61 protein-coding genes (1 of these 61 cut by a window edge) are annotated in these 55,585 nt (G+C 70.3%); 13 read left to right on the forward strand and 48 right to left on the reverse strand.

The window, feature by feature from the left end; translation table 11 throughout:
* Positions 1–33 precede the first annotated feature (33 nt).
* The 19 genes from HFP15_RS26400 to HFP15_RS26490 all read right to left on the reverse strand — a co-directional run bounded on the left by HFP15_RS26400 (position 34) and on the right by HFP15_RS26490 (position 16,886).
* The gene (locus HFP15_RS26400) at positions 34–1,554 is read right to left on the reverse strand and encodes a YifB family Mg chelatase-like AAA ATPase (protein WP_168519449.1); all 1,521 of its coding nucleotides are present in this window, start codon (positions 1,552–1,554) and stop codon (positions 34–36) included.
* A complete protein-coding gene (locus tag HFP15_RS26405; RefSeq protein ID WP_312871749.1) occupies positions 1,554–1,925 on the reverse strand; it encodes a YraN family protein in 372 nt (123 codons plus the stop codon). Before HFP15_RS26405 ends, HFP15_RS26400 begins: the two co-directional genes overlap by 1 nt.
* 134 nt (positions 1,926–2,059) lie before the next feature.
* Entirely contained in the window at positions 2,060–2,383 is a 324-nt protein-coding gene (locus tag HFP15_RS26410) for a DUF2469 domain-containing protein (RefSeq protein ID WP_168519451.1), read from the reverse strand.
* 32 nt (positions 2,384–2,415) lie between these two features.
* Positions 2,416–3,159, reverse strand: coding sequence for a ribonuclease HII (locus tag HFP15_RS26415; RefSeq protein ID WP_312871750.1), 744 nt, complete (start codon positions 3,157–3,159; stop codon positions 2,416–2,418).
* Between the two features lie 51 nt (positions 3,160–3,210).
* Positions 3,211–4,140 (reverse strand): signal peptidase I, encoded by a 930-nt coding sequence (gene lepB, locus HFP15_RS26420; RefSeq protein ID WP_168519453.1) that lies wholly within the window; start codon positions 4,138–4,140, stop codon positions 3,211–3,213.
* A 24-nt stretch (positions 4,141–4,164) separates the two neighbouring features.
* Positions 4,165–4,524, reverse strand: coding sequence for a 50S ribosomal protein L19 (rplS, locus tag HFP15_RS26425; protein ID WP_168519454.1), 360 nt, complete (start codon positions 4,522–4,524; stop codon positions 4,165–4,167).
* A 149-nt stretch (positions 4,525–4,673) separates the two neighbouring features.
* Positions 4,674–5,426, reverse strand: coding sequence for a tRNA (guanosine(37)-N1)-methyltransferase TrmD (trmD, locus tag HFP15_RS26430; protein ID WP_168519455.1), 753 nt, complete (start codon positions 5,424–5,426; stop codon positions 4,674–4,676).
* Positions 5,426–5,938: a ribosome maturation factor RimM gene (gene rimM, locus HFP15_RS26435; RefSeq protein WP_168519456.1), complete on the reverse strand. Its 513-nt coding sequence runs from the start codon at positions 5,936–5,938 to the stop codon at positions 5,426–5,428. The genes trmD and rimM overlap by 1 nt, the downstream gene beginning before the upstream one ends.
* 11 nt (positions 5,939–5,949) lie before the next feature.
* Positions 5,950–6,189 carry an RNA-binding protein gene (locus tag HFP15_RS26440; RefSeq protein ID WP_017987579.1) on the reverse strand — a complete coding sequence of 80 codons (240 nt, stop codon included), beginning with the start codon at positions 6,187–6,189 and terminating at the stop codon, positions 5,950–5,952.
* Positions 6,186–6,620 carry a 30S ribosomal protein S16 gene (rpsP, locus tag HFP15_RS26445; protein ID WP_168519457.1) on the reverse strand — a complete coding sequence of 145 codons (435 nt, stop codon included), beginning with the start codon at positions 6,618–6,620 and terminating at the stop codon, positions 6,186–6,188. Before rpsP ends, HFP15_RS26440 begins: the two co-directional genes overlap by 4 nt.
* A 164-nt stretch (positions 6,621–6,784) precedes the next feature.
* Positions 6,785–7,564, reverse strand: coding sequence for a CPBP family intramembrane glutamic endopeptidase (locus HFP15_RS26450; RefSeq protein ID WP_376768895.1), 780 nt, complete (start codon positions 7,562–7,564; stop codon positions 6,785–6,787).
* A 61-nt stretch (positions 7,565–7,625) separates the two neighbouring features.
* Positions 7,626–8,378 carry a CPBP family intramembrane glutamic endopeptidase gene (locus HFP15_RS26455; RefSeq protein WP_312871751.1) on the reverse strand — a complete coding sequence of 251 codons (753 nt, stop codon included), beginning with the start codon at positions 8,376–8,378 and terminating at the stop codon, positions 7,626–7,628.
* 70 nt (positions 8,379–8,448) lie between these two features.
* Positions 8,449–9,513 (reverse strand): amidohydrolase family protein, encoded by a 1,065-nt coding sequence (locus tag HFP15_RS26460; RefSeq protein WP_168519458.1) that lies wholly within the window; start codon positions 9,511–9,513, stop codon positions 8,449–8,451.
* Positions 9,513–11,051: a signal recognition particle protein gene (gene ffh, locus HFP15_RS26465; protein WP_168519459.1), complete on the reverse strand. Its 1,539-nt coding sequence runs from the start codon at positions 11,049–11,051 to the stop codon at positions 9,513–9,515. Before ffh ends, HFP15_RS26460 begins: the two co-directional genes overlap by 1 nt.
* Before the next feature lie 398 nt (positions 11,052–11,449).
* Positions 11,450–12,343 carry a non-homologous end joining protein Ku gene (gene ku, locus HFP15_RS26470; protein ID WP_168519460.1) on the reverse strand — a complete coding sequence of 298 codons (894 nt, stop codon included), beginning with the start codon at positions 12,341–12,343 and terminating at the stop codon, positions 11,450–11,452.
* A gap of 36 nt (positions 12,344–12,379) precedes the next feature.
* The gene (locus HFP15_RS26475; RefSeq protein WP_168519461.1) at positions 12,380–12,736 is read right to left on the reverse strand and encodes a hypothetical protein; all 357 of its coding nucleotides are present in this window, start codon (positions 12,734–12,736) and stop codon (positions 12,380–12,382) included.
* 102 nt (positions 12,737–12,838) lie between these two features.
* Positions 12,839–15,154 carry a [protein-PII] uridylyltransferase gene (locus tag HFP15_RS26480; RefSeq protein WP_168519462.1) on the reverse strand — a complete coding sequence of 772 codons (2,316 nt, stop codon included), beginning with the start codon at positions 15,152–15,154 and terminating at the stop codon, positions 12,839–12,841.
* A gap of 8 nt (positions 15,155–15,162) precedes the next feature.
* Entirely contained in the window at positions 15,163–15,501 is a 339-nt protein-coding gene (locus tag HFP15_RS26485) for a P-II family nitrogen regulator (RefSeq protein WP_091513500.1), read from the reverse strand.
* Complete coding sequence (locus HFP15_RS26490) at positions 15,498–16,886, reverse strand: ammonium transporter (RefSeq protein WP_168519463.1); 1,389 nt, start codon at positions 16,884–16,886, stop codon at positions 15,498–15,500. The genes HFP15_RS26485 and HFP15_RS26490 overlap by 4 nt, the downstream gene beginning before the upstream one ends.
* Before the next feature lie 231 nt (positions 16,887–17,117).
* Between HFP15_RS26490 and HFP15_RS26495 the strand changes: the two genes are divergently transcribed.
* Both HFP15_RS26495 and HFP15_RS26500 read left to right on the forward strand, forming a co-directional pair.
* Positions 17,118–17,963, forward strand: coding sequence for a putative RNA methyltransferase (locus HFP15_RS26495; RefSeq protein WP_168519464.1), 846 nt, complete (start codon positions 17,118–17,120; stop codon positions 17,961–17,963).
* The gene (locus HFP15_RS26500; RefSeq protein ID WP_168519465.1) at positions 17,960–18,556 is read left to right on the forward strand and encodes a (2Fe-2S)-binding protein; all 597 of its coding nucleotides are present in this window, start codon (positions 17,960–17,962) and stop codon (positions 18,554–18,556) included. Before HFP15_RS26495 ends, HFP15_RS26500 begins: the two co-directional genes overlap by 4 nt.
* Here HFP15_RS26500 and HFP15_RS26505 read toward each other — a convergent pair.
* Positions 18,553–19,416, reverse strand: coding sequence for an aldo/keto reductase (locus HFP15_RS26505; RefSeq protein WP_168519466.1), 864 nt, complete (start codon positions 19,414–19,416; stop codon positions 18,553–18,555). The two genes, HFP15_RS26500 and HFP15_RS26505, sit on opposite strands and share 4 nt — an antisense overlap.
* A gap of 108 nt (positions 19,417–19,524) precedes the next feature.
* On the opposite strand from HFP15_RS26505, the gene HFP15_RS26510 reads away from it, so the two are divergent.
* From HFP15_RS26510 to HFP15_RS26525, 4 genes are all read left to right on the forward strand, one after another.
* Positions 19,525–20,814: an O-acetylhomoserine aminocarboxypropyltransferase/cysteine synthase family protein gene (locus tag HFP15_RS26510; protein ID WP_168519467.1), complete on the forward strand. Its 1,290-nt coding sequence runs from the start codon at positions 19,525–19,527 to the stop codon at positions 20,812–20,814.
* Positions 20,811–21,344 (forward strand): CoA-binding protein, encoded by a 534-nt coding sequence (locus HFP15_RS26515; RefSeq protein ID WP_168519468.1) that lies wholly within the window; start codon positions 20,811–20,813, stop codon positions 21,342–21,344. Before HFP15_RS26510 ends, HFP15_RS26515 begins: the two co-directional genes overlap by 4 nt.
* Before the next feature lie 67 nt (positions 21,345–21,411).
* Entirely contained in the window at positions 21,412–22,752 is a 1,341-nt protein-coding gene (locus HFP15_RS26520) for a DUF2079 domain-containing protein (RefSeq protein ID WP_168519469.1), read from the forward strand.
* Positions 22,753–22,786: 34 nt separating this feature from the next.
* Positions 22,787–23,566, forward strand: coding sequence for an MBL fold metallo-hydrolase (locus tag HFP15_RS26525; protein WP_168519470.1), 780 nt, complete (start codon positions 22,787–22,789; stop codon positions 23,564–23,566).
* Here HFP15_RS26525 and alc read toward each other — a convergent pair.
* Genes alc through HFP15_RS26550 form a run of 5 tightly spaced genes read right to left on the reverse strand, consistent with a single transcriptional unit; the run spans position 23,538 to position 29,193 of the window.
* Positions 23,538–24,536 carry an allantoicase gene (gene alc / locus HFP15_RS26530; RefSeq protein ID WP_168519471.1) on the reverse strand — a complete coding sequence of 333 codons (999 nt, stop codon included), beginning with the start codon at positions 24,534–24,536 and terminating at the stop codon, positions 23,538–23,540. The two genes, HFP15_RS26525 and alc, sit on opposite strands and share 29 nt — an antisense overlap.
* A complete protein-coding gene (gene allB / locus HFP15_RS26535; RefSeq protein WP_168519472.1) occupies positions 24,536–25,849 on the reverse strand; it encodes an allantoinase AllB in 1,314 nt (437 codons plus the stop codon). The genes alc and allB overlap by 1 nt, the downstream gene beginning before the upstream one ends.
* A 1-nt stretch (position 25,850) precedes the next feature.
* Positions 25,851–27,545, reverse strand: coding sequence for a glyoxylate carboligase (gene gcl, locus HFP15_RS26540; protein WP_168519473.1), 1,695 nt, complete (start codon positions 27,543–27,545; stop codon positions 25,851–25,853).
* Positions 27,546–27,547: 2 nt separating this feature from the next.
* Entirely contained in the window at positions 27,548–28,411 is an 864-nt protein-coding gene (locus HFP15_RS26545; protein WP_168519474.1) for a 2-hydroxy-3-oxopropionate reductase, read from the reverse strand.
* On the reverse strand, positions 28,408–29,193 hold the full coding sequence (locus HFP15_RS26550) for a hydroxypyruvate isomerase family protein (RefSeq protein ID WP_376768896.1): 786 nt from the start codon (positions 29,191–29,193) through the stop codon (positions 28,408–28,410). The genes HFP15_RS26545 and HFP15_RS26550 overlap by 4 nt, the downstream gene beginning before the upstream one ends.
* 90 nt (positions 29,194–29,283) lie before the next feature.
* Between HFP15_RS26550 and HFP15_RS26555 the strand changes: the two genes are divergently transcribed.
* From HFP15_RS26555 to pucL, 4 genes are all read left to right on the forward strand, one after another.
* Entirely contained in the window at positions 29,284–29,763 is a 480-nt protein-coding gene (locus HFP15_RS26555; protein ID WP_168519476.1) for a helix-turn-helix domain-containing protein, read from the forward strand.
* A 62-nt stretch (positions 29,764–29,825) separates the two neighbouring features.
* Positions 29,826–30,287 carry a 2-oxo-4-hydroxy-4-carboxy-5-ureidoimidazoline decarboxylase gene (gene uraD / locus HFP15_RS26560; RefSeq protein ID WP_168519477.1) on the forward strand — a complete coding sequence of 154 codons (462 nt, stop codon included), beginning with the start codon at positions 29,826–29,828 and terminating at the stop codon, positions 30,285–30,287.
* Positions 30,284–30,598: a hydroxyisourate hydrolase gene (gene uraH, locus HFP15_RS26565; RefSeq protein ID WP_168519478.1), complete on the forward strand. Its 315-nt coding sequence runs from the start codon at positions 30,284–30,286 to the stop codon at positions 30,596–30,598. The genes uraD and uraH overlap by 4 nt, the downstream gene beginning before the upstream one ends.
* A 5-nt stretch (positions 30,599–30,603) precedes the next feature.
* Positions 30,604–31,494, forward strand: a complete 891-nt coding sequence (gene pucL / locus HFP15_RS26570) for a factor-independent urate hydroxylase (RefSeq protein ID WP_168519479.1) — start codon at positions 30,604–30,606, stop codon at positions 31,492–31,494.
* 243 nt (positions 31,495–31,737) lie between these two features.
* Here pucL and HFP15_RS26575 read toward each other — a convergent pair whose 3' ends face one another.
* From HFP15_RS26575 to HFP15_RS26600, 6 genes are all read right to left on the reverse strand, one after another.
* Complete coding sequence (locus tag HFP15_RS26575; RefSeq protein ID WP_168519480.1) at positions 31,738–33,165, reverse strand: NCS2 family permease; 1,428 nt, start codon at positions 33,163–33,165, stop codon at positions 31,738–31,740.
* 58 nt (positions 33,166–33,223) lie between these two features.
* Positions 33,224–35,491 carry a xanthine dehydrogenase subunit D gene (gene pucD, locus HFP15_RS26580; RefSeq protein WP_168519481.1) on the reverse strand — a complete coding sequence of 756 codons (2,268 nt, stop codon included), beginning with the start codon at positions 35,489–35,491 and terminating at the stop codon, positions 33,224–33,226.
* Positions 35,488–36,834 (reverse strand): 8-oxoguanine deaminase, encoded by a 1,347-nt coding sequence (locus HFP15_RS26585; protein WP_168519482.1) that lies wholly within the window; start codon positions 36,832–36,834, stop codon positions 35,488–35,490. Before HFP15_RS26585 ends, pucD begins: the two co-directional genes overlap by 4 nt.
* A complete protein-coding gene (locus HFP15_RS26590) occupies positions 36,831–37,289 on the reverse strand; it encodes a (2Fe-2S)-binding protein (RefSeq protein WP_168519483.1) in 459 nt (152 codons plus the stop codon). The genes HFP15_RS26585 and HFP15_RS26590 overlap by 4 nt, the downstream gene beginning before the upstream one ends.
* Positions 37,280–38,143 (reverse strand): FAD binding domain-containing protein, encoded by an 864-nt coding sequence (locus tag HFP15_RS26595; protein WP_168519484.1) that lies wholly within the window; start codon positions 38,141–38,143, stop codon positions 37,280–37,282. The genes HFP15_RS26590 and HFP15_RS26595 overlap by 10 nt, the downstream gene beginning before the upstream one ends.
* 131 nt (positions 38,144–38,274) lie before the next feature.
* Entirely contained in the window at positions 38,275–38,868 is a 594-nt protein-coding gene (locus HFP15_RS26600) for an SRPBCC family protein (protein ID WP_210717881.1), read from the reverse strand.
* Between the two features lie 30 nt (positions 38,869–38,898).
* On the opposite strand from HFP15_RS26600, the gene HFP15_RS26605 reads away from it, so the two are divergent.
* Positions 38,899–40,335: a PucR family transcriptional regulator gene (locus HFP15_RS26605; RefSeq protein ID WP_168519486.1), complete on the forward strand. Its 1,437-nt coding sequence runs from the start codon at positions 38,899–38,901 to the stop codon at positions 40,333–40,335.
* A 30-nt stretch (positions 40,336–40,365) separates the two neighbouring features.
* Here HFP15_RS26605 and HFP15_RS26610 read toward each other — a convergent pair whose 3' ends face one another.
* Positions 40,366–41,556 carry a DUF6986 family protein gene (locus HFP15_RS26610; protein ID WP_168519487.1) on the reverse strand — a complete coding sequence of 397 codons (1,191 nt, stop codon included), beginning with the start codon at positions 41,554–41,556 and terminating at the stop codon, positions 40,366–40,368.
* 1 nt (position 41,557) lies between these two features.
* Entirely contained in the window at positions 41,558–43,132 is a 1,575-nt protein-coding gene (gene aceB / locus HFP15_RS26615) for a malate synthase A (RefSeq protein ID WP_168519488.1), read from the reverse strand.
* A gap of 109 nt (positions 43,133–43,241) precedes the next feature.
* On the opposite strand from aceB, the gene HFP15_RS26620 reads away from it, so the two are divergent.
* Positions 43,242–44,018 (forward strand): IclR family transcriptional regulator, encoded by a 777-nt coding sequence (locus HFP15_RS26620; protein WP_168519489.1) that lies wholly within the window; start codon positions 43,242–43,244, stop codon positions 44,016–44,018.
* Here the strand turns inward: HFP15_RS26620 and HFP15_RS26625 are convergent.
* The 15 genes from HFP15_RS26625 to ftsY form a co-directional block, all read right to left on the reverse strand.
* Entirely contained in the window at positions 44,015–44,332 is a 318-nt protein-coding gene (locus HFP15_RS26625) for a DUF4333 domain-containing protein (RefSeq protein ID WP_168519490.1), read from the reverse strand. The two genes, HFP15_RS26620 and HFP15_RS26625, sit on opposite strands and share 4 nt — an antisense overlap.
* Positions 44,333–44,344: 12 nt before the next feature.
* Entirely contained in the window at positions 44,345–45,061 is a 717-nt protein-coding gene (locus HFP15_RS26630; RefSeq protein WP_168519491.1) for a DUF3137 domain-containing protein, read from the reverse strand.
* Positions 45,062–45,128: 67 nt separating this feature from the next.
* Positions 45,129–45,575: a YbaB/EbfC family nucleoid-associated protein gene (locus tag HFP15_RS26635; protein ID WP_168519492.1), complete on the reverse strand. Its 447-nt coding sequence runs from the start codon at positions 45,573–45,575 to the stop codon at positions 45,129–45,131.
* Positions 45,572–45,886: a hypothetical protein gene (locus tag HFP15_RS26640; RefSeq protein WP_168519493.1), complete on the reverse strand. Its 315-nt coding sequence runs from the start codon at positions 45,884–45,886 to the stop codon at positions 45,572–45,574. The genes HFP15_RS26635 and HFP15_RS26640 overlap by 4 nt, the downstream gene beginning before the upstream one ends.
* Positions 45,883–46,179, reverse strand: a complete 297-nt coding sequence (locus HFP15_RS26645; RefSeq protein WP_168519494.1) for a hypothetical protein — start codon at positions 46,177–46,179, stop codon at positions 45,883–45,885. The genes HFP15_RS26640 and HFP15_RS26645 overlap by 4 nt, the downstream gene beginning before the upstream one ends.
* A 20-nt stretch (positions 46,180–46,199) precedes the next feature.
* On the reverse strand, positions 46,200–47,576 hold the full coding sequence (locus HFP15_RS26650) for a putative T7SS-secreted protein (RefSeq protein WP_168519495.1): 1,377 nt from the start codon (positions 47,574–47,576) through the stop codon (positions 46,200–46,202).
* Positions 47,576–47,983 carry a WXG100 family type VII secretion target gene (locus HFP15_RS26655; protein WP_168519496.1) on the reverse strand — a complete coding sequence of 136 codons (408 nt, stop codon included), beginning with the start codon at positions 47,981–47,983 and terminating at the stop codon, positions 47,576–47,578. Before HFP15_RS26655 ends, HFP15_RS26650 begins: the two co-directional genes overlap by 1 nt.
* A gap of 107 nt (positions 47,984–48,090) precedes the next feature.
* Positions 48,091–48,396, reverse strand: a complete 306-nt coding sequence (locus HFP15_RS26660; protein ID WP_168519497.1) for a DUF4333 domain-containing protein — start codon at positions 48,394–48,396, stop codon at positions 48,091–48,093.
* Between the two features lie 8 nt (positions 48,397–48,404).
* Positions 48,405–49,124, reverse strand: a complete 720-nt coding sequence (locus tag HFP15_RS26665) for a hypothetical protein (protein WP_168519498.1) — start codon at positions 49,122–49,124, stop codon at positions 48,405–48,407.
* Positions 49,125–49,140: 16 nt separating this feature from the next.
* Entirely contained in the window at positions 49,141–49,860 is a 720-nt protein-coding gene (locus tag HFP15_RS26670; RefSeq protein WP_168519499.1) for a hypothetical protein, read from the reverse strand.
* Positions 49,857–50,438 carry a YbaB/EbfC family nucleoid-associated protein gene (locus HFP15_RS26675; protein WP_168519500.1) on the reverse strand — a complete coding sequence of 194 codons (582 nt, stop codon included), beginning with the start codon at positions 50,436–50,438 and terminating at the stop codon, positions 49,857–49,859. The genes HFP15_RS26670 and HFP15_RS26675 overlap by 4 nt, the downstream gene beginning before the upstream one ends.
* The gene (locus HFP15_RS26680) at positions 50,435–50,929 is read right to left on the reverse strand and encodes a DUF1795 domain-containing protein (protein WP_168519501.1); all 495 of its coding nucleotides are present in this window, start codon (positions 50,927–50,929) and stop codon (positions 50,435–50,437) included. Before HFP15_RS26680 ends, HFP15_RS26675 begins: the two co-directional genes overlap by 4 nt.
* A 22-nt stretch (positions 50,930–50,951) precedes the next feature.
* Positions 50,952–52,352 (reverse strand): putative T7SS-secreted protein, encoded by a 1,401-nt coding sequence (locus HFP15_RS26685; RefSeq protein ID WP_168519502.1) that lies wholly within the window; start codon positions 52,350–52,352, stop codon positions 50,952–50,954.
* Positions 52,352–52,990: a hypothetical protein gene (locus HFP15_RS42255; protein ID WP_210717882.1), complete on the reverse strand. Its 639-nt coding sequence runs from the start codon at positions 52,988–52,990 to the stop codon at positions 52,352–52,354. The genes HFP15_RS26685 and HFP15_RS42255 overlap by 1 nt, the downstream gene beginning before the upstream one ends.
* A gap of 121 nt (positions 52,991–53,111) precedes the next feature.
* A complete protein-coding gene (gene ftsY / locus HFP15_RS26695; protein ID WP_168519503.1) occupies positions 53,112–54,449 on the reverse strand; it encodes a signal recognition particle-docking protein FtsY in 1,338 nt (445 codons plus the stop codon).
* Between the two features lie 141 nt (positions 54,450–54,590).
* Here ftsY and HFP15_RS26700 point away from each other — a divergent pair, with 141 nt between their 5' ends.
* On the forward strand, positions 54,591–55,585 hold the 5' portion of the coding sequence (locus HFP15_RS26700) for an anhydro-N-acetylmuramic acid kinase (protein WP_168519504.1). The gene runs 178 nt beyond the window's last position; 995 of the gene's 1,173 nt are visible here — the first part of the coding sequence; the start codon lies at positions 54,591–54,593; its stop codon lies beyond the right edge, outside the window.

The following is a 55,585-nucleotide window of genomic DNA, read 5'->3' on the forward strand; positions in this document are numbered from 1 at the left end:
GGGGTTGGGTGTTGGCGGGTGTGGAAGTGGAGATCATGCGGCCGCGCTCCGGGCTCGGAACTGGAGGGCGGCTGCTACGTGGTCCGGCTCTGGGCGTGGGGTCTTAGCCAAGTCGGCCAGGGTCCAGGCGATTCGTAGGCAGCGGTCGGCGCCGCGGGCTGTCAGGGTGCCGCGGTCCAGGCCGCGGTCGAGGATGGCCGTCGTGTCTCGGGGGAGGGCGAACTCGCGCCGCAGGGCCGGGCCCGGGACCTCCGCGTTGGTGCGCCAGCCGTGCGCTGACCAGCGGGCCGTGGCGCGGTCCCGGGCTGCCAGGACGCGGTCGCGGACCGAGGCCGTCGGTTCCGGGGACTCGTAGGCGGCGCTGTGCGTGCTCATCGCCGTGATCGGGCGCATCTGCACCCGCAGGTCCACGCGGTCCATCAGCGGGCCCGACAACTTGCTCAGATACCGCCGCTTCGCCATCGGCGTGCACGTGCAGTCGATCTCACGCGCCGGGGCGCACGGGCACGTGTTCGTGGCCAGCACCAGCTGGAAGCGCGCCGGGTAGCACACCGCGGCCTTCGCGCGGGCGATGCGGATCTCGCCCTCCTCCAGCGCCGTGCGCAGCGAGTCCAGCCGTGGGGCGTCGAACTCACACGCTTCGTCCAGAAACAGGACGCCCCGGTGGGCCTGGCTGATCAAGCCCGGCATGGCAAGGCCGGAACCACCACCGACCAGTGCGGCGACGGACACGGTGTGGTGCGGGGCCACGAACGGCGGGAGCGTGATCAACGGTGCCGTCCGGGACAACGAGCCGTGCAGGGAATGGACGGCCGTGACCTCCAGCGCCTCTTCCAGCGACAGGCTGGGCAGCAGGCCGGGCAAGCGCTTGGCGAGCATCGTCTTGCCGACACCCGGCGGGCCGGTCAGCAGGACGTGGTGGCCGCCCGCCGCCGCGACCTCCAGGGCCCACCTCGCCTCCGGCTGGCCGATGACGTCGGCCAGGTCCGGTGTTTCGTTGTGGGTGGACACATCGGGTTTGTCCGGGCGGGTGAGCACATCCTCGCCGCGTAACCAGGCCACCACCTCGCTGAGCCGGCCGGCGCCGAAGATCTCGACGCCCTCGACCAGCGCGGCTTCGAACAGCGAATGCACCGGCACGACCGCCCGCTTCATACCCGCCTTGCGCGCGGCCAGCAGACCCGGCAGCACCCCGCGGATCTCCCGTACCCGCCCGTCCAGGGACAGCTCGCCGAGCATCACCGTGCCGGGCAGGCGGGTGGACGGAACGGTGGAAGCCGCGGCCAGTACCGCGACCGCGATGGCGAGGTCGTAGCCCGAGCCGAGCTTGGGCAGGTCCGCCGGAGACAGGCCGAGCGTGAGCTTCTCCCCCGGCCACGGCTCGGCCGAGTTGCGCACCGCGGAGCGCACCCGGTCCTTGGCCTCGCGCAGGCCGGCGTCGGGCAGGCCGACGAGCTTCATGCCGGGCAGCCCGCCGCCGAGATCGGCCTCCACTTCGATGACCCGGCCGTCGAGCCCCAGCAGGGCGACCGACCAGGCGTGTCCGATGGGCATCAGAACGCCCCGGGGAAATGCCGGAGCTCGAACTCGCCGCCCGGCCGCGCCAGTACCGCGATCACGTCGAACCGGACCGTGCACCAGCGGACGCTGAACGCACGCAACCACTGCCCGGTGATGCGCCTGATCCGGGCGATCTTCTCCTCGGTGACCGCCTCGGCGGGTTCGCCGAACTGCTCCCCGGCCCGGGTCTTCACCTCGCACACCACGAGCGTCTTGCCGTTGGTGGCGACGATGTCGATCTCGCCCTCGCGGCACCGCCAGTTCTTGGACAGCACCACGAAACCGAGTTTCTGCAGATGCTGCGCCGCCAGCCGCTCGCCCTTACGGCCGAGGCCGAGGTGCGGGGCGACGTCCGGTCTTGCCACCGTGCTGGTCACTGCTTCCCCCAGGATGTCGGATCTTTCGCGTGGGGATCACGCTTCCAGGTCCGGCCAAGAGGGCACCAGGACGAATCGGGGCGGCTGTGGACAACCCGCCCCCTGTGGACAAGTTGGTGGGCTCAGCCCGAGAACGGACCGTCCTCGGGCAGCCGGAGGTCGGGTTTCTCCAGCTCCTCGACGTTGACGTCCTTGAACGTGATGACCCGGACGTTCTTCACGAACCGGGCCGGGCGGTACATGTCCCACACCCAGGCGTCGGACATCCGCACCTCGAAGTAGACCTCGCCCCCGCTGTCACGGACCTGCACGTCCACCGCGTTGGCGAGGTAGAACCGCCGCTCGGTCTCCACCACGTACGAGAACTGGCTGACGATGTCCCGGTACTCCCGGTACAGCGACAGCTCCATCTCGGTCTCGTACTTCTCGAGATCCTCTGCGCTCATGGATTCCGCGCCCCTCCTCGCGAGTTCGACCGTTATCCGACGGCGGAACCCTCATTCTGACTCACGTCATCGATCAGAGCAGCCACCGGCGGGCTCATTTGCCCCAGCGCCGCCGCCGTCAGCATCACTCGATGTGGTGGACGGCGGCCGTGGGCGGCTCCGGCTGTCGCCACGTTGGTGTACGACCACCGATGTACCTCACTCGGTCCGTGTTCGGTGAGTGCCGCGCCGTGCTGTTCCGTGGTGTAACCCTTGTGGACGTCGAATCCGTACACCGGATGCTCCCCGTGCAGGTCGGCCATGATCCGGTCCCTGGTCACCTTGGCCAGCACGGACGCCGCGGCCACGCAGGCGACCGCCCGGTCCCCCTTGATCACGGGCACACTCGGCGCCGGCAGCCCGGGCACTTTGAATCCGTCGGTCAGTACGTAGCCCGGGCACGTTGCGAGCCCGGCGACAGCGCGGCGCATACCTTCGATGTTCGTCACATGGATACCCAGCGCGTCCACCTCGGCCGGCGAGATCACCACGATGGAGTAGTCGAGCGCACGCTTCAGCACGCGCTCGTAGACCCGCTCCCTGGCCAGCGCCGTCAGCAGCTTGGAGTCGGTCAGCTCGGGCAGCCGGGCGGCGTCACCGGGCTTGAGCACACAGGACGCGACGACCAGCGGACCCGCGCACGCACCACGACCCGCCTCGTCGACACCCGCGACGGGCCCGAGCCCGCGACGATCGAGCGCGGAGAGCAGCCCCCAGGTCGTTTCCCCCCGAATCACCGCCCGCGGTGGCCGGAACGGGGCCACGAGCGTCGAAGAGCTACCCACTGGCTATCGCTTTCGCTTGACCGCCTCGCGCACACCGGAACCGAGCTTGCGGCTGAGCGCCAGCGTCGGCCAGGCGGCGACCATGCCGAAACCGATCGGCACGCCCTGCTGCCAGCTCGGGGCGCTCATACCCAACGCGACCGGTTGTGCGTTGGCCTGCGGGTTCGTGTCGCTCACCCCGCCCCAGCGGCCGGGTGGCAGGACGATGATGCGCGCCTTGCCGATGATGTTGGCCACCGGCACGACACCGCGAAGGCCGCCGCCGCCCTGACACCGCGAGTCGCACGAGTCGTTGCGGTTGTCGCCCATGACCCACACATCACCCTGGGGCACCTTCACCGGCTCGAACGGCTCCTGCCGCTGATCGGTCGGGTCTTCCCAGTGGATGTAGGGCTCGTTGAGCGCCTTGCCGTCGACGACGACGTGGTTCTGCGCGTCACAGCACGACACGGTCTGCCCGCCGGTGGCGATGATTCGCTTGACGAAGTCACGCTCGTCGGGCGGGGCGAGTCCGAACACCGAGCCGATGTCCTGGAAGAACCGCACGACCGGGTTGCCGGACTCCTGAGAGGTGGTCTCGTTCTCGACCCACGGCTCCGGGCCCTTGAACACCACGACATCGCCCGGTCCCGGGTCGGTGAAGTCGTACGTGATCTTGTCGACCAGCACCTTGTCGCCGTAGCAGCCGGGGCAACCGTGCAGCGTGGTCTCCATCGACCCCGACGGGATCGTGTAGACCCTGGCGAAGAACTGCTGAAACACGAAGGCCAGCACCAGCGCCACGACGATCAGGATCGGGAGTTCGACCCAGAACGAGCGCTGTTTTTTGGCCTTACGATGTTTCTTGCTCCGCTTGCCCTTTTCGCCGGAGTCGGCGTGGTCCTCGAATTCGGGTTCGTCCTCGGGGGCGCTGGAGGGCACAGGTTCAACCACTTCGCCAGGCTACTCGGAGTGGGCTCAGGACCCGGTCGGGGCCTCGCGGCGCTCCTTGATCTTGGCGGCCTTGCCGCGCAGCTCGCGCAGGTAGTAGAGCTTGGCGCGACGCACATCACCGCGCCGGTCGACCTCGATCTTGGCGATGTTCGGCGAGTGCACCGGGAAGGTGCGCTCGACGCCGACACCGAAGGAGACCTTGCGAACGGTGAAGGTCTCGCGGATGCCACCGCCCTGTCGGCGGATGACCACGCCCTGGAAGATCTGGTTACGCTCGCGGTTTCCCTCGATGACGCGAACGTGCACCTTCAGCGTGTCACCCGGGCGGAAGTTCGGAATGTCGGAACGCAGCGACTGAGCGTCCAGGGCGTCCAGGGTGTTCATCGGTGTTCCGTCCTCGTCCTTCGTCTTATCTGTCTACATCCGGGCACGGACCTGCTCGACAGCGATCGACCCGGGGGCTGGTGGGCTGCGCGCGCTTTCGGTGACCGCGCGCCAACCGGTCAAGTATTGCAGACGCGGCGTTCGCGGGATCACCCGGCCTGTTGCTCGCCCCGCACGCGGTCGAGCACGGCCAGATCGTGCTTGTCGAGGCTACCCTCCGGCAGCCGCTCGACCAGATCGGGGCGGCGCCGCACGGTGCGCTCGAGTGCCTGGTCACGCCGCCAGCGGTCGATGAGCGCGTGGTTGCCCGAGCGCAGTACCTCCGGCACCGCCAGCTCGCGCCACACCTCGGGCCGCGTGTAGCTCGGGCCTTCGAGCAGGCCGTCGGAGAACGAGTCCTGCTCGGCAGAGACCGGGTTGCCCAGCACGCCGGGCAGCAGCCGCACGGTCGCCTCGACCATGACCAGCACGGCGGCCTCGCCACCGACGAGCACGTAGTCGCCGATGGACACCTCGTCGACGGGCATCCGGCGCGCCGCGTCCTCGATGACCCGCTGGTCGATGCCCTCGTAGCGGCCACACGCGAACACGAGGTGCTCTTCGCGGGCGAACTCGTGCGCCATGTCCTGGGTGAACGGCCGCCCCGCCGGGGTCGGCACGACCAGCCTGGTCCGCTCGCCGCACACGGTGTCGAGCGCGTCGCCCCACACCTGCGGCTTCATCACCATGCCGGGACCACCGCCGTAGGGGGCGTCGTCGACGGCGCGGTGCACGTCGTGCGTCCAGTTCCGCAGATCGTGCACGCCGACCTCGATCAGGCCGCGCTCGATGGCACGGCCCAGCAGCGCGGCGCGCAGCGGGTCGAGGTACTCGGGGAAGATCGTGACGACGTCGATGCGCATTACTCGTCCAGCAGGCCCTCGGGCGGGTCGACCACGACGCGGCCGCCGGGTACGTCGACCACGGGGACGATCTCGCGCACGAACGGCACCAGCACCACGCGGCCGTCGCGGTCGAGCGACAGCAGTTCAGCGCCCGGCGCGTGCACGATTTCCTGGACCGTTCCGATGGTCGTGCCGTCGGTCAGCTCGGCGCGCAGGCCTTCGAGTTCGTGGTCGTAGAACTCGTCGGGATCGTCGGTGGGCGGCAGGTCCGCGGTGTCGGCGAGCAGCAGAACGCCGCGGACCAAGTCGGCGTCCTGACGGGAGGCGACCTGCTCGAAAGTCACCAGCAGCCGCCCGCCGTGCGGGCGGGCGGCTGCCACGGTGAGTTCGCGAGTGCTGCCGTCACGGTGCCTCGCGACCAGCGTCGCGCCTTCGCGGAATCGTTCCTCGGGAGAGTCGGTGCGCACGTCCACGGCGAGTTCGCCACGAATCCCGTGTGCCTTGGCGACGCGCCCGACGACAACCTCCACGACGGCTGGGCTCAACGATCGGTGTCGACGACGTCCACCCGGACGCCGCGACCACCGATACCGCCCATGACGGTGCGCAGGGCGGTCGCGGTGCGGCCGCCCCGGCCGATGACCTTGCCGAGGTCGTCCGGGTGCACGTGGACCTCGAGCGTGCGGCCACGGCGCGTGGTGATCAGGTCGACCCGGACGTCGTCCGGGTTGTCGACGATCCCGCGCACCAGGTGTTCGAGGGAGTCGGCGAGGAAGCTCACGCCTCTTCCTTGCCCGCCTCGCCGGCCTCGGCGTCGGCCTTCTTCGGGGCCTTCTTCTTCGGCGTGGTGGCCTCGGTGGAGGGCTCCTCACCGGCGGCGGCGAGCGCGGCGTTGAACAGGTCCTGCTTCGACGGCTTCGGCTCGCGCACCTTCAGCGTGCCCTCGGCACCCGGCAGGCCCTTGAACTTCTGCCAGTCACCGGTGATCTCGAGGATGCGCTGCACCGGCTCGGTCGGCAGTGCGCCGACACCCAGCCAGTACTGAGCACGCTCGGAGTCGACCTCGATGAAGCTCGGCTCTTCCTTCGGGTGGTACTTGCCGATCGTCTCGATGGCCTTGCCATCCCGGCGGGTACGTGCGTCGGCGACGATGATGCGGTAGTACGGCGCACGGATCTTGCCGAGGCGCTGCAGCTTGATCTTGACGGCCACTGGTGTGGGTACTCCTTGGTTTTCTCGTGCTCGCTATCGCCGGGGACACGATCCGAGTGGGGAAACGGACTCGGGTACCCGAAGCTGGGGTCGCCACGGCACGGTGAGAGGGACCGGCCGAAGCAGGCAAGGGTCAATTGTGCCAGACGAAGGCAGCGTCCTCGCTAGAGGGTCATCACGCCCAGTGCCGTGAGCAGCATGGCCAGTGCCGGCAGGAAGTTGTTCATCTGGTGCGCGACGACCGCGCCGAGCAGCCTGCCGGTGAACAGCCGGGCCAGTCCGATCGGTACCGCGATGACCAGCAGCAGCGTGGTGCGCAGTGGCTCCAGGTGGCTCACTGCGAACACGGCCGTGGACAGCAGGAACGCGGCGAGCCTGCCCCATTTCTCGCGCCCCCACTGCAGTCGCTCGACCGCGCCCCACAGCAGGCCGCGGTAGATGATCTCCTCGCAGATCGGGGCGATCAGCCACAGGTAGACGAACATGATGACGGCGGCGGTGACCGACATGGGCTGGTCCTCGACCAGCGCGCTGATCGCCGACGTCGAGTTGTTCGGGCCGACGACCTGACTCCAGACGAACGCGCCGACGGTGGTCAGCGCCAGGCCCAGCACGCCGAGTTTCAGCCCGAGGCGCACGTCGGCCCAATGCCACGACAGCCGCAGGTCGATCAGCGGCCCGTTACCGCGCCACACCGTGAACAGCACGGCGACCAGTGCCGCGAACGCCGTGGGCAGCATCGTGCCGATCAGCACGTCCGACACCGGAATGGCCTGTCCCGGCGGGGCGGGGCCGAGCAGCACGCTGATGAAGGCGGCCGAGGCCAGCAACGTGGCCTCGACGACCAGGAACGCCCCGAAGCCCCAGCGGTGATCAGGCGTGGCGGAGGTGTCGGGCAATGAGGCGAGCTCAGGCACGGGTTCGTCTGGCTGCGTCGCAGTCACCCCGGGCCTCCGTCCCATCCAACCGAACCACTTGCCGAGCCTAGTACCCATCGCGCCACCGTCAGGAGCCGGTGAACAGCAGCAAGGCCGCGGGAAGATTGTTCGCGGCGTGTGCCACCAGCCCGGCCCCGACGCGACCCGTCCGCAGCCGGGCCAGGCCGATCGCGATGCCCTGCCCGAGCAGCGAGACGGTACGTGTCGGCTCGCCGTGCAGGTAGGCGAACACGACCGCCGTCAGCACCAGGATCACCCACGGCGGCACCCGATGGTGTTCGAGCGCTTTCCACAGGGCACCGCGGATCAGCAGTTCCTCGGCGAGCGGCGCGGCGCCGATCACGATGACCGCCGCCAGCACGAGCCAGACCGTGTTGTTCTCGTCGACCTCCTGGGCCAGATCGGTCAACGGGTTGTCGGATACCCGGTCCGTGCCGAACAAACCCAGCAGCACGAGGTTGAGCAGGTAGCCCACGCCCAGCGCGAGGCCTCCGCAGGCCACGCCGACCTTGACGTCACGCAGGCAGGGCAGCCAGCCGAAGTCGGTTTTCGGTCCGCTCCCCCACCGTTTCGAGGCGATCATCGGGCCGAGGCCGAGCAGCACGCTCGGCAGGAACGCCAGCAGCAGCACGGGGCCGACGTCGAGCAGCTCGAACGGGCCCGAGCCGGCGCGGCCGCCGCCGCGCAGGGCGGTCATGGTGATCGTGACGACGTGATACGCGGCGAGGCCGACGAAGAACGCCAGGAAACCCCAGTGCGCGCCGAAAACGAGCCCGGTGCGGACTTCGTCGCGCCGCACCGCACGGTTGCCCCCTGCCACGCGCCCAGGCTAGGTGGCGCGGCGCGATCGGCCGAACCCGGGGAGTGAAGCCGGGCCGCGGAGGGAGACCTCAGCGGATGACGTTGCCGCGCAGGACGATGTGACGGGGGGTGCGGAGCGCGGCGAGGTCTTCGCGGGGGTCGGTGTCGTAGATCAGGAAGTCCGCCGGGGCGCCGTCGGTGATCGACGGGTGACCCAGCCAGTCGCGAGCGGCCCACGATCCTGCCGCGAGCGCCTGCTCACGTGACATACCGGCCCGGTGCAGCGCCTCGATCTCGTCGACGAGCCTGCCGTGCGCGACCATGCCGCCCGCGTCGCTGCCCGCGTAGACCGGGATGCCCGCCGACAGAGCCGCCGCGACCATGTCCCCGACGCCGGCGTGCAGCGCCCGCATGTGCGCCGCGTACGTCGGGTACTTGGCCGCCTGGTCCGCGATGCCGGGGAAGTTGTCGATGTTGATCAGCGTGGGCACGAGCGCGGTGCCCCGGTCGGCCATCTCGGCGAGCAGCTCCGCGGACAGGCCCGTGCCGTGTTCCAGGCAGTCGATCCCGGCGTTGATCAGGCCCGGCAAGGCGTCCTCGCCGAACACGTGCGCGGTGACGCGGGCGCCGGCCTCGTGCGCGACCTTGATCGCCTCGGCGAGCACGTCGTCCGGCCACAGCGGAGCCAGATCTCCCTTGGCACGGTCGATCCAGTCGCCCACCAGCTTGACCCAGCCGTCGCCGTCGGCGGCCTGTTCGGCCACCGCCGAGGGCAGGTCGTCCGGTGAGGACAGCTCGACGCCCAGCCCCGGGATGTACCGTTTCGGCAGCGCGAGGTGCCTGCCCGCCCGGATGATCCGCGGCAGGTCGTCCCGCTGTTGCAGGGCACGCGTGTCGATGGGCTGGCCGCAGTCGCGGATCAGCAGCGTGCCCGCGTCCCGGTCGCGCTTCGCGTTCCCGACGGCTTCGTCCAGTGTGGTCGGCCCGCCGACCCCGATCGCGGGATGGCAGTGCGCGTCGACCAGACCGGGCACCAGAAACCCTTCGGAGACAAGGGTTTGTGCACCGTCAACCGGTTCGGAGCTGATCCGGCCGCCGGTGATCCACAGCTCGCGCTGCTCACCGTCGGGCAGCACCACGCCGCGTACGCGCATCACTTGTTCTTCGGCAGCTTGAACTTCGACGGGTCGAAGCCGGGCACGTCGTTCATCCCGCCGCCCAGCTGCGATAGGTCGGGGCCGCCGGGACCACCGGCACCGGGCGGCAGCATCGGCATGCCGCCGGGGAAGCCGCCGCGCACCTTGGACTGTGTGGGACCGCGCCCCTTGGCCTTCTTGCCCTTCTTGCCCTTGGCCTTGTTCTTCTTGGTGGCGCTGCCACCGCCGAAGCCGAACCGGCCCGCCATCTGCTGCATCATCTTGCGAGCCTCGAAAAACCGGTTCACCAGGTCGTTGACCTCGCGGACCGTGACACCCGAGCCGACCGCGATGCGCTGCCGGCGCGACCCGTTGATCATCTTCGGGTTGGAGCGCTCCGCCGGGGTCATGCCGCGAATGATCGCCTGCACCCGGTCCAGCTGCTTGTCGTCGACCGCGGCCAGCTGGTCCTTCATCTGGCCCGCGCCGGGCAGCATGCCGAGCAGGTTGCCGATCGGACCCATCTTGCGGACCGCGAGCATCTGCTCGAGGAAGTCCTCCAGGGTCAGCTCACCGGTGCCGAGCTTGGCCGCGGCCTTCTCCGCCTGCTCCTGGTCGAAGGCCTGCTCGGCCTGTTCGATCAGGGTGAGCAGATCGCCCATGCCGAGGATCCGGCTGGCCATCCGGTCCGGGTGGAAGACGTCGAAGTCCTCGAGCTTCTCGCCGTTGGACGCGAACAGGATCGGCTGCCCGGTGACCTGGCGGACCGACAGCGCCGCACCACCGCGGGCGTCACCGTCGAGCTTCGTCAGCACCACGCCGGTGAAGCCGACGCCGTCACGGAAGGCCTCGGCCGTGGTGACCGCGTCCTGACCGATCATCGCGTCGACGACGAACAGCGTCTCGTCGGGCTCGACCGCGTCCCGGATGTCGGCGGCCTGCTTCATCAGTTCCTCGTCGACGCCCAGCCGCCCGGCGGTGTCGACGATGACCACGTCGTGCTGGGCGTGCCGGGCCTCGTCGATGCCGCGGCGGGCCACGTCGACGGGATCGCCGACCCCGTTGCCCGGTTCGGGGGCGAACGTGGTCACCCCGGCCCGCTCGCCGACCACCTGGAGCTGGGTGACGGCGTTGGGGCGCTGGAGGTCACAGGCCACCAGCAGCGGCGCGTGGCCCTGCTTCTTCAGGTGCATCGCGAGCTTGCCGGCCAGCGTGGTCTTACCGGAACCCTGCAGACCGGCGAGCATGATCACCGTCGGCGGGGTCTTGGCGAGGTTGAGCCGCCGCGTCTCGCCGCCGAGGATCCCGACGAGCTCCTCGTTGACGATCTTGATGACCTGCTGCGCCGGGTTCAGCGCGCCGTGGACCTCGGCGCCCTTGGCGCGCTGCTTGATCTGCGCGATGAACTCGCGGACGACGGGCAGCGCGACGTCGGCCTCCAGCAGCGCGATGCGGATCTCGCGCGCGGTGGCGTCGATGTCGGCGTCGGTCAGCTTGCCCTTGCCCCGCAGGTTCTGCAGGGTCGAGGTAAGCCGTTCGGACAGGGTGTCGAACACGGCGGTGCACGCTCCAGCTGGTCGTGGTTGCTCCGCCCACCAGGGTAGCCGCCCGGATGTGCCCGGCTGCGGGTGCCGCGAAACTCCGGGACCGGGCAAGTCGTGCGGGTGGCTCGCCCCCTCGCCGAGCCACCCGCACGGTCGCGCCGAAACCGGCGGTATGACCGCCCACCTCGCCGGACCCCCAGTACCTGGCGAGATCTGGTGCTCATCGCCGCCTTCGGCGCGATGTACACAGCCTGCCCGGTACGGGGGTGCGCCGGGCAGCGTGACAACCCTCAAGTAGACCTAGGTAGATCTACTCAGGAGCCGTCCAGCCACGACCGGCGCGTGGCAGTGGGACCCGGGCACCGGGCACCCATGACGCGGGTTTGCGAAACTTTTTTTCCGGGCACGTGTCAGCGGCGGCTCTTCGGCGCCGACCGCGCCTTCGACGAGGCCTTCTTGGCCTCGCGCTTCGCGGCGGCGGCCTTGTCCGCGGCCGCCTTGGCCCGTTTCACCGCGGGCGAGGCCGACTGGTCGGCGTCGGTCTTGGTCTGCGCGCTCTCCTGCAGGGCCCGCAGCAGCGCCTCGACACCCTCGTCCTGGATCGCGGCGGTCGGCTGGAGCACCTCGCGGCCCTCGATCTTCGCCTCGATGAGCGCCTGCAGGGCCGCGGAGTAGCCGTCGGTGTACGCCCCGGGCGTGAAGTCGCCGGAGAGGTTCTCGATCAGGTTCGCCGCCGCGCGTACGTGCGCCGTGCGCACGTCGACGTCCTCGTGCAGGAACGGGAAGTCGGGCGCGCGCACCTCGTCCGGCCAGTGCAGCGTGTCCAGCATGATCATCTGGCCGCGCACCCGCAGCGCGCCGAGCGTCTCGCGTTGCCGGATCGCCACCTTCACCATCGCGATCTTCTCCGCCTGCTGCATCGCCTCGCTCAGCAGCACGTACGGCTTGGTGGCGGGCACTTCGGGTTCCAGGTAGTAGCTCTTGACGAAATAGAGCGGATCGAGCTGGGCCGAGGGAATGAAACCGAGAATCTCGATCGAATGCGCCGTCGGTAACGGCAGTTCGGCCAATTCCTCGTCACTGAGCAGGACCACGTCACCACCGGGAAGCGGAAATCCCTTGCCGATTTCACCGGCCGGAACGTCGGCGCCATCGACCTCGCAGACCCGTCGCATCCTGATCCTTCCACCATCGGCGGAATGCAGTGTGTGCAGCGGGGTCCCGTGATCCTCGGTGGCGCTGTAAGCCTTCACCGGAATGGCCGAACTGCCGAATCCGATAGTGCCTTTCCACACGGTCCGCATCGGAAAAGCGTATCCAGCGGGGTGGTGGGTCAATAGCTACAAACGGGTGTTCGGACCGGAGAATCCGGACACGCCGCGAACCAGCGGGCCGCTTTCCGCGAGCGCGTCGGCCGAATAGCCGAAAGCACCGGCGGCCGCCTGGAGTACCTCGCTCAGCGCGGCCACATGCGGCCCGGGCGCGGCCGCGAGCACGTCGTCCCGGCCGGCGTCGACGCGGTCCGCGAGCCTGCTCAGCGCGCCCGAGAGCAGGCGCTGACCTGCCACCAGATCCTCGATCGCCTCGACCAGCTCGCCCAGTTCCGTTCCGGACGCGCCGGCCAGTTCGGCGGCGCAGGAGCGGAGGTGGGAAGCGGCCACCGTGATCGGCAGGACGGTCGGCTCGAGCTCCGGCATGGGCGACATACTGCCATCGCGATCACCGGATCCGGCCGCGACACCCCGGTGTGGGTGAGCGGAATGCCGCGGGGGATGGCCGCCCGCGGCATTCCGCCCGGCTCACGAAGCGGCGGCGAGCACCGCCTGCTCGACGCGGTGGCGCCAGGCCTGGTCCACCTTGCCGCCGCGCGGGGCCACCGCGAACGAGTCGACGACCGCCCCGCCGAGCGTGGCCACCTTGGCCCACCGCACGTCCGCGTCGCACGACTGCAGCGCGCCCGCCACCCGGTACAGCAGCCCGATCCGGTCCATCGCGCGCAGTTCCAGCACCACCGTGTTCGGCCCGCTGGTCTCGTCGTCGAACCACAGCACCTTCGGCTTGGCCACGACCCGGACCGGGGCCTGGTAGTCCCGTTCCTTCGCCGCGAGTTTCGCGTCCAGCGCGAGCCCGCCGGCGACGGCACGGGCGAACTGCTCGCGCAGCAGCCCGCTGTCGGGCAGCGAACCGAACTTCGGCGAGGCTGTGAAGATTCCCGCCCGCCCGTCGCCGTGCCCGCGCAACGTCGCGGTATGCACCTCGAGCGAATGCAGCGCCAGCACCCCGGCGGCCGGGGCGAGCAGTTCCGCGCGCGCCGGAACCGCGAGCACCACCGTCGCCATGTTGCCGTCGGAGGTGATCAGGACTTCGCCACGCCCGGAGCGCGCCGCCTTCGCGATCAGCTCCCGCTGCTCGGCGTCGAGCTGTTGCGGCGGCGAGAATCCCTTGCCCTGCATGACCTGACGGCACCGGGCGACGAGGTTCTCGACGAGCCCCGCCTTCCAGTCCGACCACATGCCGGGGCCGGTCGCGAGCGAGTCGGCTTCGGTGAGCGCGTGCAGCAGTTCCAGCAGCACCACGTCGTTGTCCGCGGTCTTGGTCACCCGGTTGACGGTCGCCGGGTCCTCGATGTCGCGGCGCGTGGCGGTGTCCGGCAGCAACAGGTGATGCCGCACCAGCGACGACACCGTGGCAGCGTCCGATTCGGACAGTCCGATCCGGCGCGCCACCTCGACCGAGATCGCGGCCCCGAGTTCGGAGTGGTCGGTGTCGCGGCCCTTGCCGATGTCGTGCAGCAGTGCGCCCAGCAGCAGCAGGTCCGGCCGGGACACGGTCGTGGTGAGCTTGGCCGCCTCCACACACGTCTGCACGAGGTGGCGGTCGACGGTCCACGCGTGCACCGGCGAGCGCGGCGGCAGATCGCGGATGGCGCCCCACTCCGGGAACAGCCGCGCCCACAGGCCCGTGCGGTCCAGCGCCTCCACCGCGTCGATCAGGCCTTCGCCCGCGCCGAGCAGTCCGGTCAGCGCGTCCCGCGCATCGGACGGCCACGGCGTGCGCAGCTCCGGTGCGGAGTCGGCGAGTGTGCGCAAGGTGCCGTGCGAGATCGGGACACCCGTGCGCGCCGAGGCCGCGGCGACCCGCAACAGCAACGCGGGATCCTTGGCGGGTACGGCGTCGCGTGCGAGCGCGACCTCGTTTCCGTGTAGCACCACGCCTTCGTCGAGCGGCGTGCGGCTCGGGCGGCGCCCGAACCTGCCGCGCGGTTGCTCCACAGTGGACCGCAACGCCACCTCGACGGCATAGCTGACCGCGCGGCCGGCCCCGGCGAGCTTGCGGGCCAGGGTGAACCGGTCACCGAAGCCGAGTTCGGCGGCGACCAGTTCCGCGTCGGCCGCGCCGAGGATGTCCCGGTCCCGCCGCAGTTCGCGCCGCATCTCGGTGCGCACGTCGAGCAGCAGTTCCTTGGCTTCGCGCAGCTCCTCGCCCGGCCGGTCGGTGAGCTGGGCGACGGCCAGCGCGTCCAGAATCCCCAGATCGCGCAGACCGCCCTTGCCGTACTTGAGGTCCGGCTCCGCGGACTGGGCGATCTCCCCGCTGCGCTGCCAGCGTTTGCGGGTGGACTCGGCCAGCTCCGGCAGGCGTTTGCGGGCCGTGCGCCGCCACTGGTCACGCGCGGCGGAGGTGAGCCTGCGGGCCAGTTCGGCGTCTCCGGAGATGTGCCGCGCGTCGAGCAGGCCGATCGCCGTCCGCAGATCCTCCGAGGCGACCTGAAGTGCCTCGGCGGGCGTGCGCACGGCGTGGTCGAGGCCGATCCGCGCGTCCCACAGCGGGTACCACAGCGCGTCGGCGATTTCGGCGACTCCTCCGTTCTGGTTGTGCAGCAGCACCAGATCCAGATCGGAGAACGGGACCAGCTCACGCCGGCCCAGGCCGCCGACGGCGACCAGCGCGACACCGGGGTCAGCGGTGTCCACGCCGGCCGCCGCGGCGGCCTTGCTCAGCCAGAACTCATAGAGGTCCACGAGTGCGGCCCGCAGCGCCGAGGCTCCGAGCCGCCCGTGGCGGCCTTCCAGCAGCCGGTTGGCTGCCTTGGCGAGTTCCCCCCCGAGAACCATCGTCGCGCCTACAGTGCGTCCGTGCCGCGTTCGCCGGTACGAACCCGGACCACGGTCTCCACCGGGGTCACCCACACCTTGCCGTCACCGATCTTGCCGGTGTGCGCGGCGTTCACGATCGCCTCGATGACCTTCTCCACGTTCGCGTCGTCGGTGACGACCTCGACGCGGAGCTTGGCGACGAAGTCGACCGCGTACTCGGCGCCGCGGTAGACCTCCGTGTGGCCCTTCTGGCGGCCGTAGCCCTGGACCTCGCTGACGGTCATGCCCAGCGCGCCCAGCTGCTCGAGTGCCGCGCGGATGTCGTCAAGGGTGAACGGCTTGACGATCGCGGTGATCAGCTTCATGCCTTGCTCCCTTCCAGGGCCGCGCCGTCCTTGGTGGGAACGGGCGAGGGAGCGGTGGCGCTGTGACCACCGAGAACCGAGCCACCGAAGTCATACGCGCTTTCCGCGTGCTGCGCCTCGTCGATGCCGCTGACCTCATCCTCGGTGGAGACCCGGAAGCCGCCTGCCGCCTTGATGATGAAACCGATGATGAGCGTGGCGATGAACGAGAAGCCCATGACCGCGAACGCGGCCACCGCCTGCTTGCCCAGCTGACTCCAACCACCACCGTAGAACAATCCGTCACCACCGGCGGAGTTCACGCTGGAGCTGGCGAAGAAGCCGATCAGCAGGGTGCCGACGAGACCACCGACCAGGTGCACGCCGACCACGTCGAGCGAGTCGTCGAAGCCGAACCGGTACTTGAGCGAGATCGCCAGGGCACACACGGCGCCGGCGATGACACCGATCGCGATGGAGCCGAGCGGGGTGACGAAACCACACGCCGGGGTGATGGCGACCAGACCCGCGACGGCACCCGACGCGGCGCCCAGCGTGGTGGGCTTGCCGAACTTGAGCTGTTCGACGAGCAGCCAGCCCAGCACCGCGGCCGCGGTGGCGACGGTGGTGTTGGTGAACGCGACGCCGGCGAGGTCACCGGCGGACAGCGCCGAACCGGCGTTGAAGCCGTACCAGCCGAACCACAGCAGCGCCGCACCCAGCAGCACGAACGGGATGTTGTGCGGGCGGCCGACGTCACGCGGCCAGCCCTTGCGCTTGCCGAGCACGATGGCCAGCGCGAGACCCGCGGCACCGGCGTTGATGTGGACCGCGGTACCACCCGCGAAGTCGAACGCCTTGAGCTTGTTGGCGATCCACCCGCCGAGTGCGTCGGAGCCCATGAAGCCGTCGAACGAGAACACCCAGTGCGCGACCGGGAAGTACACGATCGTGACCCACAGGACCACGAACAGTGCCCAGCCCCAGAACTTGACGCGGTCGGCGATCGCACCGGAGATCAGCGCCGGGGTGATCACCGCGAACATCAGCTGGAACATCACGAACGCGAGCATCGGCAGGGCGTCCGAGCCCGGCCAGGCCACGGCGGGCGAGGTGTCGGTGGCCGCGGTGGCGAGCCCGACCAGGTGCCCCCACGTGTTCGACAATCCGGCGTGGGTGAAGTTGCCGATCAGCCCGCCGAACGCGTCACTGCTGAACGACTCGCCGAAGCCGTAGAGCACCCACAGCACCGACACGATCGCCAGACAGATGAAGTTCATCATCAGCATGTTCAGGACGCTCTTCACGCGGACCATGCCGCCATAGAAGAACGCCAACCCTGGTGTCATGAGCATGACCAGCGCGGCGCTGGCCAACACCCACGCGGTGTCTCCTGCGTTCAGCACATCGTCCTCCCGGTTGCGAAGATATTGCCCGGGAGTTTTGGTTTTGCGTGTTTCACCGGAACGCTTTCGACGTTTCACGTACGTGAACTGTCGCGGCGGCTGTGTTACGAGCACGTTTCGCGCTACCTGGCCGGTTATGCCCTTCTACGAAACGTCGCCGTCAGATACGGTGCGTGAGCACGATGGCGGTCCCACGTCGTCAAGGATGCCTTCTCTGCTGGAATGGGAGTCATGACCTCGACCGTGTCCTGGCCGCCCTCGGTGCTCGCGGCAGTGCGCTGCTCCGTCTGCGGCGAACCGGTCGAACTGGCCGCGCGGACCCTGCGCTGCGACTCCGGGCACGCCTTCGACCTGGCCAAACAGGGGTATGTGAACCTGCTGCACGCCAAGGTCGCCGCCGGTACCGCGGACACCGCCGAGATGGTCGCCGCACGGGCGGATTTCCTCGCCGCGGGCCACTACCGCGGGCTCGTGGACCTGGTCGCGGCACAGGTGGCGACGTTCACCCGTTCGGGGTTGATCGTGGACGCGGGCGCGGGCACCGGCCACTACCTGGCCCACGTGCTCGACCGGTTGCCGGATGCGTGCGGGCTGGCGCTCGATGTTTCGGCAATGGCGTTACGCCGCGCGGCTCGCGCGCATTCACGAATCGCCGCGGCGGTATGGAATTTGTGGGAACGGTGGCCGGTCGGCGATGAAGTGGCGTCGGTGGTGCTGAACGTATTCGCGCCGAGGAATGCGGCGGAATTCCACCGGGTGCTGCGGCCCGGCGGCCACCTGATCGTGGCGTCGCCGGGTCCGGCTCATCTCCGGGAACTGGCGTCGGTGGTCGATCTGCTCGACGTGGACGAGCGCAAGCAGGAGCGGTTGTCCGGCACGTTGTCCGGCCACTTCTCGCTGGTGGACCGCCACGAGCACACCGAGCCGCTGACGCTGGCGCCCGAGGACGTCCGCCGCGCGGTGCTGATGGGACCGAACGCGCACCATCCCGAGCGGCTCACCCGGCTGTCCCGGGTGGACCGTCCGATGGACGTGACCGCATCTTTCGTCGTCGGCGTGTACCGGAGGGTCTCGTGACACCCGCGAAGCTGATCATCGACCACGACTGGCTGCGGACGCAGATCGGCCTCGCCGCCCGGCGTTACGGCTGCGCGTCGCCGGACGTGCTCGGCACGGTCTGGTGGTACTCGGTGTCCTCGGTGCTCGTCGCGCCGCCGTTGGAATCCCTCGTGCGCACCGGGCGTGCCCTCGATCCCGCGCTGGCGGCGATGACGCTGGACGTGCGCGAGGACGGCAGCATCGTCAGCGCCACCTCGTCCCGCGTCCTGGACGGGGAACTGGGGCCGGCGATGGCGGATTCGCTGAGCGCGGCGATCGAATCGGTCGTGGCGGTCAGCGGCGCGCATTCCCGCGCGCTGCACGCCATCGCGACCGACTCGATCGCCAACCGTCTACTGTGGATGGACGCGACCGCGCTCGCCGAGCCGCTGGTCGCGTCCATCGGGCTGGGCCTGCCCCGGCCGCGCTACGTCGACGTCAACGGCACCGCGGTCGTGCGCCGCGCGTCGTGCTGCCTGATCTACCAGGCCACTTCGCAGCCGAAATGCCTGTCCTGTCCCCGCCAGCCGCCCCAGGAGCGCTCGGCCCGGTTGCGGGCCGCCCTCGGTTAAGCGGCCAGCTTCGCCAGGCGGTCGAACCCCTCGTCGGTCAGCGAGATCGACGCGGCGGCCACGTTCTCCTCGAGGTGGCCGACCGAGCGGGTGCCCGGGATCGGCAGCATCACCGGCGAACGGCGCAGCAGCCACGCCAGCGCGAGCTGTGCCGGGGTCGCGTCGTGTTCCCCGGCCGCCTGCTCCAGCACGCTGCCCGGTTTGGCCAGTTCTCCGGTGGCGATCGGGAACCACGGGATGAACGCGATGCCCTTCTCGGTCGCGTAGTCCAGCACGGCCTCGTGGTGCCGGTCGGCGAGGTTGAACAGGTTCTGCACACTCACGATCTCGGCGACCTTACCGGCCTCCTCGATCTGCGCCGCGTCCACTTCGGACAGCCCGATGTGCCGGATCTTGCCCTCGTCCTGCAGCCTGCGCAGCTCGCCCACCTGATCGGCCAGCGGCACGTCGGCGTCGACGCGATGCAGCTGGTAGAGGTCGATCCGGTCGACGCCGAGGCGCCGCAGGCTCATCTCGACCTCCTGCCGCAGGTAGGCCGGGCGGCCGACCGGGACCCACTGGTCGGGGCCGGTGCGCACGAGACCGCCCTTGGTCGCGATGACCAGGTCCTCCGGGTACGGGTGCAGCGCCTCGCGGATGATCTCCTCGCTCACGTACGGGCCGTAGGAGTCCGCGGTGTCGATGAAATTGACGCCCAGCTCGATCGCGCGCCGCAGCACCGCGACGGCTCCCTTCCGGTCCGAAGGTTCGCCCCAGATACCGGGGCCGGTGATCTGCATGGCGCCGTAGCCGAGCCGGTGCACCGGAAGGTCCCCGCCGAGGGAGAACACGCCACCGGGTGCGACCTTTGTGTCCGTCATCTGCTCCTCCTCATCCGATATACCCTTTCGCGCAACCACGTCCCACAGTGCGGGTGTTCCCCGTGGAGAGATGGCCCACTCACGGGAATGCCGGGTACGGTCGCTGACGTGAGTGACCGCAGCTGGGGCTTTCGCACCCGCGCCCTGCACGCGGGCGGCACGCCCGATCCCGCGACCGGGGCGAGGGCCGTGCCCATCTACCAGACCACGAGCTTCGTGTTCGAGGACGCGGACGACGCCGCGAACCTGTTCGCACTGCAGAAGTACGGCAACATCTACAGCCGTATCGGCAACCCGACCGTGGCCGCGTTCGAGGAGCGGATCGCGAGCCTGGAGGGCGCGATCGGCGGGGTCGCCACGAGCAGCGGGCAGGCCGCGGAGTTCCTGACCTTCACCGCGCTGGCCGAGGCGGGCGAGCACATCGTGGCCGCGAGCGGGCTCTACGGCGGCACGATCACCCAGCTGGACGGCACGCTGCGGCGCTTCGGGGTGGACACCACGTTCGTGCCCGGCGACAACGCCGACGACTACGCCGCCGCCATCACCGACAAGACGCGGCTCATCTTCACCGAGGTGATCGGCAACCCCAGCGGCGGGATCGCCGACATCGCGAGCCTGGCCGAGCTGGCGCACGCGCACGGCATTCCGCTCGTCGTGGACGCGACGCTGGCCACCCCGTACCTGTGCCGTCCGATCGAGCATGGGGCGGACATCGTGCTGCACTCCGCGACGAAGTTCCTCGGCGGGCACGGCACCACCCTCGGCGGCATCGTCGTCGAGGCGGGCACCTTCGACTGGGGCAACGGCAAGTTCCCCAGGATGACCGAGGTCGTGCCCTCCTACGGCGGCCTGAAGTACTGGGAGAACTTCGGCGAGTACGCGTTCTGCACGCGACTGCGCGCCGAGCAGTTGCGTGACATCGGCGCCGTGCTCTCGCCGCATTCGGCGTTCCTGCTGCTGCAGGGCGTGGAGACGCTGCCGCAGCGGATGGACGCGCACGTGCGCAACGCACAGGCGGTCGCCGAATTCCTCGCAGCCGACGAGCGGGTCGCGTGGGTCGGCTACGCGGGCCGGCCGGACCACCCGCATCACGAACGCGCGAAGCGGTACCTGCCGCAGGGGCCGGGTGCGGTGTTCTCCTTCGGCGTCAAGGGCGGCCGCGCCGCGGGTGAGAAGTTCGTCGAATCGGTCGAGCTGCTCTCGCATCTGGCCAACGTCGGTGACGCCCGCACGCTGGTCATCCACCCGGCGTCCACCACGCACCAGCAGCTCTCCGACGAGCAGCTCGCGGCGGGCGGGGTCGGCCCGGACCTGATCCGGCTGTCGGTCGGGCTGGAGGACCTGGAGGACATCTGCTGGGACATCGATCAGGCACTCGCGGCGGCGGTGAAGGAATGACCTCTCTGGAAACCACCGTTCCCGCCGGGGCCGTCCGTGCGGGCGGCGAGCTGACCTGGACGCCGCCGACCGCCCGCGAGCGCCAGGCGATCCTGCGCCGCACGACGTCGGTGACGATCGTCGGCGCGTCCGCCAACCCGGCGCGGCCGAGCTACTTCGTGGCCACCTACCTGCTGTCCTCGGCCCGGTACCGGATCAACTTCGTCAACCCGCGGCTGGACGAGCTGCTCGGGCGGCCGGTGTACCCGTCGCTGGCGGACGTGCCGGGCGGGGTGGATCTGGTGAGCGTGTTCCGCAAGCACGACGATCTGCCGGACGTGGCCGAGGAGGTCGTCAAGGCGGGCGCGCGCACGCTGTGGCTGCAACTGGGCCTGTGGCACGAGCCCGTCGCCGAGCGCGCCACCGAGGCCGGGCTGGACGTGGTGATGAATCGCTGCGTGAAGATCGAGCACGCCCGGTTCGCGGGCGGCCTGCACCTGGCCGGCTTCAACACCGGTGTCATCAGCTCGCGGCGGCAGTCCCAACCCTGATTCGGCCGGTTACTAACCCACCTGGGGGATCACAGAACGGTCCCGGAAATGTGAACATCTGGCGGCCATGACGACCGCCTCGCTGCCGACGCCCGTTTCCGAAGCACCGGTAACGGCGCGGCCGCGGGCGCCGGCGATCGTGGCCGGCGTCGCGTTCGTGGTCTACGCCGGGTGGTCGGTCTGCCTGCACCGGCTCTACCTGCGCACCGGATACGACCTCGGCATCTTCGAACAGGCCGTCCGCTCCTACGCCGAGGGGCACTGGCCGGTCTCCGACGTCAAAGCGCCCGGCTTCCCCCTGCTGGGGGATCATTTCCACCCGATCATCGCGGTCCTCGCCCCGCTGTACCGGCTCTGGCCGCGGCCGGACACGTTACTTCTCGCGCAGGCCGCGCTGTTCGCGATTTCCGCCGTACCGGTGACGCGGTGCGCCATCCGTGCGCTCGGCACGGCCCGCGGCACGACCCTCGGTGTGGGCTACATCTTCTCGTGCGGCCTGCTCAGCGCGGTGACGTTCGACTTCCACGAGATCGCGTTCGCGGTGCCGCTGCTGGCGTTCTCGATCGAGCGGCTGCTGCGCCGCGAATGGGGCGCCGCCGTGGCGTTCGCGGCGCCGCTGGCGCTGGTCAAAGAGGACCTGCCGATGACGGTCGCGGCGATCGGGATGTACCTCGTCTGGCGGGGACAACGCCGCCTCGGCTGGGCCACGGCGGTCGCCGGTGTGCTGGCGAGCGTGCTGCTGGCGAAGGTCGTCGTGCCGTTGATCAACGTGCAGGGGCAGTACGCGTTCGCGGGCAGGCTGACCACGCCGGACCCGTTCGACGGGCTCTGGCTCAAGCTCGCGACCCTGCTCCTGGTGCTGGGCCCGACCCTGTTCACCGGTCTGCGCTCGCCGGTGTCGATCCTGCTGCTACCCACGCTGGCCTGGCGTTTCCTGTCCAGCTACCCGTACTACTGGGGACCGGGCTACCACTACAGCGCGGTGCTGATGCCGATCGCGTTCCTGGCCGCGCTCGACGGGCTCGGGCGCCTCGGCGGCCGGTGGCGTACCGCCGTGCCGGTGTGCTCGGCGCTGACGGCGCTCGGCGTGGTCGCGGCGATGCTGCCGGGGGCACCACCGCCGAGATCGGAGCGCACGGCGGTACAGGCCGCGCTCGCGCGCATCCCGGACGGGGCGACGGTCGCGGCGAGTAGCCTGTTCGTACCGAGGCTGACCTCCCGCTGCCGCGTGTTCTACTTCCCCGAACAGCCCAACGGGACCGATCCGGACTGGATCGTCGTCACCACCCCGCTCGCCGACGGCCCGATTCCCGTTCCAGTGCAACAAAGCCACTTGACGGAACTACAACACACCAGCTATTTCACTGTAACGAGAACAAATTCGGTGCTGCTGCTGCGGCACAGGTAGGAAGAATCGGCCTCTGCGAACGGTTGTCTACGACATGACGGAAGATCTGCGGGTGACCTTCGTCGGCGGCCCCACTGCCTTGCTGGAGCTCGGCGGCAAGCGGCTGCTGACCGATCCGACGTTCAGCCCGGCCGGCGTCCACGAGTCGGCACCAGGGCGCCCCCTGACCAAGACCGAGGACCCCGCCGTGTCGCGCGAGGCGCTCGGCGAAATCGACGCCGTACTGCTGTCCCACGACCAGCACGCCGACAACCTCGACCCCGCCGGGCGGGAGCTCGTCGGCGAGGTCCTGCTGACGCTGACCACGATCAGCGGCGCCCGCCGCCTCGGCGGCACCGCCCAGGGCCTGCCGCCGTGGGCGGCGATCTCGCTGGGCCCGCTGGAGGTCATCTCCGTGCCCGCGCTGCACGGCCCGCCCGGCTGCGAGTCCCTGACCGGCGACGTCATCGGGTTCGTACTGCGGGGCCGCGGCCTGCCGTCGGTCTACGTCTCCGGCGACAACGCCTCCCTCGAGGTGGTGCGTGCCGTCGCCAAGCGCATCGGTTCGATCGACGTCGCGCTGCTGTTCGCCGGTGCCGCGCGCACGTCCCTGTTCGCCGGCGCCCCGCTGACGCTGACCAGCGAGGACGCCGCCGAGGCCACGCGCATCCTGAACGCGAAGATCGTCATCCCGCTGCACACGCGCGGCTGGGCCCACTTCTCCGAGGGCCCGGACGCGGTGCGCAAGGCGTTCGCGAACGCCGGGCTCTCGGAACGGTTGCGGATGCTGGAACCCGGTGAATCGATCAGGCTGCGCCGTGGAAGCGCTCGGTGAGCTCCTTCTTGCCCGCTTCGGTGAGCCCGCCGTAGAGCCGTAGCCGCGCCATCCCGCCGTCCGGGTAGATGTCCAGCCGCACGCGGGTCAGCTCGGACGCGCCCGGGAGCGGGAACCGGTGGCGGGTGTCGGGTTGCAGCCTGGTCCTCGGCAGCACGTCGAACCACGAGGCGCCGTCCACCGAACCCGACAGCGAGGCCCAGCCGGGCGCGTTGCCCTTGAAGTGCGTCGTGTCCAGTTCGGCCAGCCTGGGCACGCCCGCGCCGGCCAGTGCCACCACCACCCAGTCGTTGCCGTCGTCGCGGCGACGGGCCGTCTCCCAGCCCTCCCCCATCACCCGGGCGAATCCGGGCGAGATGAGGTTGGCGGGCGAGGAGTAGAACATGTTGCTCGCCTCGACGACGTGCGCGCCGTTCTCGAGTGCGGCCAGGTCGAGCGAGTCCAGGTCCAGCAGGCGAAGGTCGGCCACCGGGGCGCCGTGCGCCCGGAACCGGGCCACTCCCCCGTCCGGGTGGATCGTGAGCCGTACGTGCGTGAACCGCTGCCGCGACTCGACGGCGAAGAAGTTCTCGGCGTCACCTGCCAGCGGCGACTTCGGCACGATCGTCGTCCACTCCAGCGCCGCCAGCTCCTCCGGGCTGGGATAGCCGTCGACCGCGACCGCCTCGACGGACGCGAACGGCGGGTAGTTGCCGGTGAAGAAGGCGGTGTCCACCACGACGCCGTGCACGACGCCCGGCAGGCCCAGCCGCACGACCGCCCGGTCGGCCCCCGGCTCGCGGCGCCGGCGGGTCTCCCAGCCGTCGTAGATCTGGCCCTTGTGCCCGAAAGTCGACGGCTGGTACTCCGGCCGCTCCGGCTTGATCAGGTTCTCCTTCTCGGCGAACAGCTCGTCGTTCGCCCACACCACGCCGCCACCGGCCCGGCGCGACGCCAGGTCCGGTTGCCTTGTCCACTCTGGACGGTCCACTACACGCTCCCTCGTACCAGCAGTTCACCTCGCGGCTCGCCGGTGACCTCCCGCCCGCGCAACCATGTCGAGCGCACCACCCCGGACAGCGGCCGCCCGTGGTAGGCGCTCACCGGGTTGCGGTGCCGCAGGTCGGCCACGTCCACCACGAACTTCTCCTCGGGCGCGAACACGCAGAAATCCGCGTCCGCGCCGACGGCGATCCGGCCCTTGCGCCGCATCCCGGCCAGGTCCGCGGGCCGTCCGGCCATCCACAGCACGACGTCGGAGAGCGCGAACCCGCGCTCCCGCGCCTGCGTCCACACCGCGGGCAGGCCGACCTGAAGGCTCGCGATCCCGCCCCACGCGACGTCGAAATCGCCGCGTTTCAGCTCGGCCGTGCAGGGCGAATGGTCGCTGACCACGCAGTCGATCGTGCCCTCGGCCAGCCCGCGCCACAGCAGGTCCCGGTTGTCCGCCTCGCGGATGGGCGGGCAGCATTTGAACTGCGTGGCACCCTCGGCGATCTCCTCGGCGGTGAAGGTGAGGTAGTGCGGGCAGGTCTCGGCCGTCAGCGCGACGCCTTCGGCGCGAGCCCGCGCGATCATCGGCAGAGCGTCCGAAGAGGACAGATGCAGGATGTGCGCGCGTGCCCCGGTGCGGCGGGCCAGTTCGATGACGCGGGCGATGGCCACGTTCTCCGCCTCGCGCGGACGGGAGGCCAGGAAGGTCCCGTACCGCACTCCATGCGGGGCCGGTGCTTGCTCGATCGTGTCCGCGTCCTCGGCGTGCACGATCATCAACCCGCCGAAATCCCGGAGGATCCGCAGGTCGGCTTCGAGTTCCGCACTGTCCAGCGGCGGAAACTCGTCCACCCCGGAATGCAGCAGGAAACACTTGAAGCCGAACACGCCCGCGTCGTGCAGTGGGCGCAGATCGGCGCCGTTGCCGGGGATCGCGCCGCCCCAGAACCCGACGTCGACGTACACGCGGCCGGCCGCGGTCTTGCGTTTGACCTCCAGCGAGGGCACGTCGACGGTCGGCGGCAGGCTGTTGAGCGGCATGTCGACGATCGTGGTGATCCCACCTGCCGCGGCCGCACGCGTCGCCGTGTCGAAGCCCTCCCATTCGGCGCGGCCCGGATCGTTGACGTGCACGTGCGTGTCCACCAGGCCGGGCAGCAGCACCTCGTCGGTGCCCGGCTCCACGACGCGGTCCGCGGTCAGTGTTCCGTACGGTTCGACCGCGGTGACCCGGCTGCCGTCCACGCCGATATCGAAGGGGCCCTCGCCGTCGGCCGTGATGGCCCGGCGTGCCCGGAAAACCAGCTCCACCCTAGACACCCTCGAATTCCACCACGTTGTCCAGCGCGGTGCCCATGGCCGCGTTCCCGGTTCGCTCGATCATAATCTCCACCAGCACGGGCCGGTTCGTGCGCTCGGCCTCCTTGCGCGCCCATTCGATCGACGGCCTGATCTCGCCCGGCTCGACCACCCGGGTGCCGGTGCAGCCGTAGGCGTTCATGATCTTGACGTTGTCCGTGCCGCGCCGGTCGTAGTGGATGTCCACCTGGTAGTTCATGTCGTAGCCGCGTTCGGCCTGCCGGATCAGGCCCAGGTAGGTGTTGTTGAGCATGATCAGCACGAACGGCACGTCGTACTGCGCCGCGACCGCGAGCTCCTCGACGAGGAACTGGAACGAGTAGTCGCCGACGATGCCGACCACCTCGGCGTGTGGCTTGGCCATCTTGACGCCGATCGCGGCCGGGATCTCCCAGCCGAGCGGCCCCGCCTGACCGCACACCTGGTAGTGCCGGGGTTTGTGCGCGCGCTGGAACTGGCCGGACCAGATCTGGTACAGCCCGATCGCGGTGACGAAGTAGGTGTCCTCGCCGAACAGTTCATTGATCTCGGAGAACACGCGCGGCGCCTTGATCGGCGTGGTGTCGAAGTCCGCACGGCGCGGCAGTTGCTGTTTGAGCCGGCCGATCCGCTTGACCCACACGCCGCGATCGGCGATCAGTTCCCGGTCGCGCACCACGGTCAGCAGCGCCTTCAGGAACTCGCCGATGTCGGAGACGATGCCCAGGTCCGGGCCGAACACCTTGCCGAGCTGGGTGGGCTCGATGTCGACGTGGATGAACTTGCGGTCGCCGCGGTACACCTCCAGCTCGCCGGTGTGCCGGTCGCCGAAGCGGGCGCCGAGCGCGAGCACCAGATCCGCTTCGAGGAAGGCCGCGTTGGCCCAGCGTTGCGAGGTCTGGATCCCCGCCATGCCCGCGAACAGCTCGTGATCCTCCGGAAAGGAGCCCTTGCCCATGAGCGTGACCTGGACCGGCACGCCGAGGCGTTCGGCGAGTTCACGCAGCTGGTCCGTCGCCTCGGACAGCACGACGCCGCCGCCCGCGAGGATCACCGGGCGCTCCGCGGCGAGCAGCAGGTCCAGCGCCCGCTCGACGCGCGGCTGATGCGGCGTGACGAGCGGGACCGGGAGTGGGCAGTCGATGCTGGAATCCCACTCGATCTCCTGCTTCTGCACGTCCACCGGCAGGTCGATGAGCACCGGACCGGGGCGGCCGGACCGGGCGATGCGGAACGCCTCACGGAAGACCCACGGCACCTGCGCGGCTTCCCTGACCTGCACGGCCCATTTCGTGACGGGCTTGGCGATCGCCACGATGTCCACCGCCTGGAAGGCTTCCTGGTGCAGTTTCGGCGACGCGGCCTGCCCGGTGATGCACAGGATCGGGATCGAGTCGGCCTGCGCCGTGTACAGGCCGGTGATCATGTTGGTGCCCGCGGGGCCCGACGTGCCGATCGCGACGCCGACGTTGCCTGTCGTGCGGGCCCAGCCGTCCGCCATGTGCGTGGCACCCTCCTCGTGCCGCACGACCAGGTGCTCGATGCCGCCGTGGCGTTCGAGTTCTTGGTACAGCGGAAGAATCGCGGCGCCGGGGCAACCGAACGCGGTGTCCACGCCCTCGCTCGCGAGGATCTCGGCGACCGCTCGCATGACCGGGATTTTCGGCATGGCTACTCCCTTCCGGAGAGCTGCGCGACGAGTTCGATCAACGCGCCGTGGTCGAGCGCCCCGTGGCCCTGCGCGTTGAGGGAGGCCATGAGCTGGGCGACGGCGGCACCGAGCGGGATCACCACACCCGCCTCACGGGCCGCGGCCTGCACGATGCCGAGGTCCTTGTGGTGCAGTTCGACGCGGAAGCCGGGGGTGAACTCGCGCTGAACCATCGCCGCGGCCTTGCGGTCCAGGATGCGGTTGCCCGCCAGTCCCCCGGACAGCACCTTGATCGCGGCATCCGTGTCGACGCCGTGTGCTTCCAGGAACACCAGCGATTCGGCGACGAGCTCGATGGTGCCGGCGACGATCAGCTGGTTCGCGGCCTTCACGGTCTGGCCCGCGCCGGCCGCGCCGACGTGCACGACCGTGCCACCGACCGCGTCCAGGATGTCCTTCGCGGCCTCGAAATCCTCCGCGGCGCCACCGACCATGATCGACAGGTTGCCGTCGATCGCGCCCTGTTCGCCGCCGGAAACCGGCGCGTCCAGCGCTCGCATCCTTCCGGCGATCGCACGGGAGACGTCGGGCCGGATGGTGCTGCAGTCGATGAGCAGCGCACCCGGTTTCGCGTTGGCCAGCACGCCGTCCTCGCCGAGCACGACGGCCTGGACGTCGGGCGAGTCCGGCAGCATCGTGATCACCACGTCGGCGTCGCGGACGGCTCCGGCGACGCTCGCCGCGCCCTCGCCGCCCGCGTCCACCAGGCGGTCCACCTTGGCGCGGCTGCGGTTGTAGCCGGTCACCTCGAATCCGGCCTTGACCAGGTTCGCCGCCATCGGCCCGCCCATGATGCCGAGCCCGATGAAACCGATTTTCGTCATCGCTGTCCCTCCAGCCAGCCGAAGGACTCCTCGGTCGGCCCCTCCGGCACGTACTCCAGTCCGACGTAGCGGTCATACCCCGCGCCGGCGAGCTTCCGCAGATATCCCGTGATGTCCAGACTGCCGGTGCCGGGCTGGTGACGCCCGGGGACATCGGCGATCTGCACGTGCCCGACCCGGCCGGCGTGATTGGCGATCACGGCGTCGATGTCGTCGCCGTTGACTCCGAGGTGGTAGAGGTCGAACAGCAGCGCCACGTTCTCGCGGCCGAGCTTGTCGATCACGGCGAACGCGTCCGCCGCGGTGCGCAGCGGATACCGGTCGGCACCGGACAGCGGTTCGATGACCAGCTGACCGCCGATCCGTGCCGCCGCGGTCGCCGCCGAGTCCAGAGTGGACAGAGCGTGCTCGTCCTGGGCACGCGGGTCCTGGCCCTCCACACAGTTGCCGTACAGCGCGTTGAAGGTGCGGCAGCCCAGGCGTTCGGCGATGCCGAGCGCGATGTCCACACTGTCGGCCAGTTCCTTGTCGCGGCCGATCCACGACACCAAGCCGCGATCACCCGCGGGCATGTCCCCGGCGAAGAAGTTCAGGCTGACCAGATCCACCCCGGCCTCGGTGACCGAGCGGACGAACGTGTCGACCTCCCGATCGCCCGGGGCCGCGGTGTCGAAGGGCCACCAGAACTCCACCGCGGAGAACCCGGCGGCCCGCGCCGCCTCGGCACGCCGCAGGAGCGGCAGTTCGGTGAACAGAAGCGAGAGGTTCACGTCGTAACGCATCAGCATCTTCTTCCGTATAGCGGAATTTTATTTCCGTAAAACGAGAATAGCTCCGTGGCCTTCCCGGCGTCAACGGGATACGGTGCGGTAGTGGAACTGAAAGCCGAGTTCACGACGGAACCGTTCCGGGGCGAGGGCGAGCCGCCCGCACACGCCGTCCGTGCCCGCGAGGCCGCCGCCAAGGCGGGTCTGACCGTGGAGTTCGGCCCGTTCGGCACCACTGCCGCCGGTGACGCCGACGCCCTGCTCGACGCGCTTCCCGGCATCGCCCGCGCCGCGCTCGACAACGGCGCGACGCGGTTCACCCTGCAGCTTTCCACCGGGCGCGCGGCACGCAAACCGGAGGACCCACCGCGGACGCTCGACCGGCTGATCCGGGAAGTCGAGGCGCGACTCGGCGGCAACCTCGCCGAACTTGACCGGCCCGGCAAGCAGCAAGCGGTGCGATTGCTGGAGGAACGCGGCGCGTTCGCGATGCGCAAGGCGGTCGTCACGGTCGCGGAGGCTCTCGGGGTCACACGGTTCACGGTCTACAACTACCTGAACCGGGCTGGAGGACCGGACGACTGAGCGCGGGTGTCCCGCACGAACAGAGCTTGACTTCAACAAAATGTTGAAAGAAGATTCGTGACGTGGACCTTGCCGCCTTCAATGCCTGCCCTGCCGACGATCTCCGGCCGGTGCTCACCGCGTGCCTCGACGTGCCTCGCTGGGCGGACGCCGTGCTCGCCGGGCGGCCCTACCCCGATCTGGTCACCTTGAAATCGGCCGCTTCGCTCACGCTGTTCCCGAGCGAAATCCACGACGCGATGGCGGCGCATCCCCGGATCGGCGAGAAGTCCTCGGGCGCCCCGGCGGCGGAGCAGTCCGGTGTGGACAATGCCGCGCGGGAGAAGTTCCTCGCCGCCAACGCCGAGTACGAGCAGCGTTTCGGGCATGTCTACCTGGTCTGCGCGAGCGGGCGCAGCGGCGAGGAGCTGCTGGCGATCCTGCGGGAGCGGATGACCAACGATCCCGGTACCGAACTGCGTGTCGCGGGCGAGGAACTGGTGAAGATCGCCTTGCTGCGCCTGGAAAAGGCGGTGACCTCGTGAGCCTGGTGACGACGCATGTGCTCGACGCGGCGGCGGGCCGTCCCGCCCGCGGGATTCCGGTGCGCCTGGAGTCGGGTGACACGCTCATCGCCTCCGGCCACACCGACGACGACGGCCGGATCCGTGATCTGGGCCCGGAGCGGCTCGATCCGGGCGTGTACCGGCTGGTCTTCGACACCGAGGCTTACCTGGGGCCGGAGGGGTTCTTCCCGGAGATCACCGTGTCGTTCCGGATCACCGATCCCGGGGCGCATCACCACGTGCCGATCCTGCTGAGCCCGTTCGCCTATTCCACCTACCGAGGGAGCTGATCGCCGTGGCCATCACCCTGGGCCCGAATCAGTACGGCAAGGCCGAGGTCCGTCTGGTCACTGTGGACCGTTCCGGTCCGGTGCACCACGTCAAGGACCTGACCGTGTCGACTTCGCTGCGCGGCGAGCTGGCCGCCACGCATCTCACCGGGGACAACTCGGTGGTCGTCGCGACGGACACGCAGAAGAACACGGTCTACGCCTTCGCGAAGCAGACCCCGCCGGGCGAGATCGAGGATTTCGCGCTGCGGCTCGGGCGGCATTTCGTGGACGCCTTCAGCCACATCGACCAGGCGCGCATCCTGATCGACGAACACGGCTGGGACCGGATTCCGGTGGACGGCAAGCCACATGACCATGCGTTTTCCCGTTCCGGCGACGAAAAGCGCACCACGGCGGTGACCGTGGCGGACGGCCGCGCCTGGGTGGTCTCGGGGCTGCGGGACCTGGTGGTGCTGAAGTCGACGGGCTCGGAGTTCCACGGCTTCCCTCGCGACCGGTACACAACCCTGGCCGAGACCGACGACCGCATTCTGGCCACGGCGGTGACGGCCCGGTGGCGGTACCAGGGCGAGGACATCGACTGGCACAAGAGCTTCCACGAGATCCGGCGCATCATGCTGGAAACGTTCGCGAACCTGCACAGCCTGTCGTTGCAGCAGACGCTCTACGCCATGGGCGAGGCGGTGCTGAAGCAGCGCCGCGAGGTGGCCGAGGTGCGGCTGTCGCTGCCCAACAAACATCATTTCCTGGTGGACCTGAGCCCGTTCGGCCTGACGAACGACAATGAGGTCTTCTACGCTGCGGACCGGCCGTACGGGCTGATCGAAGGCACGGTGCTGCGCGACGACGCGGAGGACGCGGGCCTGGCCTGGTACAGCCTGCCGGAGTTCTGACGCAGGGCCCCGGGGCGAGCGAAGCAAGGCCAGCCGACCCGACAACCCACTCCTCCCCCAACCCCGATCCCCAGCCGCACTTCGCCGGGAGGACCGTGTCCAGGGTGGCCGAAGGCCATCGCGCAGCGACGCGAAGCGCCCTCGACACGGCCCTCCCGGCGGGCAGACTCACCGGATCGGGGTTGGGGGAGGTTTCCGGCAGCCTCCCATCGGACCGGCACCGGACTACCTGGCGGCTTCTTTTCAGATCAGGGTTTTGATGCCGTTGATGGCGAAGTACACCACGAACACCACGGCCAGTGCGCCCAGCAGCCAGCCGATTTCGCGCAGCTTGCCCTTGCACAGCTTGATCAGGGTGTACGCCACGATCCCGGCCCCGATGCCGTTGGTGATCGAATAGGTGAACGGGATCAGTGCGGCGATCAGGAACACCGGGATCACCACATCGCCGTCCTGCCACGGGATCCTGCGTGCCTGCGCCATCATCATGCCGCCGATCACCACCAGCGCCGGCGCCGCGGCCTGTGCGGGGACGATCGCGGCGATCGGGGTCAGGAACAGCGTCGCGGTGAACAGCAGGCCCGTCACCACGCTCGCCAGACCGGTCCGTGCGCCCTCGCCGACACCGGCGGCCGATTCCAGGAAGACCGTGTTCGGCGAGGAACCCGCTACGCCGCCCGCCAGTGCACCGAAGCCGTCGACCAGCAGGATCCGTCCCATGCCCTCCACGCGACCGTCGCGCACGAGACCGGCCTCTTCCGAGACGCTCGTGATCGTGCCCATCGCGTCGAAGAAGCCGGACAGCACCAGCGTGAACAGGAACACGCACGCGGTCACGACACCGGCCGAGCCGAACCCGCCGAACACGTCGATCCGCCCCAGCAGACCGAAATCGGGTGCGGCCACGACGTGTGTGGGCACCTTCGGCTCCACCAGGCCCCAGCCGTGCACGTGAAAGACCGCGTTCACCAGCACCGCCAGCACGGTGGCGACCACGATGCTGACCAGCACCGCGCCCGGCATCCGCCGCGAGACCAGCACGATCATCAACAGCAGCCCGACGCAGAAGATCGCGATGGGCCAGCCGCTCAGATGCCCGTCGACCCCCATCCGCACCGGCACGGTCGAATCGGCCGAATCCGGGGTTCGTGTCACGAAACCCGCGCTGACCAGGCCGACCAGCGCCAGATACAACCCGATGCCCACCGTGATCCCGGTCTTGAGCGCCATCGGGATCGCGTTGATGATCCGTTCCCGCACCCCGGAAACGGCCATTAGCACGATGCACACGCCCTCCAGCACGACCAAGCCGAAGGCCTGCGCCCAGGTCATCGTGGGCGCCATCTGGAACGCGACCACCCCGTTGATGCCCAGCCCCGCCGCCAGCGCGAGGGGTGCCTTGCCGACGAGGCCCATCAGGATCGTCGTGACCCCCGCGGCGAGCGCTGTCGCCGTGGTGACCTGTTCCGTGGACAGCCGGGCGCCGGTGATGTCGGCGGACGCGCCGAGGATGAGCGGGTTGAGCAGCACGATGTAGCACATCGCGACGAAAGTGGTGACGCCGCCGCGGACCTCACGCCCCATGGTGCTGCCGCGCCGTGAGACCAGGAAGTATCTGTCCAGTGTGGACGTCTTGCGGGCGGCATCGGGCCTGGTGCGTAACTGGGTCATTCCTGCCTCCGGGCATGCCGAACCAGGGTCCCGCGACGGGACCCGCTTCGGCTGGGAATCAGATGAGGTGTTCCGGCCGGACCGGGACGCGGGTGAGCGCCCTGCCGGTCGCGGCACGGATCGCGGCGACGATCGCCGGGGTGGACGAGATCGTCGGCGGTTCGCCGACCCCGCGCAACCCGTAGGGTGCGTGCGGATCGGCCAGTTCGAGCACGTCGATGTTCATCGGCGGCATGTCGAGCACGGTCGGGATGAGGTAGTCGGTGAACGACGGGTTGCGGATCTTGCCGCCGGAAGTCTGGATCTCCTCCATCACGGCCAGCCCGAGCCCCTGCGCGGAGCCGCCCTGGATCTGGCCGAGCACGGCCTGCGGGTTGAGCGCCTTGCCCACATCCTGCACGCAGTCCAGCGACACGACCTTGACCAGCCCGAGTTCGGTGTCCACATCGACCACGGCCCGGTGCGCGGCGAACCCGTACTGCACGTGGGCGTTGCCCGCACCGGTCTCCGGGTCGAGTGTCTCAGTAGGACGGTGCCGCCATTCGACGGTCTCGTCCACCACGGTTTCGCCCAGCACGTCCACGAGATCCGCGAGTACGCCCTGGCGAGCCGAGACGAGCTTCCCGCCCACCAGGCTCAGATCGCCCGGCGCGTCCGTGATCCGTTTGAACAGCGCCGAACGCACCGCGAGACAGGCCGAGCGCACGGCACCCCCGGTCACGTAGGTCTGCCGCGACGCCGACGTGGAGCCGGCGTTGCCGATCGTGGTGTCCATGGGCAGGATCGTCACGCGCTCGACACCGAGTTCGGTGCGCACGATCTGCTGCAGCACGGTGACCAGGCCCTGGCCGACCTCGCAGGCGGCGGTCTGCACGGTCGCCGCGGCCTCGCCCGCGACCACTTCCAGCCGCACCCGCGCGGTCGAGTAGTCGTCGAAGCCCTCGGAGAAGCAGATGTTCTTGATTCCCACCGCGATCCCGACACCGCGCACCACGCCTTCGCCGTGCGTCGTGTTGGACACGCCACCGGGCAACGTCCGCAGGTCCCGCTCCCCCTCGGGCGCGGAGGGCAGCGGCATCCGTTCCAGTCGCCGCAGCAGTTCCCCGACCGGCGCTGCCGAGTCCACCACCTGACCGGTCGGCATGAGCGAGCCCTCGCGCATGGCGTTGCGCAGCCGCACCTCGACCGGGCTGATCCCGCACGCCTCGGCGAGCCTGTCCATTTGCGACTCGTACCCGAAGGCCGCCTGCACCGCGCCGAATCCCCGCATCGCGCCGCACGGCGGGTTGTTCGTGTAGGTGCCCCAGCAGTCGATCGCGACGTTGGGCACCTCGTACGGTCCGACGCCGAGCGTCGCGGCGTTCGCCACCACCGCCGGCGTGGACGAGGCGTAGGCCCCGCCGTCGAGGAAGATGCGCGCCTTGACGTAGACCAGCCTGCCGTGCCGGTCGGCGCCGTGCTCGTAGTGCAGCCGCGCCGGATGCCGGTGTACGTGCCCGTAGAAGGACTCTTCGCGGTTGTAGACCATCTTCACCGGCCTGCCGGTGTGCAGTGCGAGCAGGCACGCGTGGATCTGGATCGACAGGTCCTCGCGGCCGCCGAACGCGCCGCCGACCCCGCCGAGCGTGAGCCGCACCTTCTCTTCGGGCAGGCCCAGCGCCTGCACGATCTGGCGCTGGTCCACGTGCAGCCACTGCGTCGCGACGTAGAGGTCCACGCCGCCGTCGTCGGCGGGCACCGCGAGCCCGGACTCCGGCCCGAGGAACGCCTGGTCCTGCATGCCGACCTCGTAGGAACCGCTGACCACCACCTCGGCCGTCGCGCCGGGGTCGCCGAAGCGGATCGGCACGTGCCGCACGACGTTGCCGCCGGTGTGCAACGCCGGAGTCTGTCCCACGACGGCCTGCTCGGCGTCGGTGACCGGGTCGAGCACCTCGTAGTCGACTTCGATCCGCTTCATCGCGCGGCGCGCGGTCTCCGGGTGGTCCGCCGCGACGAGCGCCACGGGCTCACCCTGGTACCGCACGACGTCCGCCGCGAGCACCGGCTGATCCTGGTGTTCCAGGCCGTACCGGTTCACCCCCGGCACGTCCTCGTGCGTCAGCACCGCGTAGACGCCTTGCACCCGGACGGCTTCGGTGATGTCGATGCGCTTGACGCGGGCATGCGGGTGCGGGCTGCGCAGCGTCGCGCCCCACAGCATGTCCTCGTGCCACAGGTCGGAGGAGTAGGCGAACTCGCCGCGCACCTTGACCGTGCCGTCCGGCCGCCGGGGGCTGCTGCCGATGCCGCTCGCGGTGCTCATCGCCTGGGTGGACGTCGTCATCGCAACCTCCTGGCGGCAGCGGCCAGCTCACCGGCCACAGTGGACTCATCCGCGGTACGCAGCTCCCCGTCGGCCACCACGACCTCGCCACCGGTCATCAGCAGCTTGAGCGGTGGTGTCGCGCCGAGCACGAGTGCCGCGACGGGGTCCTCGATGCCCGCGTAGCGCAGGCCGCGCAGGTCCCAGACCGCGAGGTCGGCGAGCTTGCCGGGCTCCAGCGAGCCGAGTTCCCGCTCGCGGCCGAGGCAGCGGGCGCCGCCCATCGTGCCCATCCAGAGCGCCTCGCGCACGCTCAGCGCCGTCGGGCCCCCGCGCTGCCTGGCCTGCAGCAACGCCTCGTGCAGTTCCTCCCCCAGCCCGCCGGACTCGTTCGACGCCGCCCCGTCCACGCCGAGCCCGACCGGCGCGCCCGCGTCGAGCAGGTCGCGCACCGGGGCGATGCCGGTGCCCAGTCGCCCGTTGGAGGTCGGGCAGTGCGCGGCGCCCGTTCGCGTCGCGCCGTAGCGCCGGATCGCGGCGGTGGACAGGTGCACCGAATGCGCCATCCACACGTCCTCGCCGAGCCAGCCGAGCTTGTCGGCGTACTCGGCCGGGGTGCAGCCGAACTCGGCGAGGCACTGCTCCTCCTCGTCGAGGGTCTCGGCGAGGTGGGTGTGCAGCCGGACGCCCTTGCGGCGGGCGAGTTCGGCGGCACCCGTCATGAGCTGCTCGGTGACGGTGAACGGCGAGCAGGGACCGGCGGCGATGCGAATACGGGCGCCGGGCGAGGGGTCGTGGTACTTGTCGATCGCCTGTTCCGTGCCGAGCAGCGCGGCCTCGGTGTCCTCGACCAGGTTGTCCGGCGGAAGCCCGCCCTGGGACTCGCCGCGGTCCATCGACCCGCGCACGATGTGGGCGCGCACGCCGATCCGGTTCGCCGCGGACACCAGGGCCTCGATCTGATCGCCGCCGTCGGACGGGAAGACGTAGTGGTGGTCGGCGACCGTGGTGCAGCCGGTGAGCGCCAGGCGCGCCAGCCCCGCGCTCGCGGCGGCGTGCGTGATCTCCGCGTCGAGCCCGCTCCAGACCGGGTACAGCTCGACGAGCCACTGGAACAGCGTCGCATCGACGGCGCGGCCGCGGGTGGCCCACTGGTAGAGATGGTGGTGCGTGTTGACCAGGCCCGGCGTGATCAGGCAGTCGCTCGCGTCGATGACGGTGCCGTGCGGGACCCCCTCCCGGCGCGCCGCACCCTCGCCGACGGCGACGATGCGGCCGTCCTCGACCACCACGTGGCCGTCGCGGTATTCGGTGCCGTCCGCGTCCACCGTGGCTATCGCGGCGTGCTCCAGAACGGTCCTCATCGCGTGCTCGCCATCCTCACCGCGTCCAGGATCTTCTCGTACCCCGTGCACCGGCACAGGTTTCCGGCCAGCGCCTCGCGGATCTCCTCGTCGCTCGGTCCGGGCACCCGGGCCAGCAGGTCGTGTGCGGCCACGACCAGTCCCGGCGTGCAGAACCCGCACTGCACCGCACCGGCGTCCACAAAGGACTGCTGGACGCGGTCGAGCCGGTCGCCGTCGGCGAGCCCCTCCACGGTGCGCACGTCACGTCCCTCGGCCTGCCCGGCGGCCACCAGGCACGAGCACGCCGGCACTCCGTCCAGATACACCGTGCACGAACCGCATTCGCCCTGTTCACAGGCATTCTTCGAACCGGGAAGCCCGAGCCGCTCGCGCAGCAGGTAGAGCAGGCTCTCGCCCTCCCACACGTCGTCGGCCTGCCTGGCCTCGCCGTTGACGGTCACGTTCACGCGCATGCCCGCTCCCCTTCCACGTACTCCTGCCAGGCCCAGCCCAGCGTGCGGCGTGCCAGCACGGCCAGCGCGTGCTGGCGGTAGGCGGCGGTGCCCCGCACGTCGTCGATCGGCTCCGCGGCCGCCGCGACGAGCTCACCGAAACGGCGTTTGACCGAATCGAGCAGCGGGGCGGGCGCCGACCACGGCAGCTCAGCCGCCAGGAATTCCTCCGCGTCGGGCACGCGGCGCGGCGTGGGCGCCGCCGAGCCGATCGCGGCCCTGGCCTTGCCCTCCTCCAGCGCGATCGCGAACGAGCACACGGCGATGACCATCGCGTTACGGGTGCCGACCTTCGCGAACTGCTGCGGGCCGGCGTTCGCGGGCAGGTGCACGGCGGTGATCAACTCGTCTTCGGCGAGCGCGTTCCGTTTGACGCCGAGGTAGAACTCCTCGGCCGGGATCAGCCGCGTTCCCCTGGTGGAGGCCGCTTCCACCCGCGCGCCAGTCACCAGCAGCACGGGGTGGGTGTCCCCGGCGGGCGAGGCCGCGCCGAGGTTGCCGCCGACGGTGCCGCGGTTGCGGATCTGCGGCGAGCCGACCGTGCGGGCGGCCATCGCGAGCCCGGCGAGCCGCTCCCCCAGTTCGGTGATGACGCGCGTGTACGACACGTTCGCGCCCAGGCGCACCGCGCCGTCCACTGTGGACCAGTCTGTCAGTTCGGGGACTCGGCCGAGATCGAGCAGGGCTGCGGGCCGCCGGTGGTCGAAGTTCAGCTCGACCATCACGTCGGTGCCGCCCGCGATCGGGACCGCGTCCGGGCGCTCGGCCTTGAGGGCCAGCGCTTCGGCGAGGCTCTGGGGGCGCAGGAAATCCACTTCTCCGGCTCCTTCAGCGGTGGGAGTCCATCCAGTACACCGCCGTGACCGGCGTCACGGCAACGGCGCCGGAGTATGAACCGGAGGGCGTTGTGAGCAGTCTTTTCGTGCTTTCGCACAAGGCGGCAAGCCTAATCCTGGGGACGCACATAGACCGCCTGTGTGCGCTGCGCCGCGGCCACCGCCTGAGCCGGATCCTCGCCGGACACGACGTGGGCGACTCCCCATGCCCGCGCGCTCTCGGTCATGAATTCCCGTGCCTCACCCGAGCTGCCCCAGTCGGCCGGGTTGCCGTGGCCGGACACGTGCAGGGCCAGCCCGAGCAGCGTCATGTCCCACCCGACACCGACGGCGCCGGGCCCGAACTGGTCCCAGTGCTGGTGGTCGGCGAGGTCGCTGTGCTCCAGTTCGAGCAGCGTGCCCTCGGCCCCGGGACGCAGCCGCACCTCGACCACGGAGGCGGGCCCCTCGCCGAAGATCCACGTCACCCGCAGGACCTCCGGCGGCTCACAGCGCACGATCTCCCCGCCCGCGTTGCCCTGGAGCTGGTAGCTTCCGCCGGGCCGCAGGTCGCCGGTGACCGGCAGGAACCAGCGGGCGAGCCGGCCGGGATCGGTGCAGGCCTGCCAGACGTCCCCGGGTGCGGCGTCGTAGGTCCGGCAGGCCACCACCGCCCGTCCGTGCACGCGGCGGCGGATCGCGTTGATCTCGGCTGCTATGTCCATCACCACTTCCTTCCCTAGGATCGGTCAGTCATGACGCTGGTGAAGACTCTGCTGGACATCCCCGAACTGCGCATGCGGCTGCGCACCGGTTCGGGGCTGCTCGGCCGCGAGATCACCCGCATCTACGTCACCGAACTCCCCGACCCGAGCCGCTACGTCTCGGCCGGTGAGCTGGTGCTCTCCGGCTTGTTGTGGTGGCGCGAACCCGGCGACGCGGAACCGTTCGTCGCCGCACTCGCCCGCTCGGGAGTCGCCGCGCTCGCCGCGTCCGGCGCGGACACCGACGGCATCCCCGACGACGTCGTGCGCGCGTGCGCCCAGTATCGGATCCCGCTGCTCGAAGTGCCCGCCGACCTGTCGTTCGCCGTGGTCACCGAGCGGGTCGTGCTGGCGCTGGCGGCCGACCGCGGCCGCGAGCCCAGCGGCGCGCGCAAACGGTTGCTGTCCACCGCCGACGCCCCGCTGCCGGTGCTGCTGCGGCAGGGCGCGGAGGAGCTGGGCGCGCCGTGCTGGGTGGTGTCGGGCACGGGCCGCGTCGTGGGCGGCACCGCGGCCGACCCGCCGCCGGCCGACTGGTTCGTGCCCGGCCGGGACCGGACCGTGCGCGGCGGTTACACACTGGTGCCCGTCAACGGCCGCTTCAGCGTGCCCTGGATTCTCGCCGTGAAGATCACCGAAACGGATGACCTCACCGACGAGCTCGCGGGCCTGGTCAGCCTCGCCCGGGCCCGTGCCGATCAGGTGCGGCGCACCGCCGACCGCGCCGCCGGGCCGCTGTTCCAGGCGCTCGAGGGCGGCGACGTTGCCGCCGCGTTCCCCGCCGCCGGGCTTCGTGAACCGGTGCGTGTCATCCTCCTGTCCACCCCGGACGACGGGCCGGAACTGGCCGGGGAGCTGCTCGTCGAGTTGCTGGCCGACATGCCCCCGGCCGTGCTCGGCACCCTCGGCGAGGACGCGTGCGCGATCGTCGAGGCCGACGAGTCCTCGCCCGCCGAGCCGATTCGCGCCGGGTTGTCCACTGTGGATCGCCTTGTCGACCTGACGCGCGTGTTCACCGGCATCAGCGGGCCCGCGACGGCGGCCGGACTGCGTGGCGCGGCGCAGGAGGCGCGGCACGCGCTGGACGTCGCGGCGCGCCGCGGCGGGCCGATCGAGGTGGTGGCCGGCGAGGACATCGCGGTGCACCGGCTACTGGTCGCGACCGCACCGGACGAGCTGCGCCGCACGGTGCGCGAACGCGTGCTCGGCCCGCTCGTGGACTACGACGCGGCCAACGGCACGGATCTCGTGCGCACCGTGCGGGTCTACCTCGAATGTTCCAGTTCTCCGACGGCGGCCGCGAAGGCCCTGCACGTCCACGTGAACACGCTGCGGTACCGGATCACGCGGGCGTCGGAGTTGCTCGGCGTCGACCTGACCGACTTCACCACGCAGGTGGACGTGTACCTCGCCCTCGCCCTGAGTTAGCTGTAGTAGTCGACGATCGACAAGAAACGCTCACCCGATCCGGCGAGCGTAGGCGTCCAGGCGCGCGCGGGGCAGCGGCAGTTCCGACTCGTCCAGGGCCCCGCAGTCCAGGCCACGGCACAGGAACGCGGCCAGTGCCTGCGCGGTAGCCGGTTCGTCGAGCACGCCGCTGTCCGCCGCCGTGGCGTAGTCGTGCAGCCGCGCCGCGGCCGACGGCAGGCCCTCGCGGAAGAAGGCGTAGGTGGCGGCGAACCGGGTCGGCAACTGGTGCGGGTGCATGTCCCAGCCCTGGTAGAAGCCTCGCTCCAGTGACCGCCGCACCAGCCTCAGGTGCTCGCGCCACGCGTCCAGGACCGCGTCGCCGACGGGCAGCCGGTTGCTCGAGCCGTCGGACAGCCGCACCCCGGTGCCCGCGGCGCTGACCTGTATGAACGCCTTCGCGAAGTCCGCGGCGGGATGGTCCATGCTCTGGTACGCGGCGGCGATGCCGAGGCCCGCGCTGTAGTCGTAGGTGCCGTAGTGCAGACCGCTGCACCGCCCTGCGGCGGCCTGGATGATGCGCGGCACGGCGACCGTGCCGTCGGTGTCCAGAATGGACTGGGACGTCTCGATCTGCACCTCGAACCGCAGCGCACGCTCGGGCAGACCGTGGGCCTTTTCCAGCGCCGCCAGCACGTCCGCGGCCACCGCGACCTGCTCGACTGCGGTGACCTTCGGCAGCGTGACCACGAAACCCGGTGGCAGGTCCCCGTTTTCGAGCAGCCCCGACAGGAACAGGTCCAGTGTGCGGATCCCGCGCCGCCGGGTCGCGCGTTCGAAGCTCTTGAAACGGATGCCGACGAACGGAGTGGCCACGGTGAGCGACCGGCCACACGACAGCGCCATCTCGTCCTCGGCCTCGTCGCCTGGATGGCCGTAGCCGTCCTCGAAGTCGATGCGCAGGTCCTCGATGGGCTCCGTCGCGAGCTTGGCCGCGACCCGGTCGCCGACCTCGGCGGTCAAGCCCAGTTCGGCGCCGCGCTGCCGGAAAATCGCGAGCGCCTGCTCACCCCAGCGCGTCACGACGTCCGGGGCGTACTTGTCGGCCGGCACGTACACGGTGTGCACCGGCTGCCGTCCGGCCGGCTCACCGGGATACTTCGCCGCCACCCGTTCGTCCACTTCGGACAACCGAGCGTCGGCGGCGGCGTAGATGTCCGCGGCGAGCCGGCCTTCGGTCATGTCAGGAAATCCGCTCGTAGGCCGACAGCGTCAGGAAGTCGACGTACTGCTCGGCGAGCGCGACCTCCTCGAACAGCTCGACGGCGGGCGCGAGCAGATCGTTCGGGATCTCGCCGTCGAGTTCCTTGCGCACCTCGTCGAGCACCGTCTTGACCAGGTCGCGCGTGACCTTCTCGCCGTTGTCCAGCGTGATGCCGTTCTGCACCCACTGCCACACCTGCGAACGCGAGATCTCGGCGGTCGCGGCGTCCTCCATCAGGTTGTGGATGCCCGCCGCGCCGTTGCCGCCCAGCCAGGACGCGATGTAGCGCACGCCGACGTCGACCGCGCCGCGCAGCCCCGCCGCGGTGGCCGCGCCCTCGGTGGCGGCGACGTTGAGCAGGTCGTCCGCGGTGACGTTCACGTCCTCGCGCTTGCGGTCGAGCTGGTTCGGCTTGTCGCCGAGCACCTTGTCGAACTCCTCGCGGCACAGGCCGACCATGCCGGGGTGCGCGACCCACGAGCCGTCGAAACCGTCGTTGGCCTCGCGGGACTTGTCGGCGTGCACCTTCTTGGAGGCGTTCTCGTTGACCTCCGGGTCCTTGCTCGGGATGAACGCCGCCATCCCGCCGATCGCGAACGCGCCGCGCTTGTGGCACGTGCGCACCAGCAGCTCGGTGTAGGCACGCATGAACGGCGCGGTCATGGTCACGCTGTTGCGGTCCGGCAGCACGAACTTCTCGCCCGCGTCGCGGAAGTACTTGATGATGCTGAACAGGTAGTCCCAGCGGCCGGCGTTCAGGCCCGAGGCGTGCTCACGCAGCTCGTAGAGGATCTCCTCCATCTCGAACGCGGCCGGGATGGTCTCGATGAGCACGGTGGCGCGGATGGTGCCGTGCGGGATGCCCAGCTCCTTCTCCGCCCAGGTGAACGCGTCGTTCCACAGCCGCGCTTCGAGGTGGCTCTCCATCTTGGGCAGGTAGAAGTACGGGCCCTTGTCGGCGGCCAGCAGCGCGCGCACGTTGTGGAAGAAGTACAGGCCGAAGTCGACCAGCGCGCCGACGCCCTTGCGGCCGCCGAAGGTCAGGTTGCGCTCGTCGAGGTGCCAGCCACGCGGGCGGACCACGATGGTGGCCAACGGCGCGTCCTTGCGCAGCTCGTAGTGCTTGCCGTTGGAGTCCAGCGTGATCGTGCCGCGGATCGCGTCGTGCAGGTTGACCTGCCCGCCGATCACGTTGGCCCAGTGCGGCGTGTTCGCGTCCTCGAAGTCGGCCAGCCACACCTTGGCGCCCGAGTTGAGGGCGTTGATCGTCATCTTGCGATCGGTGGGGCCGGTGATCTCGACGCGCCGGTCGCGCAGCGCGGCCGGCGCCTCGGCCACCTGCCATTCGGACTCGCGGATCTCCTTGGTCTCCGGCAGGAAGTCCAGCCGTCCCGTGCGCTTGGCCTGCTCGCGCTTCTGGACGCGCGCCTGGAGCAGCTCGTCGCGCCGGGCGGCGAAGTTGTCGTGCAGACCGGCCAGGAACTCCAGGGCCTCCGGAGTCAGGATGTGCTCGGTCCCGTCGACCTTGGCACCGACCACCTGGACCTCAGACATGCTGCAACACTCCAACCGTGTCGATCTGAAAGAAGAAGTACATCCGTACGGTTTTTCTCAATCCGGAGTATAGTTTCTGCATAGCGGAAGCTCAACGCGAGGAGAGCATGTGGCCGAGGAGAAGGGTTCCCGCGACGGGGGCGTTCAGTCGTTGCGGCGGGCGTTCGAGCTGCTCGAACGGCTGGCCGATACGGGTGGCGAGGCGAGCCTGTCCGAGCTGGCGGCCAGTTCGGGGCTGCCCATGCCCACGATCCACCGGCTGATCCGCACCCTGGTCGCGCTCGGATACGTCCGGCAGAACACCAACCGCCGGTACGCGCTCGGCGCCCGTCTCATCCGGCTGGGTGAAAACGCGAGCATGCAGTTCGGCACCTGGGCCCGGCCGCTGCTGGCGGAGCTGGTCGACGAGGTCGGCGAGACGGCCAATCTGGCGGTCCTGGAGCGCGACGAGGTCGTGTACGTCTCGCAGGTGCCCTCGAAACACTCGATGCGGATGTTCACCGAGGTCGGGCGGCGTCTGCTGCCGCACGGCACGGGCGTCGGCAAGGCGATCCTGTCGCAGCTGCCCGCCGAGGATGTGCGGGCGCTGCTGGAACGCACCGGGATGCCGTCCTACACCGAGCACACGGTGACCGATCCGGACGAGATGCTGCGGGCCCTGGCCAAGATCGCGAAACAGGGCTACGCGGTGGACGAGAGCGAGCAGGAACTGGGTGTGCGGTGCGTCGCCGTACCGCTGACCGGCACGCCGGCGCCGGCCGCGGTGTCGGTGTCCGGCCCGGAAGGCCGCCTCACGAAGGAAGCGGTGTCGCGGATCGCCCCGGCGGTGCAGCGCGTGGCCGCCACCCTGTCGGCACACCTGGCGAACGAGGATTTGAGTGCCTAGCTCAAGGGTTTGTCATCGACCATGACGTGATAGTTGGCCTTGCCGTTGTCGATGCTGACGATCTCCGCGGTGAGCCCTGCCCGTGTTGTGCCCGCGGTCAGGGTGCAGCGCACCGTCCGTCCCACCGTCGCGGCCACCGGCCCCGGGCAGGTCACGGTGTCCGGGCGCGTCCCCACCGACTGCTGGAGCGCGTCGGCGATGCCCCGTTCGAACTCGGCCTGACTGATGGTCGGGGCCGGCTTCTCCACCTTCACGGTGCAACCGCCGAGCACCAGCGCGGCACCATACAGCGCGAAGATCGCGTTACGGATCACAGGTTCGCCCTCTCAAGCCCAGACGGTCCGGGGAATACGGTCGAGAATGTCGCAGCGCCGGTCCAGCGCCGGGATCAGCCTGGCGGGGTCGCGGTGATCGCCGACCCGGTCCAGCACCTCGAGGTGGTCGGCGAAGACCGTGATGTCCCGGAACGTCTCCGGATCGTGAATCAGGAACTCGATCAGGGCCGGGCTCAGCATGGCGACGGCGAACCCCGGATCCTCCGACCAGACGTCGAACATCTCGTCGAACTGCGGATGCCCGGTGCGCACCTCGCCCCAGATCGCGTTGTTGATCTTGCTCGCGACGGGCACCGCCCGTTGCACGAGCGTCGTCGGCCGCACTGTCGGCGTGCGCACCCAGACGCAGCACACCTCGCTGAATTCGCCGTTGTAATACGTGTCGAGTGAGGCCGCGAGGAACGGCCGTCCACGGTGGACACCGGTAATGACGTTGGGCGCGGCTGTGGCCTTCGGCGGCCCGGCCAACGGCTTGCGTGGGTCCCGCCCGCCGAACTGGGCCATTTGCCGGGTGTACAGCTCGGCCACGGTGTCGTCCCGCTCCGCGAACGTCCACCCACGCCGCGGCATCTCCTCCCGCAACCGGCCGAGCGCGGCCTGCTCGTCTCGTTTGTAGGACTTGTTGAGCCAGACGCCCATCCAGGTCAGGCCCGCGGCGAGCAGCACGGTTCCACCGGCCGCCATCGCGATGATCACGCCGACACTCACCGGACCGAGCGTGCTCGAGATTCCCGTCCGCCGGGTGGGGTTTGCCCGCCATCACCCGAACGAGAGCTCAGCGCCTGCCGCGGCCGAACACGGTGAAGCCCTCGAAGAACCGGTCCTCCTGCGCGGGCTCCTGACGGACCGGGACCGGCGGCGCCGCAGCCGGTTCCCGCGCCAGCACCCGGTCGAGCACATCGGACTCCCCGAGACCGCGGCGCACCACCTCGGCCTGCATCCGTGCCGCGGCCGCCGTCGCCGCCGCCACCGTCTGCGTCACGGTCTTCGCCAGCACGGCCGGGTCGGCCTGCCCGGCCCGGCCGCCGAACTTGATCTGCCGCACATCGCCGCCGGAATCGGACACCACCGTCACCATGCCGTCGGGCGAGGTGACCGTCGCGGTCACGGTCTTCATCTCCTCGACCGTCTGCTCGTAGGCCTCGGCGCGCCGCCGGTTGTCCGCCGCCGCGCTTTCGATCGCCTCGATGCGCCGCAGCAGGCGCTCGGCTTCGTCGCTCATCGCGCCGCCTCGGGCCGGATCGTCGACAGGAACCGCTGGAACTCGCCGAACACCTCGTCGAACTGGTCCGGCAACGCGGTCAGCACGACGTGCAGGACGGCACGCCGGTGCTCGTCATGGCTGTCGCGCATCGCGATGAACACCTGGAACTGCCCGATCTCCCGCGGCGCGCCGTGCACATCGACCGTCATCCGCACGGCCTGCGTCAGCCCGGGACTCGCCGCGGAACCAACCTCGTTGCGCCGTCCTAAGTGGACGTCGCGCCCGGAGGCCCGCAGCTTGTCGACGGCTTCGTCCGCGAGGCGTGTCAACGGCTCGTCGGCGCCGCGGACCTCGCCGCGGAACCAACCTCGTTGCGCCGTCCTAAGTGGACGTCGCGCCCGGAGGCCCGCAGCTTGTCGACGGCTTCGTCCGCGAGGCGTGTCAACGGCTCGTCGGCGCCGCGGACCTCGCCGCTGATCGTGATGTTGGCCGTGAAGCCCCGGCCGGCGGGCGGGCGCAGCGCCACGAACGCGGCCTGCTCCGCGCCCGCCTCGTCCGGGGACACCGACCGCCAGCCCTCGGGCAACGAGAACTCGATCGGCACGGGGAGGGTCGCTACCACTGCTTACTCCAAACCGGATGTCAGAAGACGGAATCCCAGACCTTCTTGGCGCCACCGGCGACGTCCGAGGCCACGTCGCCGACGTCCTTACCCACGTCGGTGACGGTGTCGACGACCTCACCCGGATCGACACTGACGTCGAACCCGACCTTCCCGCCGACGCCCAGCGCCACGCCCACCGAGCCGCCGACGTGGAACTTGCCGTCGTCGCCCATGCCGACCTGGCCACTGGCCTCGGCGCCCGCACCGGCCCACGCCTCGCCGTGCGCACCCGCACCGACACCGGCGACCTCGGCACCCACATCGCCCTCGGCCCTGGCCCCGGCGAACGCCTCGGCGCTGCCCTCCGCACCGGTCCAGCCGACGCTGCCCTGGGCCTCGGCCTTGGCACCGACCATGGCTTCGGCGCTGCCTTGCACGTTGGCGTGGTCGGTGAGGTTGAGCTGGCCCTCCGCGCTGCCTTTCGCCAGGTACGCCTCCGCGCCGGCCCCGGCGCTCACACCCAGCGCGCTCGCCGACGCGTGCGCCTCCGCGCCCGCGCCCAGCAGCGAGCCCTCGGCCTTGCCCTCGCCGGAGAACGGCCCGTTCTCGAACTTGCCTTCGGCCTTACCGCCGAGCACGTCCACATCGGCCGAGGCTTCCCAGGTCTTCTCCGGGACGTCGATGCCCAGCGCCTTGAGGTACCCGTCGATCTTGTCGCCCAGCAGGCCGTCGGCCGGGTTGCCGAACTCGCGGTTGTAGCTGCGGCCGCCCTTGTTGTTCTGCCAGCCGCCCGGGTCCTCGTCGACCAGTTCGCCGGTGACGGGGTCGCGCACCTTGCGGGTCTGCCGGTTGTCGGCGCCGTACTCCTTCTCGCCCTCCTTGAGCGTGAAGCCACCCTCGCCATCCGGTTCGAGCGCGAGTGCGCCCGCGACCTTGGTGCCGGCCTGCTCCAGCTTGGCGCGCGCCTTGGCCAGCCGGGACTGCGCCGCCTGCGCGCCCTCCGAGCCCGGATCGTCCGCGGGAGCCGCGGCGTCGCCACCGGACCGGGCGGACTGCGCCTGCTGCTGTGCCTGCGCCGCCCGGCTCGCCGCCTGCGCCTGGGTGTACTCCTCGATGGCCGCCTGCGCCTCGCGCTGCGCCCAGGTGAGCGTGTCGCCGTAGTCGGCCAGCCGCTGCGCGCCCTGGCCGATCGTGCCGACCGTGGCCTGCCAGCGCGGCACGTGATCGCCGAAGGACTCGCGGAAGGCCGCGCTGCCCTGTCCCTCCCACTGGGCCGGGTCGACCCCGCCCAGCCCGCTGCCCACGTTGCCGACACCCCGGATCGTGCCGACGAGGGAGCGCAGATCGGCGGCGATGCGCTCCGGATCGCCGGGGATCAGGTCCCTCGGGTTGGTGGTCTGCCCCAGCTCCGCCATCAGTACAGCGCCCCTTCCGGCCCGTCGCCGTCCAGCCGGCTCGCGATGGAGCCGACCGCGCCGCCGAGGCCCTTGGTGACAGCGGGATTGACGAAACCGGACGAGCCCGCGGAATCGACCAGCTCGCCGATACCGCCGACGAGCCGGCCGACGCCCGAATCCTGCTCTTCGTAGGCGGACGCGGCGCCCTTGAGGTCGATGCCGTGGTCGTCGGCCTTGTCGTGCAGGTTCTGGACGGACTTCTTCATGTCGTCGATGAACTGGCCCCAGCCCTGCTGCACGCCGGCGTGGCCGTAATCGCCGCTCGGTCCTTGCCACACGAGGTCGGCGGCCTCTCGGATCACTCCGCCGATCTGGCCCGCTGCCTGCCGCAGCTCATCAGGGACTGTTCCGAACCCGCTCGTCATGTCTGGAATCCCACCTGCCGGTTTCGCTTCTCCGAACCTGCGACTACGACGGCGTGCCGGGCGAGCGGGTTCCCGCGTTTTGGGTCGTTTCGCGAGTTTTCTTCCGATCAGCGCATGGGCTGCTGATCGACCTGGGCCCGGTAGTGCGCGGTGCCGTTCTCGTAGGAGGTGATGGTCGCGCTCAGGCCGTAACGGGTGCTGCCCGCCGTCAGCACGCAGCGCATGGTCTGCCCGGCCTCGGCCTTGATCGGGCCGGGACATTCGACCTTGTCGGGTCGCTGGCCGACGGCCTTCGTGAGCGTGTCGGTGATGCCCTGCTCGAGGGTGTCCTTCGCGACGGTGTCCCCTTTGGACGAACACCCGAACAAGGTGAGGCCGGCGGCGACGACGAGCGGGAAAGCACGCAGCTTCAAGGAAACTCCTAAGCCCAGACAGTGGTCGGAATACGGTCGAGAAGATCGCAACGCAGGTCCAGCGCGGGAATGAGCTGGGCCGGGTCCCGATGGTCGGTGATCTGGTCGAGAGCGTCGAGGTGGTCGGCGAAGAACATGAAACCGCGCAGCCGCCGCTGCTCGGCGACGAGGAATCCGGCCAGTTCCGAGCTCACCACCGCCGCCGCGAACCGCGGATCTTCGGACAGGACCTCGAAACGGTCGTCGAACTCCGGATTGCCGGAGGCGATGTCGCCGCGGCCGATCGCGTTGTTCACCCGGCTCTCCGCCTTGGCGACCTTGCGCACGGTCAGCGAAGGCCGCGCGGCCGGAGCCCGCACCCGGACGCACAGCTCCGGGCCCGCGCTGCCGCGGTGAACGGTGTCGAGCACGGCCGCGACGAAGGGCCTGCCGCGATGGGTGCCGGTGATGACATCACGCGCACCCGAGGCCCTCGGCGGGTCCGCGAAGGGATGCAGCGCATTCGGCAATGCGAACTCGCGGTGCTGGCGGGTGTAGAGATCCGCCACCGAATCGTCGCGTTCGGCGTAGCTCCAGCCGCGCCGCGCGAGCTCGTCCCGGAGCCCGCCGAGTGCGGCCTGCTCGCGCTCCCGGTTCGACCGGTTGAGCCAGACCACGAGCCAGACGATCGCGGCGGCCACGAGCACCGTCCCGCCGACCGCGATCGCGATGACCGCCCCGACACTCATCGACTCGATCCGCTCCCTACGTCCACACCATCGCCGGAATGAGGTCGAGCAGATCGCACCGCAGATCGAGCGCCGGGATCAGCCGGTCCGGATCGCGGTGGTCGCCGACGCGATCGTCCACAGTGAACTGATCGCCGTAGACGGCGAACCCGGTCACCTCGCGGGGAGCGTTCATCACGAAGCTCGCGACCTGCGGGGTGATGACGGCGCGGGCGAACTGCTCGTTCTCGCAGTCGACCTGGAACCGCTCGTCGAAGCCGGGATAGCCGAACACGATGTCGCCGTGCCCGATCGCTGCCCGGACGCGGCTCTGCGTCCCGGCCACGCGTTTGACGGCGAGCCAGGGACGCATCGCGGGAAGCCGGATCCAGACCGCGCCCACCGGGAACACCTGGCCCTTGTGCTGCACGTCGAACACCGCGGCGACGAACGAACGGCCGCGATGCACGCCGGTGATCACCTGGTTCGCGTGCAGTGCCTCGGGCGTGCCGACGAAGGGCTCCAGCGGATTGCCGATCACCGAGAACTGGGGCTGCGCGTTGAACACCTCGACGAGGGAATCGTCGCGTTCGGCGTAGCTCCAGCCGCGTTTCGGCGCCTCCTCCCGCAATCGCGCGAGCGCCTTGCCCTCGGCGGCCTTGTTGGACCGGCCGAGCGCGATCACCAGCCACGTGATCGCGGCGGCCACCAGCAACGTCCCGCCGATGGCGATCGTGAGACCTACCCCGAGGCTCATCGGCCGGGTCCACCTCCGAGCACGTTGAAGCCCTCGAAGTAGTCGTCCTCGTGGGCGGCAGCGCCGCGGGACGCCCCACCAGGCCTCGGCGCCGCGGGCCGTGGCGTGGCCTGCGGCTGCGGCGCGCTCTGCGGCTGGTACTGGTACGGGGCCTGCTCGGGCTCGGGCGGCAGTCCCGGCGGAGGCGGCCCCGGGTCGCCGGGGCGCTGAGCGCCGAAGATCTGCTCGTCGGAGTCGAGCACCTTGTCGAGCAGGTCGCTGTCCCCGAGGCCGTGCCGCACCACTTCCGCCTGCTGCTTCGCCGCCTCGGCGCGGGCCGCGGCGATCGTGTGGGTCACCGACGCCGCCAGCGCGGCGGGCGCCAGATCGCGAACGCGCTCGCCGAAGCTGACCGACTTGACCTCACCGCCGGGCCCGGCGACCACGGTGACCACGCCGTCCGGCGAACTGGCCGTCCCGGTGACCTCCTTGAGCTCGTCCGACATCTGCTGATAGGCCTCGGTGCGTCTGCGGTTGTCGGCGGCCGCCGTGTCGATCGCCTCGATACGGCGGAGCAACTGGTCCGCGTAATGGCTCATGACGTTGCCTCTTCCGGCTTGATGGACGACACGAACTGCTGAAAGTCCCCGACGACGTCCTGGAACTGCTCGGCCAGAGCGCTGAGCACGATCTCCAGCACCGCGTTACGGCTCGGGTCGCGGGTGTCGCGCATGCCGAGGAACACCTGCAGCTGCACCAGATGCTCGGGCTGGTTGTTCAGCAGCAGCGTCATCCGCACCGTCTGGGTGAGCCCGGGATTGGCCTCGGACCCGGACTCCTTGCGCTTGCCGATCTCGGCGTCCGGCGCGCCCCGGCGCAGGCGTTCGACCGCCTCGTCCGCCAGCTTGGCCAGCGGTTCGGCGGCGTCGTGCAGCTTGCCCGCGATCGTGATGTTGGGGGTGAAGCCCTTCACGCCCGGGGGCCGCAGCGCTACGAACGCGGCCTCGCCCGCGTCGACCCGGTCCGGTGGCACCGATCGCCAGCCCTCGGGCAGCGAGAACTGGATCGGCACCGGAATCGTGGCAACCACTTTGTCTCCGTATCCGTTGTCGCTAGAACATGCCGCCGACGAAATCGCCGACCGCGTCGGCGGCGTTCGCTATCCCGTGGCCGACGTCGGAGGCCACATCCGCCACATCGCCGGCGACGTCCTTCACCGTATCCACGACCTCGCCGGGGTCGACGGCGAAGTCGAAGCCGACCTTGCCACCGACGCCGAGCGCCACGCCGACCGAGGCGCCGACGTGGAACTTGCCGTCGTCGCCCATCCCGAACTGACCACTGGCCTCGGCGCCGACACCGGCCCACGCCTCACCGTGCACACCGGCGCTGACACCGGCGACCTCGGCGCTGGCCTGGCCTTCCACCTTCGCACCGGCGAAGGCCTCGGCGCTGCCCTGCACGCCCGTCCAGCCCGCGCTGCCCTCGGCGCTGGCCTGCGCGCCGATCATGCCTTCGGCCGAGCCCGAGACCCCGGCGTGGTCGCCGAGTTTGACCTCGCCCTCGGCGCTGCCCTTGGCCAGATAGGCCTCGGCGTTGGCGGAACCGCTCACGCCCAGCGCGCTGACCGTCGCCTCGGCACTCGCGCCGGCCCCCAGCACCGAACCTTCGAGCTTGCCCTGACCGGAGAAAGGACCGGAGGAGAAGTCGCCCTCGACCTTGCCGTCGAGCCAGGACGTCTCCGCCGACGCCTTGTAGGTCTTCTCGTCGATGTCGAAGCCGAGCGACTTGAGGGTGTCGGCGATCTTGTCGTGCATCATGCCGTCGGACTGGGAACCCCACTCGCCCGAGTAGCTCTTGTTACGCCCGTTGCGCTGCCAGCCGCCCGGGTCGACCCACTCGCCCTTTTCCTTGTCCCACTTGGTCTTCTTGCGGGCGTCGGCGCCGAACTCGTAGCCCTCGCCGATGTCCTTCTTGTAGCCGCCCTCGCCGTCGGACTTCATGCCGAACGCCTCGGCGACCGCACCGCCGGCGGCGGCGAGCTTGTCGCGTGCGTTGGCCAGGACGGTCTGCGCGTCCTGCGCGGCCGCCGCGAAGGGGTCCTGGAACGGCGCGACCGTCTGCCCGGCGGCCGAGGCCTGCGTGGCCTGCGCGTTGTACTGCTCGGCCGCGGCTTGGGAGGCCGCCTGCGCCTGGGTGTAGATCTCGATCGCGCGCTGGGCCTCCGACTGGGCCCAGGTCAGCGCGTCGCCGTAGTCGGCGAGCGACTGGCCGCCCTGGCCGATCAGCTCGACCGTGTTGAGCCATTTCGGCGGCTCCGGGTTGAACGCGTCCCAGAACGCGTTCGCGCCCTGGCCCGTCCAGTCGCCGATGTTGACGCCCTTGAGCCCGTCGCCCGTGGTGCCGATCTTGTCGATGTTGCCGATCAGCTCACGGAGATCGCTGCTGATCTGTTCCGGCTCGCCGGGGATCAGGTCCTTGGGATCGGTCGTCTGCCCGAGTTCCGCGGCCATCAGTACACCGGCCCCTCGTCCCCGGGGTTGAGACGGCTGCCGATGTCGCCCGACTTGGGCAAACCGCTGCCGACGTCGCCGACCTGCGGGAACAGTTCGCGAGAACGCTCGGGGCTCATGATTCCGGAGTGCGCGTCGGCGCCTGCGCCGAGATCCACGCCCGCTTCCTTGAGCGGACCCGTCCACCCGCCGCCGACCATGCCGCCGTCTTCGCCCGAACCAGCGCCGAGATCGATACCGGCGTTCTTGAGCGGACCCGTCCAGCCGCCACCCACCATGCCGCCGTCGTCGCCGGTGCCCACCGCGACGCTGGGCACGATGCCTCCGAGACCGCCGCCGAGATCGCCGATGACGTCGCCGATGTGGGACAGCTCGGTACCGATCTTCTCGTCGGACTCGACATAGGCGAGCGCGGCCTTCGTGAGGTTCTCCCCGTGCTCGCCCGCCGTGGCGTGCAGCTTCTGGACCCTGTCGCGCATGTCCTCGATGAACTGCGCCCAGCCCTGCTGCACGCCGGCGTGCCCGTAGTCGCCACCCGGCCCGCGCCACACCAGATCGGCGACCCCGCTGATCACGTCACCGATCTTGCCCGCGGTCTGCCGTAGATCGTCCGGGACCGCCCCGAACCCGCTCGTCATCGCCGACCCCCAGAAAGTCTGTTTTCGCACGTCTCGTCCGGGACGTGCGAAAACAGACTGCCTGACCGTCAGCGACCGCGTTACCCGATTCCGCGGCGGTCACCCGTTTGGGGGAGCCAACTCAGCCCAGCAGGGCGCTGACGAAGGCCTCCGGCTCGAAGGGAGCGAGATCGTCCGGACCCTCGCCAAGGCCGACCAGCTTGACCGGCACCCCGAGCTCACGCTGCACCTGGAAGACGATGCCGCCCTTCGCGGTGCCGTCCAGTTTGGTCAGCACGATCCCGGTCACGTCCACGACCTCGCGGAACACGCGCGCCTGCGCGAGCCCGTTCTGCCCCGTGGTCGCGTCGAGCACGAGCAGCACCTCGTCGACCTTGGCCTGCTTTTCCACCACGCGCTTGACCTTGCCCAGCTCGTCCATCAGCCCGGACTTGGTGTGCAGGCGGCCCGCGGTGTCGATCAGCACCGCGTCCACGCCGGACTCCATGCCGCGCTTCACGGCGTCGAAGGCGACGGCCGCCGGGTCGCCACCTTCCTTGCCGCGCACGGTCTCCGCGCCCACCCGCTCGGACCACGTCTGCAGCTGGTCGGCGGCGGCGGCGCGGAAGGTGTCGGCCGCGCCGAGCACGACCTTGCTGCCCTGCGCCACCAGCACGCGCGCGAGCTTGCCGGTGGTGGTGGTCTTGCCGGTGCCGTTGACCCCGGCGACGAGCACGACGGCGGGCTGCTTCTGCCCGTCGACGGTGTGCGGCAGCGCCCGCACGGCCCGGTCGGCGTCGGTGGCCAGCGCCTCGGTCAGCACGTCGTGCAGCATCGCCCGCGCCTCTTCGGAGGTGCGGACCCCGCGGCTGGTGATCTCGGTGCGCAGCTTGTCGACGATCTCCGTGGTGGTGGCGGCGCCGAGGTCGGCCACCAGCAGGGTGTCCTCGACGTCCTGCCACGAGTCCTCGTCCAGGTCACCGGCACCGAGCAGGCCGAGCAGGCTCTGGCCGAACACCGAACGCGACTTCGACAGCCGCCCGCGCAGCCGCTCCAGGCGCCCGCCCGCCGGCGCGATCTCCTCGCGCGGCTCCGGTTCGGGCTCGGGTTCGGGAACGAGTTCGGGAGCGGGTTCCGGCTCGGCGGCCGGGGCCTTCGCCTCCTCGGGCAGGCCGACGTCCACGATCGACCGGCGCGGCGCGTCACGCGGGACGGACGCGTCGTCGCCCACGCCGGGCTGGCCGTCGACCTCGGTGCGCTCCCCCGCGGGATGCGGCGGGGCCTGCTCGCCACCAGGTGCGAGCGCGATACCGCCACCCGCCTGGTAGCCGCCGCCTCTCGGCTTGGCCTCTTGCTCCGGCGCTTCCGGGCCGCGCAGGCTGATCCGGCGGCGGCGCGCCACGGTCAGGCCGGTGACCAGCGTGATCGCCAGCAGTACGACGACTACCAGGATGATCCAGAACCAGAGGTTGGTTGACACGTTTTCATCCTCGCATCCGGGCGGGGACCGGCGGGAACGCCCCGGGCTTCGCCGCGTCCAAGCACGCGGAAACGCAAACCTTCGGGAAAAAGCAACCGGATGCCTTGTAATCTCGTGGACGATGGACTAGACCACTCACGCATGGCCTCGCGCGTCCTCGGGCTCATCTCCGGCACCTCGGTCGACGGGATCGACGTGGCGGTCGCCGACCTGCGCCTGGACGACGGTCAGGTCACGCTCGTCCCGATCGGGCACCGGGAGCTCGGTTACCCGCCCGCGCTGCGGGAGGCACTGCTGGCCGCACTGCCGCCGGCGACGAGCAGCGCCGAGCAGCTCGCCAAGCTGGACACCCGCGTCGGGCAGGCCTTCGCCGAGGCCGCGGCCCGGGCGATCGAGGACTTCGGCCCCGCGGATCTCGTCGCCTCGCTGGGACAGACCGCCTTCCACTGGGTCGAAGGCGGTCGCGCGCTCGGCACCCTGCAGCTCGGGCAGCCGGCGTGGATCGCCGAGCGCACCGGGCTGCCCGTGGTCGCGGACCTGCGGGCACGTGACGTCGCGGCGGGTGGGCACGGCGCGCCGCTCGCCAGCACGCTGGACCGGCTGTGGCTGCGCGAGCACGCCGAGAGCACCGGCCGGCCCGCCGTCGCGCTCAACATCGGCGGGATCGCGAACATCACCGTCGTCCGCCCGGGTGGCGACACCATCGCCTACGACACCGGCCCCGGCAACGCACTGCTGGACCTCGCGGCCCGGCGGGCCGGGCAGCGCTGTGATCTCGGCGGTGCGCTCGCCGCGCTGGGCACGATCGACGAGGACGTGCTGGCCACGCTGCTCGACGATCCGTACTACGCGGCGAACCCGCCGAAGTCGACCGGCAAGGAACGGTTCCACGCGCACTACCTCGACGGCATCGACCTCTCCCCCGCCGACCTGCTCGCCACGCTCACCGAGCTGACCGCCCGCACGATCGCGGCCGCCTGCCTCGAACACGGTGCGGGGATCGTGGTCGCCTCCGGTGGCGGTGTCGAAAATCCGGTCCTGACGCGCGCGCTGGCCGCCTGGCTCGGCGAGGTCCGGCTGGCCACCAGCGACGAACTCGGCCTGCCACGCGCGGCGAAAGAGGCCTACCTCGCCGC

Source organism: Amycolatopsis acididurans (genome assembly GCF_012328925.1).
In the GTDB taxonomy this organism is placed as follows: Bacteria; Actinomycetota; Actinomycetes; order Mycobacteriales; family Pseudonocardiaceae; genus Amycolatopsis_E; species Amycolatopsis_E acididurans.

Coding starts and splice junctions, on each gene's coding strand:
- HFP15_RS26400 (WP_168519449.1), bottom strand. CDS start 1,554: ATGCCCATCGGACACGCCTGGTCGGTCGCCCTGCTGGGGCTCGACGGC.
- HFP15_RS26410 (WP_168519451.1), bottom strand. CDS start 2,383: ATGAGCGCAGAGGATCTCGAGAAGTACGAGACCGAGATGGAGCTGTCG.
- rplS (WP_168519454.1), bottom strand. CDS start 4,524: ATGAACACCCTGGACGCCCTGGACGCTCAGTCGCTGCGTTCCGACATT.
- trmD (WP_168519455.1), bottom strand. CDS start 5,426: ATGCGCATCGACGTCGTCACGATCTTCCCCGAGTACCTCGACCCGCTG.
- HFP15_RS26460 (WP_168519458.1), bottom strand. CDS start 9,513: ATGCGCGTACGCGGCGTGGTGCTGCCCGACGGTGAGCAGCGCGAGCTG.
- ku (WP_168519460.1), bottom strand. CDS start 12,343: ATGCGGACCGTGTGGAAAGGCACTATCGGATTCGGCAGTTCGGCCATT.
- HFP15_RS26475 (WP_168519461.1), bottom strand. CDS start 12,736: ATGCCGGAGCTCGAGCCGACCGTCCTGCCGATCACGGTGGCCGCTTCC.
- HFP15_RS26480 (WP_168519462.1), bottom strand. CDS start 15,154: ATGGTTCTCGGGGGGGAACTCGCCAAGGCAGCCAACCGGCTGCTGGAA.
- HFP15_RS26485 (WP_091513500.1), bottom strand. CDS start 15,501: ATGAAGCTGATCACCGCGATCGTCAAGCCGTTCACCCTTGACGACATC.
- HFP15_RS26495 (WP_168519464.1), top strand. CDS start 17,118: ATGACCTCGACCGTGTCCTGGCCGCCCTCGGTGCTCGCGGCAGTGCGC.
- HFP15_RS26505 (WP_168519466.1), bottom strand. CDS start 19,416: ATGACGGACACAAAGGTCGCACCCGGTGGCGTGTTCTCCCTCGGCGGG.
- HFP15_RS26515 (WP_168519468.1), top strand. CDS start 20,811: ATGACCTCTCTGGAAACCACCGTTCCCGCCGGGGCCGTCCGTGCGGGC.
- HFP15_RS26520 (WP_168519469.1), top strand. CDS start 21,412: ATGACGACCGCCTCGCTGCCGACGCCCGTTTCCGAAGCACCGGTAACG.
- HFP15_RS26525 (WP_168519470.1), top strand. CDS start 22,787: ATGACGGAAGATCTGCGGGTGACCTTCGTCGGCGGCCCCACTGCCTTG.
- gcl (WP_168519473.1), bottom strand. CDS start 27,545: ATGCCGAAAATCCCGGTCATGCGAGCGGTCGCCGAGATCCTCGCGAGC.
- HFP15_RS26545 (WP_168519474.1), bottom strand. CDS start 28,411: ATGACGAAAATCGGTTTCATCGGGCTCGGCATCATGGGCGGGCCGATG.
- HFP15_RS26550 (WP_376768896.1), bottom strand. CDS start 29,193: ATGCGTTACGACGTGAACCTCTCGCTTCTGTTCACCGAACTGCCGCTC.
- HFP15_RS26575 (WP_168519480.1), bottom strand. CDS start 33,165: ATGACCCAGTTACGCACCAGGCCCGATGCCGCCCGCAAGACGTCCACA.
- pucD (WP_168519481.1), bottom strand. CDS start 35,491: ATGACGACGTCCACCCAGGCGATGAGCACCGCGAGCGGCATCGGCAGC.
- HFP15_RS26585 (WP_168519482.1), bottom strand. CDS start 36,834: ATGAGGACCGTTCTGGAGCACGCCGCGATAGCCACGGTGGACGCGGAC.
- HFP15_RS26590 (WP_168519483.1), bottom strand. CDS start 37,289: ATGCGCGTGAACGTGACCGTCAACGGCGAGGCCAGGCAGGCCGACGAC.
- HFP15_RS26600 (WP_210717881.1), bottom strand. CDS start 38,868: ATGGACATAGCAGCCGAGATCAACGCGATCCGCCGCCGCGTGCACGGA.
- HFP15_RS26605 (WP_168519486.1), top strand. CDS start 38,899: ATGACGCTGGTGAAGACTCTGCTGGACATCCCCGAACTGCGCATGCGG.
- HFP15_RS26610 (WP_168519487.1), bottom strand. CDS start 41,556: ATGACCGAAGGCCGGCTCGCCGCGGACATCTACGCCGCCGCCGACGCT.
- aceB (WP_168519488.1), bottom strand. CDS start 43,132: ATGTCTGAGGTCCAGGTGGTCGGTGCCAAGGTCGACGGGACCGAGCAC.
- HFP15_RS26635 (WP_168519492.1), bottom strand. CDS start 45,575: ATGAGCGACGAAGCCGAGCGCCTGCTGCGGCGCATCGAGGCGATCGAA.
- HFP15_RS26650 (WP_168519495.1), bottom strand. CDS start 47,576: ATGGCGGAGCTGGGGCAGACCACCAACCCGAGGGACCTGATCCCCGGC.
- HFP15_RS26655 (WP_168519496.1), bottom strand. CDS start 47,983: ATGACGAGCGGGTTCGGAACAGTCCCTGATGAGCTGCGGCAGGCAGCG.
- HFP15_RS26665 (WP_168519498.1), bottom strand. CDS start 49,124: ATGAGTGTCGGGGCGGTCATCGCGATCGCGGTCGGCGGGACGGTGCTC.
- HFP15_RS26670 (WP_168519499.1), bottom strand. CDS start 49,860: ATGAGCCTCGGGGTAGGTCTCACGATCGCCATCGGCGGGACGTTGCTG.
- HFP15_RS26675 (WP_168519500.1), bottom strand. CDS start 50,438: ATGAGCCATTACGCGGACCAGTTGCTCCGCCGTATCGAGGCGATCGAC.
- HFP15_RS26685 (WP_168519502.1), bottom strand. CDS start 52,352: ATGGCCGCGGAACTCGGGCAGACGACCGATCCCAAGGACCTGATCCCC.
- HFP15_RS42255 (WP_210717882.1), bottom strand. CDS start 52,990: ATGACGAGCGGGTTCGGGGCGGTCCCGGACGATCTACGGCAGACCGCG.